Genomic DNA, 57,671 nt, shown 5'->3' with positions numbered 1-57,671 from the left:
GTTTTAGTTGAATCGTTGGCATTAGAGCTGAGTAAAACGGTTGAACGTTTACTCGATTCCTAAGCAATTTCATTGTTAGGCTTTATTAGGCATTAATAAGATTGATTTATTGCTCAATACTCGCTAACCTCTCTCGTTTTTTAGGGTGAGAAGCTTGATGCGCCAGTCACTGGTTATTGGAAATTGGAAAATGAATGGCTCGCTCGGATTAACGAGTGATCTTTTACATGCAATTGAAGGTGCTATTGATGATAAAATAGCGTGCGAAGTTGCTGTTTGTGTGCCGTTTGTTTATTTAGATTTGGCCAATGGTATCGTTAATAAGACATCCATAAGGGTCGGTGCTCAGACTGTTTCTGAATACCAATCAGGGGCTTATACCGGTGAGGTTTCTGCGCAGATGCTGGCAGAACTTGGTTGTCAATGTGTGCTAGTAGGGCATTCAGAAAGGCGAACACTTTTTAACGAGTCTAATGACGCATTAGTTGAAAAGGTGCTGGCGGCTCAGAGAGCTGGTTTAGTACCTGTTTATTGTGTCGGTGAAACAGAGGCTGACTATAAGTCAGGCAATACATTTAAGGTCATTAAGGATCAAATTGGGGCGTTATTAAGTTCTAAAGAAGTAGATCTGGCTCGACTTGTTCTGGCTTATGAGCCAGTTTGGGCTATCGGGACAGGCTTAACCGCGTCTCCCGAAGAAGCACAAAAGGCACATGCTTTTATCAGAGACTTAGTTAAAGAAAGAAGTGTAGATTCTGCTGAAAAGCTTCGAATTTTATACGGTGGCAGTGTTAAAGCGGATAATGCGTCGTCATTATTTGTACAAAAAGATATAGACGGTGGTTTGATTGGCGGTGCATCACTAGATGCGCAAGCCTTTATTTCAATTTGCCAAAAGGCATAAAGGATAAAGTTATGAGTGTGTTTGCAATAGTTCTATCAGTGCATGTGTTAATTGCTGCATTGATGATAGGTTTGATTTTAATTCAGCACGGCAAAGGTGCGGATGCTGGTGCAGCTTTTGGTAGCGGCGCTTCAGGCACTGTCTTCGGTGCGAAAGGCTCATCGTCTTTTTTAAGTCGCTCGACAGCTATTTTAGCAGCGATGTTTTTTTCAACTAGTTTAGCGTTAGCATATTTAGGCGGCAATAGAGCAGAGCCAGACGATATTATCGATGGTTTAAGTAACCTAAAAGCAGCGCAAACTATAGATGCAACACCTGCTGATTTAATAAATAGTTTGGTTAAACCAAGTGATAAGGCGACAGAAGCAGAAGGCATGAAACCTGCTGATGTGCCTATCCCTGAGTAATTGATTGCCGAGGTGGTGGAATTGGTAGACACGCTATCTTGAGGGGGTAGTGTCCTTATGGACGTGCGGGTTCAAGTCCCGCTCTCGGCACCAACAATATATGCTTTAATGCTCATTGATGAATAATCAAACTCCCATTCTTATATTTCTTTTCTTGACGATTATCGCTGCAAACCTTCCTTGGTTAAGTGATAGGCTTTTTTGTATTCGACAATTAGCTAATAAATCAGGCTGGCTTCGTTGGTTTGAAATGTTGGTTTGGTATGTTGTTTCTTTCGCTGCCGGATTCGCTCTAGAATATAAAATAATGGGTACACGTAGTACGCAAGATTGGGAGTTTTACGTGATAACACTTTGCCTATTTATCGTTTTTGCCTTGCCAGGTTTTCTTTACCATTACGACTTGAAAAAAATTCTTAAGCTTCGCTAATTAAGTTTTTTATATTTTTTAGCTATAAATTTAGTGGGTAATGGCTTGTTATTTAAAGCTAAAATGCTTGTTTATCAGCTATAATTGCATCTTTTATATTTAGGAGATTTTTAGAAATGAAAGCACCTGTTCATGTAGCAGTTACTGGCGCCGCCGGTCAAATTTCGTATTCATTATTATTTCGTATTGCATCAGGTGACTTTTTGGGTCCAGAGCAACCGATTTGTCTACACTTGTTAGAAATTACACCAGCTCTAGGTGCGCTTGAAGGTGCAGTTATGGAATTAAAGGATTGCGCGTTTCCTTTGTTACAAAGTGTAGAAATCTCTGATGATGCAGAAGTTGCTTTTAAAGATATCGACTTTGCATTCTTAGTAGGCGCTCGCCCTCGTGGTCCTGGTATGGAACGCAAAGATTTGCTTGAAGCGAATGCTGCTATTTTCTCCGTTCAAGGTAAAGCATTAAATAAAGTGGCTAAACGTGATGTTCGAGTATTGGTTGTTGGTAACCCTGCGAACACAAATGCGTTGATTGCTATGAATAACGCACCAGACCTTAACCCGCGTAACTTTACTGCGATGACTCGTTTAGACCATAATCGTGCGATGAGCCTTTTAGCGGAACAAACAGGCACTCACAATACAGACATTACTAAAATGACTATTTGGGGTAACCACTCTGCAACACAATACCCAGATCTTCATAATGCATTAGTAAGTGGTGAAGACGCCTTATCTAAAATTGATGCGAGTTGGTATTCCGACGAGTATATTCCAGCTGTTCAACAACGTGGTGCTGCTATTATTAAAGCTCGTGGCTTATCAAGCGCAGCATCTGCAGCGAGCTCAGCCCTAGACCATATGCGTACTTGGGTTCAAGGTACGGCTGATGGCGATTGGGTGAGCATGGGTATTCCTAGTGATGGCAGTTATGGCATCGAAGAAGGTTTAATTTACTCATTCCCAGTTACTGTTAAAGATGGTGAGTATTCAATTGTTCAAGGTCTTGAAATTAATGATTTCAGCCGCGAAAGAATGACAGCCACTGAAAACGAGCTAAAAGAAGAGCGTGATGGTGTGAAGCATCTGCTTTAAAGTTTATGTGAGTTAAAAAAAGCCATGCATTTGCATGGCTTTTTTTTTGCGTGTTATAACAGTTCAATAAACAATATATGAGTTAATTTATGGTTGAGATGACGCAATCAATATTGCCAGGGACATCAACAGTATCAGTGATAAATGAACAGGGCAAAGCTGTTGATGTGATGCTCGTTGAAGAACGGCCATTAACGATTTTTGTTGATAAGCAAGAAGTAGTGACTTTGATGACGATGGGGTCGTTTGCCGAGTTATTAGTCATCGGTTATCTTAAAAACCAACTTATATTTGAAAAACTTGACGAGATAAAAACCGTTCAGGTGGACTGGCAAACAGCAGCCGTTGCCGTTGTATCGAATCAAGCGGGCAAAGACTTAGCTGTTCTTAAAAAAAGCAGAATTATTACCACGGGGTGCGGGCAAGGCACGATGTTCGGCAATGTGATGGATGAACTAAAAGGGCAGGTGTTAGCAAAGCACTCGCTTAGGCAATCGACTCTTTATGCATTGCTTAATCATTTAAAACAACACAATACAGTGTATAAAACGGCGGGGGCTGTTCATGGTTGTGCGCTATGCAGGGGGCAAGAAATTTTATTTTTTGTGGAAGATGTTGGGCGGCATAATGCGGTGGACACCATCGCTGGCTATATGTTGTTGAACGAGATTAGAGGTGATGACTGTATTTTCTATACAACGGGGCGTTTAACGTCTGAAATGGTGATTAAAGTCGCGCAAATGACAATACCTATTCTACTGTCGCGCTCCGGTGCCACCAAGATGGGGTTTGATATAGCGAAGCAGTTTGGTGTAACGCTAATTTCGAGGGCCAAAGGTAAGCACTTTCAAATTCTAAATGGAATTGATAACGTGCTGCTAGATGTCGATTAAACGGGGGTTTTTCTTTATTAATGATTCGGCTTGTATCAGGTCCTCTTGACTGTTGATGTTAAAGAATGGGTCGAACACCTCATTGCTGAAATCTTGATGAGAAATACTGTAACGAGCTGTCCACAGATCAATTTTACGCAGACCTTCGTCATTTAAAGCGAGCCGTAAGTCGTCGACTAAACGGGTAGACCATAGGCCAATGACGGGGTGTGTACGGCCATTAGAGCTAACACCTACTAATGTGGAATGTTTTTTTTCAATGGATTGGTATAGCGTTGAGACTAAATCTTTTGGTAAGAATGGCGTATCAACGGGTACCGATGCAATCCATTGTGTTTCCGGCAGCTGCTGCTTAGTCCATTCCATTGCCGATAGTATTCCGGCTAACGGCCCAAGATAGCCTTCCAAGGTGTCTTTTATAATAGGCAAATTGTACGAAGCTAGTTGTCTGCTCTGGCTGTTACTGTTTATCAAGACAGTGTCACATTGTGGGAGGAACCTTTCCAAGACGTGTTCAAATAAAGGCTTATTTGCGAGTGGCATAAAGGACTTATTTTGATTCCCCATTCGTCGTGAGAGCCCACCGGCGAGAATGACGCCAACAATATTATTTTTTTTATCAAGCATGTTTTAAGAGCACGGCGTTATATTAACGGCAGAGTACTTGTATTCGGGTATTTTCCCAAAAGGATCAAGCTCTTGGCTAGTCAGAATGTTAGCGGCGGCCTCAACATATGCAAATGGAATAAAGATTAAGCCTGCTTGTACCTTGTCATCGATACGTACTCTTATGTTAATGAATCCGCGGCGACTTTTTATACAAACCATCGTACCCGCATTAATATTAAGCCGCGTACAATCGGCTTGACTCATTTGTACGAAGGCTTCAGGTTCTAGCGTATTGAGCACGTCACTTCGTCTTGACATAGTGCCTGTGTGCCAATGTTCTAATAACCGGCCTGTGGTGAGAATAAACGAGTATTCCTTATCTAGCGGATCATTAGGTGGCAATATATTAGCGGAAACAAATTTGCCTCGTTTATTGTCTGTTGGAAAACCGTTAGCAAAAACGATATCGTCACCGGCCTTGTCTGGAGCTGAGCAGGGGTAGGTCACTGAGTGCTCGTTTTCGAGTCGATCCCAGCTAATGTTTGATAGTGACGGCATGGCGGTTTGCATTTCTTGGTAAATGTCCTTCGGTTCGTTATAACGCCAGTCTAGCCCAAAACGTTGGGCAATTTGGTTTGTGATCCACCAATCGGCTTTTGCATCACCGGGTGGTTTAACGGCTTGGCGGCCCATTTGAACTTGGCGGTTAGTATTCGTCGCCGTTCCTATTTTTTCTGGCCAAGCGGCAGCAGGCAAGATGACATCAGCAAACATTGCCGTTTCGGTTATAAAAATATCCTGTACAACTAAATGTTTCAGCTTTGCTAAGGCTGCCCGCGCATGATTTAAGTTTGGATCGGACATGGCGGGGTTTTCGCCCATGATATACATGGATTTTATTTTATCATCATGGATAGCGTCCAAAATTTCGACAACCGTGAGTCCTGCCTTCGATTGAAGTTTCGCGTGCCATAACGATTCAAAAAAAGCCAAGGCCTCGGCGTCGTTTGTTTTCTTGTAGTCAGGAAAAAACATTGGAATCAAGGCGGCATCAGAGGCACCTTGGACATTGTTTTGTCCACGTAATGGGTGTAACCCAGTGCCGGGCCTGCCGATGTGTCCACACATAAGAGCCAATGAAATCAGGCAGCGGGCATTGTCGGTACCGTGGGTGTGCTGCGAGATGCCCATTCCCCAAAAAATAATAGCGGACTTAGCAGACGCATACTTTCTAGCGACGGTTTTTATAGTGTTAGCATCAATGCCGCAAATATTTTGCATCAGCTCGGGCGAGAAGTTTTTCAGGTGATGGCTGAGTTCTTTAAACCCCGTGGTGTGGCGCTCAATATACGTTTGATTGTAGAGTTTCTCATCGACGATGACGTGCATGATGGCATTGAGCAAAGCGACATCGGTACCAGGAATAAACTGCAACATATGAGTGGCGTGCTGCTTTAACGCTTGCGCACGGGGATCCATAACAATAAGTTCAGCACCTAGCTGGCTGGCCTGTTTAAAAAAAGTTGCCGCAACAGGGTGATTTTCTGTGGGGTTTGCGCCAATAACAATGATGACATCACTGTCTTTAACCGTTGTAAAAGGTGCGGTCACCGCGCCTGAGCCAATAGTTTCCATCAGTGCAGCAACGGATGAAGCGTGGCACAGGCGTGTGCAGTGATCTACATTGTTGGTGCCGAAGCCCACACGAACCAACTTTTGAAAAATATAAGCCTCTTCATTTGAGCACTTTGCGGAACCAAATCCTGCTAGCGCGTCACCGCCGTATTGTTGTTTGCAGGCTGCAAAACCATTAGCAGCAATATCTAGCGCCTCCTCCCAAGAAGCGGTTCTAAAATGGCTTAGAGGCTCTTCAGGGTCAATGTTAATGCCTTTTTCTAAACCGGTTTTTCTGATCAGGGGTTCGGTTAATCGTTGTTTAGATGAGATGTAGTCAAAGCCAAATCGACCTTTGACGCATAAGCGACCCTGATTCGAAGGACCGTTAGCGCCATCAACAGAGGTAATCTTGTTATTTTGTATATGGATGCTTACTTGGCAGCCGACACCGCAATAAGGACATACAGAGCGAATAGCGGGCTTGGTTTTATTCGCGCCAACGGCGTTTTCCTTCAGCGCGTGGGTCGGGCAAACTTGGACGCATTCGCCGCAGGCGACACAAGTTGAATCACCCATTGAGTCAGCGAAGTCAAAACTGATTTCTGCACTAGAACCACGATTCGACAGGCCAATGACGTCGTTAACCTGTATTTCACGGCAGGCCCTGACGCATAAGTTACACTGAATACAGGCGTCCAGCTGCACGGCTATGGCAGGGTGGGATAGGTCAGAGTTATTGTGTGACTGTGTGCTTTTCGGAAACCGAGAGGGTCTGATTTGCATCGAGCTGGCTAGCTCAGCAAAACTTGATCCAGCCACTACATCTGAATTCATGTCTGTGCACAGCAATTCCATGACCATGTTTCTAGCGCTCGTAGCGCGTTTACTTTGTGTGTTAACAACCATGCCGTTACTGGGGTGACGACAACACGAAGCGGCTAAGGCTCGTTCGCCTTCAATTTCGACCATGCATGCGCGGCAATTACCATCTGCTCTATAGTCGCTAGAATCGTTAAAACATAAATGTGGCAGGATCGTGCCAAGTCTTTTTGCTACTTGCCAAAGACTCTCGTCGGGTGAAGCTGATACTTTTTCCCCATCTAAAGAAAATGAAATTAAACGACTCATTTAAACTTCATCAGCAAAGTACTTGATGCTGGTCAGAATGGGGTTGGGTGCGGCTTGCCCTAAACCACAAATAGAGGCATCTGCCATGGTGCTACAAAGTTCTTCTAGCAAGGGTTTATTCCATTGTTTTTCGGATAGCAATAAGCTGGCCTTTTCGCAACCAACTCTGCATGGCGTGCACTGGCCGCAGCTCTCATCTTGAAAGAAGTGTAATAAATTCTGACTAGTGGTTTTGATGCTGTCTTTATCCGATAAGATAATAATGGCATGCGAGCCAACAAAGCAGCCGTACTCGCTTAAGCTGCCGAAATCTAACGGTAATTGATCCAACGAAGCGGGTAAAATTCCACCCGAAGCACCACCGGGCAAATAGGCCTTGAAATGATGCCCGTCAAGCATGCCTCCGGCTAATTTGATCAGTTCGCGAACTGTACTGCCAGCGGCTGCCTTAATAACGCCGGGCTTTTTAACTCTACCCGATAGGGAAAATGAACGAATGCCTAAAGCGCCGTTTTTGCCTTGCTTGTTAAACCACTCGGCGCCCTTGTGCAAAATGTTTGGTATCCAATATAAGGTTTCTACATTCTGCACCAGAGTTGGCCGGTCAAATAACCCTTGATGGGCGACGTAGGGTGGCCGTTGGCGTGGTAATCCGCGCTTCCCTTCAATGGATTCAATCATGGCGGATTCTTCTCCGCAGATATAAGCGCCTGCACCGCGTCTCAGTTCAATATAACCGTCCTCAATGAGCGAGTGGTCAATAAGTTTTTGAAGTTCAAGTTTCAATAGTTGATAGATGGCGGCGTATTCGTCACGCAAATAGATATACACTTTGCTCGCATCAATGATGTGAGCGGCGATTAACACGCCTTCTAAAAACTGGTGAGGTTCGGTTGAGAGGTAATGCCGGTCTTTAAAGGTACCCGGTTCACCTTCGTCGGCGTTAACGCAGAAATACCTTGGCGACGGTTGTTCTTTTACAATTCTTAGCTTGTTAGCGGTAGGGAATCCGGCACCGCCAAGGCCTTTTAAGCCACTTTGTTCAAGAGTGTCGATGATGTCGTTGCTGTTTAGCTCTTGTTGAACTAGCTTTTGAAAGAGCTGGTAACCCTTGTTTTTTATGTATTGTTCGTAGGATTGATAGCTCGGTAACACTGGGCTGACTTGTTTATTGTTTGCATCATTAAGCAGTGAGGCGGCGGATACATGACCGACGTAATTCTTGCCAATGGCAGCCGCGGGTGCCTCGTTACACAAGCCCATGCAGGGTGCCGGTATGATGCGAATATTACTAGGTGCTAGGCTGTTGAGTTCATCTTGTACCTTACTTGACCCCGTCATGCTGCAACTGAGCGAGTTACATATTCGAATGGTTAGTTCTGGCGGGGGTGTTTGGTCTTCTTTAACGACATCAAAATGGTGGTAAAAGCTGGCCACCTCATAGACAGATGCTTGAGATAGTTGGAGTTCGCTGGCTAACGCCATGAGATGTGAAGAACCTATATATCCCCATTTATCTTGTATCAGATGGAGGTATTCGATTAGCAGGTCTTTGCGTCGGGGCTTGGAGCCTAGCAGTTCTTTAAGCTCGACTTGAGCGGTGGCGTCAAGCTGGCGTCCACGCTGAAAAATGCGCCCTTTGCGTTTTTTTTTATTTCCAGGCCGTATATTGTTTGTTGCGTTGCTGGGCATATAAACGTTAAGTAATAAGAACTCGGTTGATAAGAGCCAAGATAACACAAAAAAGGCCGTGCTATTGCACGGCCTTTTTTGATGTTTTTGCTAGACGTTAATCAACCTTCGGGCCAGCGGCAACGAGTGATTTACCTTCGTCGTTGTCGGTATATTTTTCGAAATTAGCGATAAAAAGATGGGCCAGTTCCTGCGCTCGTTTATCCCACAGTGCTGGGTCTTGATAAGTGTCTCTTGGGTCTAGGATATTGCTGTCTACACCGGGTAGAGATGTTGGAACCTCGAGATTGAACAAGGGGATGTTTTTTGTATCGGCTGTTTCAATAGAACCATCGAGAATTGCATTAATAATGCCGCGAGTGTCCTTAATAGAAATACGTTTACCGGTACCATTCCAGCCAGTGTTGACCAAGTATGCCTCAGCATCAACGGCTTCCATACGTTTGACTAATTCTTGTGCGTACTTTGTTGGGTGTAATGACAAGAAAGCGGCGCCAAAGGCTGCGGAGAACGTTGGTGTTGGTTCGGTAATTCCGCGTTCTGTGCCTGCTAACTTAGCAGTGAAGCCAGACAAGAAATAATATTTCGTTTGTTCGGCTGTTAATTTAGAAACAGGCGGTGTTACACCAAAGGCGTCGGCTGTTAAAAAGATCACTTTTTTAGCGTGACCACCTTTTGAAATTGGTTTAACGATATTTTCAATATGCTCAATGGGATATGAAACACGGGTGTTTTCAGTTTTAGAATTATCAGCAAACTGAATCACGTTATCATCAGATAAAGTGACGTTTTCCAATAGAGCGTCGCGGCGAATAGCGCCATAAATTTCCGGTTCGTCTTCTTTGTTTAGGTTAATAACTTTTGCATAACAGCCACCTTCAAAGTTGAAAATGCCATCATCATCCCAGCCATGTTCATCATCACCGATTAACTGACGGTCTTTATCGGTTGATAACGTTGTTTTGCCGGTACCCGATAAGCCAAAGAAAATAGCCACGTCACCTTCTTTGCCAATGTTGGCGGAACAATGCATAGATGCCATGCCACGAAGGGGGAGGAGGTAGTTCATCATGCTGAACATGCCTTTTTTCATTTCACCGCCGTACCAAGTGCCACCAATGAGCTGCACTTTTTCAGTGAGATTGAAGGCGATAAAGTTTTCTGAGTTAAGGCCGTGTTCTTTCCAGTCGGGGTTATTTGTTTTTGCACCGTTTAAGACGACAAAGTCAGGTTCAAAATCTGCTAACTCTTCTTCAGTCGGGCGGATAAACATATTTTTAACAAAATGAGCTTGCCAAGCGACTTCAACAATAAAGCGGACTGCTAGGCGAGAGTCCTTGTTAGCACCGCAAAAGGTGTCAACAACGAATAAGCGTTGACCTGATAGTTGTTTAGTAACAATCTTCTTAAGGTTGCCCCAGTTTTCCTCGGATAAAGGTTTATTGTCATTTTTACCTTGTGTGGACCACCAGACGGTATCGCGCGATACATCATCCATGACAATGTATTTGTCTTTAGGTGAGCGTCCAGTAAAAATACCTGTGTCGACAGCAACAGCGCCTAGGTTGGTGATTGTTCCTTTTTCATAACCTGTTAGGTCATCACGGGTTTCTTCTTCAAATAAAACGTCGAATGAAGGGTTGTGGATGATTTCGCTGGCGTCCGTTATTCCGTATTGGGATAGGTCTAAGGTGTTAGACATTGCTGGTGCTCCGGTCTTATTTAGTTAATTTATTATTTTCAATCACCGCGTAAGCAGAGTGATTGTGTATAGATTCAAAGTTTTCTGCCTCTAAAGTATAGGCTAGAATTCGAGAATCCTCATTGAGTTCGCTGGCAACATCTCTGACAACGTCTTCAACAAATTTTGGGTTGTCGTAGGCCAACTCAGTCACGTATTTCTCATCGGGTCTTTTCAGTAGGCTGAACAGTTCGCTAGAGGCTTGCTTTTCTACCAGTTGGATAATGTCCTCAGCACAAATATTACCGTCGATCGCCGCGCTAACGGTGATGTGAGAGCGCTGGTTATGCGCGCCATACTCAGAAATTTTCTTTGAGCATGGGCATAAGCTAGTGACAGGGATGACCACACTGATGTTAATGGAGGTGGCTGACTCGGACCACTGCCCCTCGAGTTTTATTTGGTAGTCCAATAAGCTTTGAACACCGGTGACGGGAGCGGCTTTATTGACGAAGTATAAAAAATCAGCCGTGATATAACCTGTGTCGGCTTCGAGCTTATGCGTCATTTTTTCTAATAATGCCGCAAACCCCTTTATCGATAATTGTTGGCAATCTTCATTTAACAGTGCCACGAAGCGTGACATATGTGTGCCTTTTTGGTGATGCGGCAAATTGACCGACATTTTAAAGGTACCGACTGTTGCTTGTTGGTGGCCTTCTTTGTCAACGAAAGTAAATGGGTGGCGAATATCTTTAATGCCCACTTTGTTGATCGGTATGTTTCTAGAATCGGGGTGGTTTTGTACGTCTTCGATGGTCATAATTTTATTAGTGAACTCGATTGAGTCAGGTGATTGATTTTAGGTGTTGGGCTATGGTGCTTTGTATGCTTGTAGCGTCAAGGCCAGCTTCTTGTAATAATTCTTCTCTAGAACCGTGCTCGATGTTGAGGTCTGGTAGGCCAATATTAAAGACCTTAACATTAATCGAAGACTGGTTTATAAACTCATTGATGCCGCTGCCTGCGCCACCGGCGACAACATTTTCTTCAAGGGTGAATAAGGTTGCATGAGTGTCTGCTACTTGTCGAATCATCGCTTCATCAAGCGGTTTTACGAAACGCATATTGATGACGGTCGCGTCTAGCTCTGCGGCTACTTCAAGTGCTGGGGTGACGGTTGAACCAAACGCTAACAACGCAATGCCTTTCCCTTGGCGAACATTAATAGCTCGACCAATTTCAATGCTCTCAAAAGAGTCGCTAATGGGCACGCCTGGGCCTTTACCACGTGGATAGCGGACAGCAACGGGGCCATTATAATCAATGCCAGTTGTAAGCATGAGACGGCATTCGTTTTCATCAGCAGGCGCCATGATGACCATGTTAGGCAGGCAGCGTAAATAACTAAAGTCATAAGAGCCAGCGTGGGTAGGGCCATCGGGCCCAACGAGACCGGCGCGATCAATAGCAAAAAGTACGGGTAAATGCTGTAGAGCAACATCATGAATAAGTTGATCATAGCCACGTTGTAGAAAAGTTGAATAGATGGCGACAACAGGTTTTAAGCCCTCGCAAGCCATCCCCGCCGCCAAGGTGACTGCATGTTGTTCTGCAATGCCAACATCGAAATAGCGCTCAGGGTATTGTTGCTCAAATTCCACCATGCCAGAGCCTTCGCGCATAGCGGGTGTGATGCCAACAACTTTATCATTGACTCTCGCAATATCGCACAGCCATTGCCCGAACACTTCGGTGTAAGTCGCTGAACTAGGTGTTTTCTCAGGTAGGTTCTTTTTACTGGGGTCGAATGTGGATACACCGTGGTAGCTCACAGGGTCAGCCTCGGCAGGTGAGTAGCCTTTGCCTTTTTGCGTGACCACGTGGAGAAATTGTGGGCCTTGCAGATCTTTAAGGTTGGATAATGTTTTAACTAAGGTTGGTAAGTGGTGGCCATCAATGGGGCCGATATAGTTGAAACCTAATTCTTCAAATAAGGTGCCTGGTACGACCATGCCCTTGACGTGTTCCTCAGTTCGTCTAGCCAATTCCCAAACACTGGGCATGTTAGCCATGACTTTTTTACTGCCTTCTTTTACGGTTGTATACAACTTGCCGGATAGGATTTTGGCTAAATAGTTTTTCATTGCGCCAACATTCGGCGAAATAGACATGTCGTTGTCGTTTAGAATCACTAATAAGTTAGCGTCTAAGGCACCAGCGTGGTTTAGCGCCTCAAAAGCCATGCCGCCTGTTATGCCGCCGTCACCAATAATGGCAACGGTGCGCTTTTCTTCATTATTAATAGCGGCAGCAATGGCCATGCCCAAAGCGGCACTGATCGATGTGCTTGAGTGACCAACGCCAAAAGCATCGTATTCGCTTTCCGAGCGTGTAACAAAAGGGGCAACACCATTTTGTTGGCGAATGGTTGAAATTTTATCTTTACGGCCGGTTAAAATTTTATGCGGGTAGGCTTGGTGACCAACATCCCAAATTAATTTATCATTTGGCGTGTTAAAAACATAGTGTAAAGCGACGGTGAGTTCAACTGTTCCAAGGCCCGCAGAAAGGTGTCCGCCAGATTTGCTGACAGAAGATATTAGAAAGTCGCGTAACTCGTGTGCCAACGTGATGAGCTCATCTTCAGGCAGCTCACGTAAGTCGCTAGGAAGGTTAACTTTATCTAGAATGGGATGTTTTGCCGACGCTGTCACGTAATATTCATAATACGTTTGATTAAGGGTGCGTATTATCGTTTGCTAGCTAGGACTATGCAAGTTAATACTATTCTTGAACGATAGTAATTATGAAAGACGGGAAATAGTGAATTTTGCGATGTCTCTAAGGTAATCAGCACGTTCGCTAAAGTGCGATAAATTCTCGATCGATTCGTCGTATAAATCTGTTGTTAATTGCTTGGAGGCACTCAAGCCCAGTACGGAAGGGTAGGTCGACTTCTCAGCTTGTTTGTCCTTACCTTGAGTTTTTCCAAGAGCCTCGGTGGATGAGGTTTCATCGAGAATGTCATCTTGTACCTGAAAGGCCAATCCGATGCATTCAGCATAATGTTTTAAATGCCGAAACTCAGCATCGCTTGGCTGAAACTTTATGCTGGCAACTAAGGTGATGCAGCTACAGATTAGCGCTCCAGTTTTATGCAGGTGCATGTTTTCAATTTCAGCAATGGAAATTGATTTCCCTTCATTTGCCAGGTCAATGGCTTGACCACCTACCATCCCTCTAGAGCCGGATGCTTGCGACAAGAGTAGAATGCAATGAGCTTTTTGTTCTGCTGTACATTCGGCTTTTGCTAATACGTTAAAAGCGAGTGTTAATAACGCATCGCCTGCCAAAATGGCAGTGGCTTCATCAAACGCTTTATGGCAGCTGGGTTTGCCGCGGCGTAAATCATCGTCATCCATCGCGGGCAAGTCATCATGAATGAGGGAGTAAGCGTGAATAAGCTCAATGGAGCTCGCAATGCTATCTAGCAAAGACGGTTGTATTTCGAGTAAGTGCCCCGTGGCATATACCAGCATTGCTCTAATCCGTTTGCCGCCATTGAGTGTTGAATAGCGCATGGCATCGTGTAAGCGCGCTGGCTCAACCGTATTAGCAGGAAGGAGTTGCTCTAACGCAGCCTCAATTTGCTTAACTTTTATTTGTTGGAATTGCCCGAATGAAGTCATGAGTAGCAGGTGTCAAGGTTGTTTAATTAAAATCAACAGGTTTAGCGAGGGCGGATTTACTCAATAAAATTTCAACTTTTTGTTCGGCGTCAGTCAGAGCGCTTTGGCAAGATTGGATCAACTTAATGCCTTGTTCAAATTCCTTTAGTGATTCTTCTAAACTTAAGCCGCCATTTTCCATGCGATCAACAAGTTCTTCTAGTGATTGAAGCGAGGATTCTAAGTTGAGTTTTTTTGCTTTAGCCATGATCTGTTAAATTGATTTTATTAGAGGAAATACGTTACCGTACCGATGGAATATGCTTGTTTTTTTACATCATTATACGGATTTAAGTCATCATCGATGATGTTGACATGTTTTAATCAGTAACGTATCTTGAACTTACTCTTAGACCTAGTCTAAAGGTAGAATTGATATCATTCAACAAAGAGGAATTACTATGTCACTTAAAGGTTCTCAAACAGAACAGAATTTAAAAGACGCGTTTTCAGGTGAGTCACAAGCAAACCGTCGTTATTTATATTTCGCAAGCAAAGCAGACGTCGAAGGATATAACGATGTATCAGCTGTTTTTCGTTCAACTGCTGAAGGTGAAACGGGCCATGCGCACGGTCATCTTGAGTATTTAGAAGAAACAGGTGATCCAGCGACTGGTTTACCGATTGGTGCTACAGAAGACAACCTTAAAGCAGCTATTGCTGGCGAAACTCATGAGTACACAGACATGTACCCAGGTATGGCTAAAACAGCACGTGATGAAGGTCACGATGAGATTGCTGATTGGTTTGAAACATTAGCAAAAGCGGAACGTTCACACGCGAACCGTTTCCAAAAGGCGTTAGATTCTTTAAACGCTTAGTTTGCTGTAATTTAAGAAGGAGGGTACGCGCGTGCCCTCCTTTTTTCTTGGAGAATAGAACATGAGAGAAGGTAGTTTAGAAGCTCCAACACGTCATCCACTGGATTGGAAAAATCCAGATTTCTATAACGAAGCCAATTTATTTCACGAATTAGACCGTGTGTTTGATATCTGCCACGGATGTCGACGTTGCTTTAACTTATGTAATGCATTCCCTCTGTTATTCGATGTCATTGATGAATCGGAAACGATGGAACTCGACAGTGTCGATAAAAAAGTTTATTGGGATGTGGTGGATAATTGCTACCTATGTGACATGTGCTTTATGTCGAAATGCCCCTATGTGCCGCCTCATGAATGGGACTTGGATTTCCCCCACTTAATGCTTCGCGCGAAAGCGGTTAAGTATAAAAAAGATGAAGTGAAAAGACGTGATAAATTGATTACGTCAACCGATAAGCTAGGTAAATTAGCGTCCATTCCTATTCTGGTCAATGTGGTAAATGCTGCAAATAAGAATAGCGCGGTTAGACGTTTATTAGACAGCCAACTGGGGATTCACCCTGATGCAGTTATTCCTGACTATCACAGTGATACCGCGAGAAAACAGTTTAACAAACGCGAGCACGCAGCGATTAGTCCTGTTACTTGTGATCAGACCACGGGTAAAGTAGCTATTTTCACGACTTGTTATGGCAACTACAATCGCCCCGATTTAGTGAATGATTTAGTCGCAGTGCTTGAGCACAATAAAGTAGCCGTTACGATGGCAACTCAAGAGAGTTGCTGTGGCATGCCTAAGCTTGAACTTGGCGACTTAGAGGAAGTTGAACGGCTTAAAAATAACAATATTCCCCAGCTTATCAAATTAATTAATGATGGTTGGGATGTGATTGCGCCGGTGCCTTCTTGTGTGTTGATGTTTAAGCAGGAACTACCGTTGATGTTTCCAGATGATGCGGATGTTGCAAAAGTTCGTGATGCTATTTTTGATCCATTTGAATATTTGATGCTTCGGCATAAAGCGAGTTTATTAGAAACAAACTTTAAAGATGCATTAGGTACTGTTTCGTACCAAGTCGCTTGTCATTTGCGGGTACAAAATATTGGCTTAAAGACAAAAGAGTTGTTGGAGTTGATCCCAAATACATCGGTTAATGCGATTGAACGATGTTCGGGGCACGATGGGACTTATGCGCTAAAGAGCGAGTTCCACGAGATTTCCAAAAAAATTGCCAAGCCAGTCATCAATCGTGTAAAAAAAGCCGAAGCAGACGTCTTCTCCAGTGACTGTCCAATGGCTGCAGATCATATTGCTGAAGCTCTAGACGATACTGCAAACGTAAAGAACCCAATCAGCTTGTTACGACAAGCATACGGGATTTAAGCCCAAGGAACCGATAATGAAGAAATTAGTAAAAGATGAATTATATAGTTTGGAAGAATATTCAAACCTAAGACCTGAGTTTAGAAAAAACGTGCGGGCACATAAAAAAAATAGAATTGTGCAGATAGGTGAAAATATCAGCTTACACTTCGAAGATAACTTGACTATGCATTACCAAGTTCAAGAGATGCTACGTGCAGAAAAGATATTCGAATCGGCTGGCATTATGGAAGAAATTGAAACGTACAATCCGTTAATTCCTGATGGTAGCAACTGGAAGGTAACGATGATGATTCAGTTTGATGATATTGATGATCGTAAAGTGGCACTGGGAAAGATGATTGGTATCGAACGTGCGACTTGGGTTCAGGTTGATGGTTATGAAAAAGTTTTTCCGATTGCAAACGAAGATTTGGAACGCGAAACAGAAGAAAAAACCTCATCGGTGCATTTTTTACGCTTTGAACTAACGGACAAAATGGTGGAAGCGGCTAAAAAAGGTACCGCAATTCATGCGGGTGTTGATCATGCGGCGTACCAACAGAAAATTAAGATAGCGGATAACATCAGAGACTCGTTGACTGCAGATTTAGATTAGTCGTACCAGTCGCTAGCCGTTGTTCCTCTATTACACTTTGCATGCTGCAAGGTTTATGTAGATGATAGCCCTGCGCGTAGTCAACGCCGATTTCTTTTAATTGGTCAAAAATTTCGGCATTTTCTACAAATTCACCAACGGTCTTTTTACCCATGAGGTGGCCAATCTCATTAATGGATTTTACCATTGCAAGGTCTAGTTCATCCGTCAGCATGCCTTTAATAAATTGACCGTCAATCTTTAGAATATCAGCGGGTAGTTTTTTTAAGTATTCGTATGAGGATAAACCGGTGCCAAAGTCATCAAGGGCAATTTTACAGCCGAGCGCGCGTAGTTTATTAAGGAATTCAATGCCTACTTGTGGATTCGAGATAGCGGCCGTTTCAGTAATTTCAAAACACAGTTTATTAGTAGGCATGCCGGAACGCTCAATAACATTGACGATGACGTCATAGGTGTCTTCATGAGCGATAGTTTGCCCAGACAGGTTGATGCTAAGGCAGCCGATCTGATCTTGAATCTCAGCCATATTTTGAATGCTATTTTCTATAACCCAATGATCAATTTTGTGCATTAACTTGTAGCGTTCGGCGGCGGGTAGGAAAACGAACGGGGCCACGAGGACTCCCTTTTGGTCGAGCATTCGAACGAGTACTTCATAAATGCTTAAGTTGGAGTATTTATCGTTACCGGTTTTAACGGGGCAAATTTTTTGTAGATAGCAGACAAACTGGTCAGTTCTCAATGCTTCTTGAATTTGGCTAACAACGTTGCCTTGTTGGAGCCGTTGCATAACAGCTTGGTCGGATGTGGTATGAACGTGAATGCGGTTTCGGCCTGCTTCTTTAGCAAGGTAGCATGAGGTGTCGGCTAATTTCAAAGCGTCTTCATAAGAGTCTACAGTGCAATCCAGACTAATGATGCCGATGCTAACACCTAAGTGATACTCATTGCCTTCCCAAGAAAATACGTATTCATCAATTGACTGACATATTTTTTCTCCAATTTTCTTTGCCATATTAAGCGAACAATTTGGTAGAAGAATAGAAAACTCATCACCGCCAACGCGAGCCAGAAGATCTGCTTGACGAAGTAAACTACTCAGAAGCTTACTCACTTCAATGAGGGCAATGTCTCCTGCGCTATGACCAGAGGTGTCATTGATGATTTTAAACTGGTCTAAATCTAAATACAGTAAGGCGTGTGCGGCATTATCGGTCTCTATCTGCTTGATGACCTGTTTTAACTTTTCATCAAAGCCACGTCGGTTTGTTAATTTTGTCAGTGAATCATGCGTGGCTTCAAAACTTAACTTTTCAGTTAAATTATGTTTTTCAGTAATGTTTTTAAAATACCAAACTCGCCCGTGAATGGTGTTATCACGTATTAATGGAAACGACGTTAGGTCTAAAATAGAATCATCTTTTAAATATATTTTAGTGCTTGTCTTTTCATTTTTTGTTGGCGAGAGATTGAAAACTATATTGTTAGCTTCTTCAGTGTTGGATATAAGGTGAGCACCCATTGTGAAGACCTCCGGTGCTGTTTTTCCTTTAATCTGACTTGCTTCAATTTGGATGTCGAAGGTTTCAAGGAAAACTTGATTAACGCTAATGATTCGCCTGTTTGTGTCTTCAACCAATAGGCCATCGTCTGAGGCGTCCATGATGGCACGGTGAATATCGAGAGCGTTTTCTAAGGCTTGGGTGGAACGTACCGTTTTAGTGATATTTTTAAAATACCAAACCCGGCCTTTAATCTGGTCAAGATGAATCAGCGGAAATGAATCCATGTGTAAAATTGTGCCGTCCAATAAGTGGAGGGTAGCTAGGTTTCTCTCTTTAGACGTTGGGTGAAGTTTTGTGACGATAGGTTTGATTTCTTCTGGGTTATGCAAGACGGGTAAACCAGCGGTTAATAAATCCAGTGTTTTAATGTCGCCATTATTTTGGACCGGGGTTATTTTGAAGTAATCATAAAAATTTTGATTGATTGCAATGATGTTTCTGTGGCTGTCCTCAACAAGTACGCCATCATCAGTCGCTTCAAGAATAGCGTGTTGTATATCTAGGGTGTCATGTAAGTCGTTACGACTTTTTGTTTCACGGGTAATATCTTTCGCGGTAATAAGGTAATGGGGCTCACCGTTGTAAGTTATAAGTGTGCCGGTGTTTTCGGTGTGAATGAGCTGCCCGTCTCCGGTGATTTTTTGACCTTTAGCGAAACCATGACCAGTTGCTTTAATTTCGTCGAAAAATTCTTTGAATAGGTGTTGCTTTTCTTTGCTTAAAAACTGTTCTCCATATTGATGAATCATTTCAGATAATGGGCGTTGGTTCATATCACAATACGCGTTATTGGCATAAACAACTTGACGCTCAAGATTATATATAACTTGTGCTAAAGGGCCGTTATCAAGAATCTCGGTAGACAATTCTGCAGCGTTAACTAAGTTGGGAATGTCAAGTAGGCCTTTGAGCGTGTGACTTATTCTTTTTGCAACGGCGGTTAATAGGTTTTTTTCTTCGTCAGAATGCTCTTGGCTTTCTGCGCAATGATGAATTCCTATGGCCCAAGTCTCAGCCCCCTTGATGGGTATTTGACAGGCCATTTGAGATTTTATTTTGTATAGTTCATAGCCACTTGCTGCAACTTGACACAGGGGTGATGACAAATCAAAGCTAACAGACTCCGTGGAAGTCAGTGTGACTCGAGCAATATCTTCAAATACTACACCGGCAGGTATATATGCTTTTATCTGACTGGCACCTGGATAATCAGGCGTTGTTTCTTCAATGGGAACGAGGAACTTGTCGGCGTTTTGGCGACAAGGGTAAAGTAACCAGCATCTATCTGCACGCAGTGCTTTAAGCGTTTGGCGTAAGACAAGTTTTAACTTATGGTAATCAGATAAAGGTAAATGAAGTATCTGATCAATTTTTTCTAGTAGTTCTTTTTCCATATTGGATACTAAGTAGCAAATTTTTTTTTAGGGCGAAGGAAACTAAGCGTCCTTGGAATAATAGCTGATTCTCAGATAAACGTTTAATTTAAAATGCAGCTTAAAAAAGATTGTGGCAATGAGGCGAAATGATATGATCTGCCGACGTTGAAAACCATTAATTATAGACGGTAAAAACCATTTTATGAGCAGTCAATACAGTGCCTCTGACATTGAGGTGTTAAGCGGGCTTGACCCGGTTAAAAAACGCCCCGGTATGTATACCGATACGGTTCGCCCAAACCACCTTGTGCAAGAAGTTCTGGATAACAGTGTGGATGAAGCGATAGCCGGTTTTGCATCAAAAATTGATGTGGTACTGTCTAAAGATGGTGCCATAGAAATAGTGGATGATGGCCGTGGGATGCCGGTGGATATTCACCCAGAACATGCTGTGCCGGGTATTGAGTTGATTCTTACCAGGCTGCATGCAGGCGGTAAGTTTTCCAATAAAAACTATCAATTTTCAGGCGGTTTACACGGTGTCGGTATTTCAGTTGTTAATGCTCTGTCTAGCCGTGTTGATGTTGAGGTTAAGCGAGACGGAATACGTTGGCATATGGCTTTTGAAAACGGCGATAAAGTCTCCGATTTAGTTGAGCTTGGAACGGTAGGGAAGAAAAATACAGGAACTTCCGTGCGTTTTAAGCCTGAGCCTAGTTATTTTGATACGCCTAAAGTCTCACTTTCAAAACTCAAGCATGTATTGCGCGCTAAAGCGGTACTTTGTCCGGGGCTGCGGATCACCTTGCATGACGAAGGCAGTGCTGAGAAGCTAGAATGGTATTACGAAAATGGTCTGACAGACTACTTGCTCGGTCAGCTAAAGCACCTCACTTTATTACCACCGGAAGGATTTTTATTTTCTGCTAACAGCGAGCGTGAGTCGGTTGAATGGGCGTTAGCGTGGTCAACTGATGCAGGAGAGGGAATAACCGAAAGTTATGTGAACTTGGTGCCAACTGCGCAAGGTGGTACACATGTTAACGGTTTGCGTACGGGTTTAACCGAAGCGGTGCGAGAGTTTTGTGAGTTCCAATCTTTATTACCGCGAGGCGTTAAAATTACGCCGGATGATGTCTGGGAGCGATGCCATTACGTATTGTCTATTAAGCTAGAAGATCCACAGTTTTCAGGGCAAACAAAAGAACGTTTAACTTCGCGTGAGTGCGCGGCATTTGTATCGGGTGTGGCGAAAGACAGTTTTAGTTTATGGTTAAATCAGCACCCAGCGATTGGTGAAGAAATTGCGCAAATTGCCATTCAACGCGCGCAAAATAGACAGCGAGCGGGTAAGAAAGTTATTCGTAAAAAGGTTACCTCGGGGCCTGCTTTGCCCGGGAAATTAGCCGATTGCTCATCACAAGATTCCGATCGTTCTGAGATATTTTTAGTGGAAGGCGATTCTGCGGGTGGCTCCGCTAAGCAAGCGCGGGATCGTGAATTTCAAGCGATTATGCCGTTACGCGGGAAAATATTGAATACTTGGGAAGTTGATCCTGTGGACGTATTGGCGTCGCAGGAAGTACATGATATTTCGGTGGCGATAGGCGTAGAGCCCGGCTCGCCAAATTTGAAAGCCCTGCGCTACAACAAAATTTGTATACTCGCGGATGCGGACTCGGACGGGCTACACATTGCGACCTTATTGTGCGCATTATTTGTTCGTCATTTTGGGCACTTGGTAGAAGCGGGGCATATTTATGTCGCGATGCCGCCGTTGTACCGTATTGATGTTGGCAAACAGGTGTTTTATGCCTTGGATGATGCTGAAAAAGAAGGTGTATTAGACCGTATAGCCGCTGAAAAGTTAAAAGGTAAAATTAATGTACAGCGTTTTAAAGGATTGGGTGAAATGAACCCGTCACAATTACGCGTCACAACGCTAGATCCCGATACACGTCGCCTAGTTAGGCTAGGTATGGAAAACGGCGATGAGACACATGCCAAGATGGATATGCTGTTGGCGAAAAAGCGCGCACCTGATCGCAAAGCGTGGTTAGAAGAAAGTGGTAATTTGGCGGATATATAGAGAAGACGTATGAGCAAAACACAGTTTGAAAATATTGAAACGCTTCCGTTAAAAGAATTTACGGAAAAAGCCTATTTAGACTATTCCATGTACGTGATTCTTGATCGCGCATTACCGCATATTGCGGATGGTTTAAAACCTGTTCAGCGTCGGATTGTGTATGCGATGTCTGAATTGGGCTTATCGAATCAGGCGAAGTTTAAAAAATCAGCGAGAACCGTGGGTGATGTATTGGGTAAGTTTCACCCGCATGGTGATAGTGCTTGTTATGAAGCGATGGTGCATATGGCGCAACCGTTTGCTTATCGCTATCCCTTGGTTGATGGTCAGGGTAACTGGGGCTCAGCGGATGACCCTAAGTCATTTGCGGCAATGCGTTATACCGAATCACGCCTTGCACCCTATGCTGAAAGCTTATTGAGCGAATTAGGACAGGGCACGGTTGAATGGACAGATAATTTCGATGGCACGCTACAAGAACCTGTTTTATTGCCAGCCCGTTTACCTAATTTATTATTAAACGGCGTAACCGGCATTGCGGTCGGTATGTCGACTGATATTCCACCACATAACTTGAATGAAGTAGCAACGGCTTGTATTCGTTTGTTGGACGAGCCAAAGGCAGACACGGCGACTTTATTGGAGCATATTAAAGGCCCCGATTTTCCGACTGAAGCCGAAATAATTACCTCGAGTGAAGATATTCGTGCGATGTATGAAACGGGCCGAGGTAGTTTGCGTGCAAGAGCGTGTTATGAAATGGAACAGGGGCAGATTATTGTTACCGCTTTGCCATATCAAGTGTCGGGTGCGAAAGTGCTTGAACAAATTGCCGCACAAATGCAGGCAAAAAAATTACCCATCGTTGAAGACCTAAGGGATGAGTCGGATCACGAAAATCCAACGCGTTTAGTTATTTCTCCACGTTCTAATCGAGTGGATATTGAACAACTGATGTCACATCTTTTTGCGACCACCGATTTAGAACGTAGCTACCGAGTCAACTTTAATGTGATTGGCTTGTCGGGCAAACCACAGGTTAAAAATTTAAAGGTGATGTTAACCGAATGGCTTAGTTACCGAATTGAAACGGTTAGAAAACGGCTGGATTATCGTTTAGATAAAGTAAATGACCGTTTGCATATACTAGACGGTCTATTAATCGCTTATTTGAACATTGATGAAGTGATTAAAATTATCAGGGAAGAAGATAAGCCAAAAGCAGCGTTAATGGCGCGTTTTGGTATTAGCGATGTGCAAGCGCACGCGATTTTAGAAATAAAATTAAGACAATTAGCTAAATTAGAAGAGTTTAAAATTCGCGCTGAACAAGACGAGTTGGCAAAGGAACGTGATGGGTTGGAGAAAATATTGGGCTCCAAGCAACGTCTACGCACCTTGGTTAAAAAGGAAATTCAAGCAGACGCGGAACTTTATGGTGATGCAAGACGCTCACCGATAGTGATTAGAGAGGCGGCGCAAGCACTCGATGAGCGAGCGCTTATTCCAAATGAAGCGATGACGATTGTTATTTCACAAAAAGGCTGGGTGCGCGCTGCCAAAGGACACGATATTGAGCCAAAAAGTCTGACCTTTAGGTCAGGTGATGAGTACTTATCGTCGGCCAGAGGGCGCAGTAATAGTTTGGTCTATTTCCTAGATTCGACAGGGCGAGTATATAACCAAGCTGTGCATAACTTGCCTTCAGCGCGTGGCCAAGGTGAACCCTTAACCGGCAATTTAAAACCAGCAGCCGGCGCGATGTTTACCGATGTAATAGCGGGGAAAGACGAAAGTGTTATGTTGGCATCTGATGCTGGTTATGGCTTTGTTACTCAATTGAGTGAACTTTATACAAAGAATAAAGCAGGCAAGGCATTACTGTCCTTACCGCAAGGTTCACAAGTGTTATCACCAACATTATTTGAGGGTCAAGAAGGCCTTGTTGCCATTGTTAGTAAACAAGGGCGGCTATTAATCTTTCCAGTGAATGAGGTGCCTGAACTATCCAGAGGTAAGGGTAATAAGCTCATTCAAATACCAAGCAAAGATCTAAAATCGAGTGATGATGCTGTGCTGGGCTTTTGTGTAGTGAATGAACAGCAAGCTATTCGTATTCATGCGGGGAAACGGCACATAAACCTCAAACTTTCTGACTTAGATGTATACCGGGGTAAGCGAGCTCAGCGTGGTGCGAAACTTCCTAGGGGTTATCAAAATCCGGATGGTATTGAATTAGTCATTAAAGAATAACGCTTGCTACAAAAGGCATAAAAAAGCCAAGCTTCTAAGAAGCTTGGCTTTTTAGTTTTTAACGTACAGGCTTATTTGCTAACGATAGGAATGCCGGCAATTTTGGATTGCCACAGTGCAGGGCCAGTTTTGTGTACAGACTCGCCGTGTGAGTCTACGGCAACGGTTACTGGCATGTCTTCTACATAAAACTCCCTGATCGCTTCCATACCCAGGTCTTCAAAAGCAATCACTTTAGAATCTTTAATGGCTTTTGAGACAAGATAAGCGGCGCCACCAACGGCCATCAAATAAGTGGCCTTATGCTTTTTAATGGCTTCAATACCCGCTGGGCCGCGTTCTGCTTTGCCTATCATGCCGAGTAAGCCAGTTTTGTCCAACATCATCTCGGTGAATTTATCCATACGTGTGGCGGTTGTAGGGCCAGCAGGGCCAACAACCTCATCGCCAACTGGGTCAACAGGGCCAACGTAGTAGATGAAGCGGCCTTTGAAATTAACGTTTTCAGGCAAGGTTTCACCGTTAGCAAACATATCGGCAATACGCTTATGTGCGGCATCACGTCCGGTTAGCATATGACCACTGAGTAATAAACGATCCCCAGGTTGCCATGATTGAGCTTCTTCTTCAGTCACGGTGTCGAGGTTAACGTGTTTAGTTTGTGCATCGGGTGCCCAAGCAATATCAGGCCAATCTTCGAGTTTTGGTGGTTCTATAAATGAAGGGCCTGATCCGTCAAGTACAAAATGTGCGTGGCGGGTGGCGGCACAGTTTGGAATCATTGCCACTGGTAGTGATGCGGCGTGTGTTGGCATATGGTTAATTTTTACATCCAAGACAGTGGTCAAACCGCCAAGGCCTTGTGCGCCGATGCCTAGAGCATTAACTTTCTCAAACAGTTCTAAGCGAATTTCTTCTGCGCGATTTTCTGGGCCACGATCTTTGAGTTCCTGAATATCAATGTGTTGCATCAGTGATTCTTTAGCGAGTTTCATCGCCATTTCAGCGGTACCGCCTACACCAATACCTAAAATACCGGGTGGACACCAACCAGCGCCCATTGTGGGGACCGTTTTAAGTACCCAATCCACTAAGCTATCACTAGGGTTTAGCATAACGAACTTAGATTTATTTTCTGAACCACCACCTTTGGCTGCCACGTGAATGCTGACGGTGTTACCCGGTACGATTTTAGTGTGTACAACGGCGGGTGTGTTATCACCGGTGTTTTTTCGTGCGCCGAGAGGATCAGAGACAATAGAGGCCCGTAGAACATTGTCTGGGTGCTTGTAGGCTTGTCTGACCCCTTCGTTACACATCTCTTCTACGCTCATGGTGGCATCCCATTGAACATCCATGCCAACTTCTAAGAATAAGTTGGCAATGCCGGTGTCTTGGCAAATAGGGCGATGATCCATCGCACACATGCGTGAGTTTAAGAGAATTTGCGCCATGGCGTCTTTTGCTGCTGGGGATTCTTCAAGCTCATAGGCCTTGCCAAGCGCTTGAATGTAATCTTTTGGGTGATAGTAAGAAATAAATTGGAAAGCGGCGGCAACGCTTTCGATCAGGTCGTCTTGTTTGATGATGGTCATGAGAAAATCCTATTGTTCAATGGTTGTAATTATCAAAAAAAGAGCCGGTTAAAACCAGCTCTTTTTACACTTTAATACATACGAAGATTTATCTGTTGGGTATGTGTATGGCTCTTTTATCGACGGCGAGAGCCGCTTCATGTAAGGCTTCAGATAAGGTTGGGTGTGCATGGATAGTCAATGCCAAATCTTCAGAGCTGGCAGAGTACTCCATCGCCAGTACGGCTTCAGCCAATAGTTCAGACGCTTGAGGACCAATAATATGCACACCAAGAATCAAATCGGTTTCTTCGCTAGCGATTATCTTAACCATGCCGGCAGTATCGCCCAATGCCTGCGCACGACCGCTAGCGGCAAATGGGAATGTACCAATTTTTATTTTTTCACCCGCTGATTTTAAGTGTTGCTCTGTTTGACCAACCCATGCAATTTCTGGGCTGGTATAGATAACGCTTGGGATAACGTCATAGTTTATTTCTGGTTCTTCACCATAAATAACTTCAGCAACAGCAACACCTTCTTCTGACGCTTTATGTGCGAGCATTGGACCACGAATTAGATCACCAATGGCATACACGCATGGCTGGCTTGTTTGCCAAATTTCATCGACTTCTACAAAACCGCGTTCATCGAGGTCAACCGGTGACTCAGGTGCAAATAAGTTATCCGTGTTTGGACGACGTCCAACAGAGACGATCAATTTGTCGAGTTCGATAGTATGCTCGCCAGATGCGTCTTCATAGCTGACGGTTACTTTTTTGCCTTTTGAAACGGCTTTAGTTACACGGGCACTCATTTTAATATCGAGACCCTGTTTTTTAAATTGGCGTTTCGCTTCTGCGGCAATTTTTGTATCAGCTGCGGGGAGGAAAATTTCTTGTGCTTCAAGGAGTACAACCTCAGAGCCCAAACGCTTCCACACGCTACCTAATTCCAAACCAATAACGCCGGCACCAATAACACCGAGTTTTTTAGGTGTTTTATCAAAATCTAAGGCGCCGGTTGAATCAACGATGTTTTTGTTGTCGACCGGTGCAGAAGGGATGTCAATTGGGCGTGAGCCTGTTGCTAAGATAATGCTTTCGGCAGAAATGACTGAAACTTCGTTATTATTGTTGGTGATTTCGACTTGTTTGCCAGCCAATAATTTACCGCGACCATGGAAGCTAGCGATTTTATTGGCTTTAAACAAACCAGCGATACCACCCGTAAGGCGACTCACAATGTCGTCTTTGTTTTTAACCATCGCCGGCACGTCAATTTTTACACCACTGACTTTAATGCCATGATTTTCTAAGCCATGATTTAATTGCTCGTAATGATGTGATGACTCAAGAAGAGCCTTAGAAGGTATGCAACCTACGTTAAGGCAGGTGCCACCAAGGGATGCTTTGTCATCTTTGCCGGTAAACTCGTCGACACAGGCTGTTTTTAGGCCAAGTTGCGCGCAGCGTATAGCGGCAACGTAACCACCAGGTCCACCACCAATGACAACAACATCAAATTTATTCTCTGAACTCATAAGGTGCTCCAAATACAATCTTTAAACGTTTAACAATAACCGTGAAGGGTCTTCCAAGAAATCTTTAATAGTAACCAAGAAAGACACGGCTTCTTTACCATCAATAATGCGGTGGTCATACGATAATGCAAGGTACATCATAGGGCGAATAACCATTTCGCCATTCTCTACCATAACGCGTTGATTAATGGCATGCATACCTAAAATGGCACTTTGCGGCGGGTTTAAAATAGGTGTGGACATCATAGAACCAAAAATACCACCGTTAGTGATAGTGAAGGTTCCACCTGTTAAGTCGTCCAGGCCCAATTTTCCGTCACGCGCTTTTGCACCAAATTCAGCAATACCGCTTTCAATGGCTGCAAAGTTTTTAAGATCAGCATCCCTTAAGACAGGAACGACTAAGCCACGAGGGGAAGATACTGCAATACCAATGTCGTAGTAACCATGGTAAATAATGTCTTGTTCATCAACCGATGCGTTAACAGCAGGGAAAAGTTTAAGTGATTCAACGACTGCTTTAACAAAAAAGGACATAAAGCCGAGTTTAGTCTCATGAACCTTGGTGAATTTTTCCTTGTATTTAGAGCGGATATCCATGATGGGTTGCATGTTAACTTCGTTGAAAGTCGTTAACATAGCCGTGTTTTGCTGTGCCTGAATCAAACGTTCAGCCACTTTTGCACGGAGGCGTGTCATAGGGACGCGTTGTTCAGCACGGTCACTGGTCGGTAATATAGGCGATTGTGTTGCTGCTGCAGCTTTAGTTGGTGCAGAGTTTGTCATACTTGTAACAGCTGACGACATATTGTTACTAGGTTCAAGTTTAATGTAATTTAGAACGTCAGTTTTTGTAATTCTGCCGCCTTTACCTGTTGCCGCAATTTTTGTAGGGTCTAGTCCATGTTCAGCCACTAACTTTCTAACAGCAGGGCTTAGTGTGGCGGTTGAGCCAGAATTTTTCTCAGCAGGTAGCGTTGTCGCTTCCGCTTCGGTCGCTACTGGGGCAGCCTTAGGGCTTGATATAGCTGCGCCATCACTGGCTTCAATGCGGGCCAATAATTGACCGCTTAAAACGGTAGAACCTTCAGGTTCAATAATTTCTGCCAAAATACCATCGGTCAATGCAGGTACTTCAAGAACAACTTTGTCAGTTTCAAGATCAACTAGGTTCTCATCTTTTAAGATAGTGTCACCTGCTTGTTTATGCCAAGTAACTAAAGTGGCGTCTGCAACAGATTCTGGAAGGCTAGGTACTACGACTTCAATGCTCATGGTTTATTCCTTTTAATAAAGTCTATTTTTTAATAAAGTGCTGTGTGGATAAGTTTTTGCTGTTGCTCAACGTGTAAGCTAAATTGACCAACGGCTGGAGATGCTGACATAGGTCGACCTGCATATGAGAGATCTAATTTTTCGCTCAGTAAGTCAAAGAATCGATGCCTAATTTGATACCACGCACCTTGGTTCATTGGTTCTTCTTGACACCAAACGAGCTGCTTCAATTTCGGGTATTGGTCAAATGAGTCATGCAACTCATCGATAGGGAACGGGTAAAGCTGCTCTGCTCTCAATATGGCAACATTCTCAAGGCCGTCTCTTCTGCGTTGCTCAAGTAGCTCGTAATAGACTTTGCCTGAGCACACGACGATACGTGTTACTTTGTTGGGGTCAATGTCATCTACTTCTTGAATCAGTGGTTGGAATTTCCCTTCTGTTAATTCTTCTAACGTAGAGGTCGCAAGTTTATGGCGTAATAAGCTTTTTGGGCTCATGACTACCAAGGGTTTGCGGAAGTTACTCAAAGCTTGACGACGCAATAAATGGAAAATTTGAGCCGGCGTAGACGGTACACATACTTGCATATTGTGCTCAGCGCACAATTGTAAGTAGCGTTCTAAACGTGCTGATGAATGTTCAGGGCCTTGGCCTTCATAACCGTGTGGTAATAGCATCACAAGACCACATAGGCGGCCCCACTTGGTTTCGCCAGAGCTGATAAATTGATCCATCAGTACTTGTGCGCCGTTGGCAAAATCGCCAAATTGCGCTTCCCAAATCACAAGGTCGTCCGGTTCCGTTGTGGAGTAGCCGTATTCAAAGCCTAAAACAGCTTCTTCAGACAAGAACGAGTCGTATAAGGAAAAGGTTCCTTGTTCCAGCAGTAAGTGCCTCAGGGAGGTGTATGTTTCACCATTTTGTGTGTTATGGAGTACAGCGTGGCGATGGAAGAAGGTCCCCCTGCCTACGTCTTGGCCGGTCATTCTGATGTTGCGACCTGTGCTGAGCAATGTTCCATAGGCCATGTTTTCAGCGTAGCCCCAATCAATAGGTTGAGCGCCAACGGACATTTTCTTTCTGCTTTCTAATACTTTCTCTACCCGGCCTTGTAATGAAAATTCAGGAGGTAGCGTTAGCATTAAATCGGATATTTTATGGAATTCTTTTGCCGGTACGGTGGTGTCACAAGGGTCATCCCATTTGCTAGACAAGAAGGCATCCCACTTAGCTACAAATGGGTTTACTTTATGTTCGAGAATAGGGCGTGAAACGATCTCGCCTTTTTCAAGAGAAGAGCGGTAGTCAGCCTCTAGTGCAACGGGAATGTCGGTCGTTAAAGTGCCTTCGTTGACCACACGGTCAGCATAAATTTTACGCGTTGTTGGTAATGCACGAATTGTTTTGTACATGAGTGGTTGGGTAACGGCTGGTTCGTCGGCCTCGTTGTGACCGCGACGGCGATAGCAAACCATGTCTAAAACAATGTCTTGTCTGAATTCATGGCGGAAATCAACCGCTAGTTGAGCAGCAAATAGTACCGCTTCAGGGTCATCGGCATTAACGTGCAAAATAGGTGTTTCGAGCATTTTTGCAACGTCGGTAGCATACAGCGTAGAGCGAGTATCAGCCGGGTTGCTAGTCGTAAAGCCTACTTGGTTGTTAATGACAATATGAATGGTTCCGCCGGTGCCATAAGCGCGAGTACGCGACATTTGCAGGGTTTCCATAATAACGCCTTGACCAGAAAAAGCTGAATCACCATGAATTTGAATGGCGACCACTTCATCTTCACCGGTCTCACCGCGTCGATCTTGTCGAGCGCGTACAGAACCCTCAACAACGGGGTTGATGATTTCAAGGTGAGAGGGGTTGAAGGCCAATGCTATATGCATGTCGCCACCTGGTGTGCTGATGTCAGATGAAAAGCCCATATGGTACTTAACGTCACCTGAGCCATCTTTAGCAGGTGATGCTGAACGTTTGCCTTCAAACTCTTCAAATAGAATGGACGGCTTTTTACCAAAGATATTAACGAGTACGTTCAAGCGTCCTCGGTGAGCCATACCAATAACGGTTTCTTTTACACCGTGCTCACCTAAACGTTGAAGCATTTCGTCAATCATGGGAATTAAGCTTTCGCCGCCTTCCAATGAAAAGCGTTTTTGCCCAACGTAGGTTCTGTGTAAGTGATTCTCAATACCTTCAGCAGCGGTCAGTAGTTTTAGCAACCACTTTTTTTGATCGGTATCAAGATTTAAGTGTGAACGAGGGCCTTCCATGCGACGCCTAACCCAAGAGCGCATTTCAGTATCGCTGATATGCATGTACTCAACACCAATGCTGCTACAGTACGTTTTCTTAAGAATCGGTAAGATGTCTTTAAGCGCAAGTTGTTCAGGTGTGTTGTGTAAGGTTCCGGTATCAAACTGGGTGTTAAGATCAAGTTCGCTTAACCCGTGAAAGGCGATATCTAATTCAGCAATAAACTTGGTTTTTGGCTGTTCAAGTGGGTTAACGTTTGCTTGTTTATGGCCGTTAATTCGGTAAGCATTCATTAACCTTGAGACAGCAGCTTGCTTTGCTAATTGTTCCGATGAAACGCCTGCTTGTATAACGCGGACACCCGTTGGGGCTTTAGCTAAATCTGAAAAGTGCTTTTTTATGGAAGAGTGAGGAATATCAATGGTGTCGGCATTAGCGCGTATGACGCCGAATTGCTCTCGCCATTGTTCATCAACTGAATCTGGGTCGTTGAGATATTGTTCGTACAAGTCTTCAACAAAATTTGCATTAGCACCATTGAAGGCAGAAGTGCTTTTAAATAACTGCATTAAGTTGTTCATCAAAAATATTCCGTCAGTCTGAATTTATGTAAGTTTAGTCGAGTTTCAATAAAGCATAACAATTGAAATAGCTCATATATTTTAGCGCTTAATATTTAACACTAAAGTGGTGCCCCGAGCAGGATTCGAACCTGCGACTTCACCCTTAGGAGGGGTGCGCTCTATCCAGCTGAGCTACCGAGGCCGTATAAAAAATTGCTAAATGAATTTTAAAAAGAAACCCTGTTTTATTTCAGTGAAATAATATCACCAATGGGCTTTTTAAGGGTAGCGCAAAACACTTATTTTTATGGCTTTATCGTAATAAGTGGCAGTTATTTTCTAGCGCGTTCGCGTTCGCATTCTGTAATGAACTTATGGACGCTTCTTTTTTCAGCGGGAAGAATGTCAAGGAACTCACACCCAACACGTGTAAAGCCTTCTTGATGAGACTTTTTGACAGAGCAAACAGTAAAGTCAGATTGAATAATATTGCCGCCTTTGAGTGTCATGCTGGCGGGTGAAAGGATGTCGCCTTTTTTAATGTAAGTGTTTGAGTATACGGCGACACAAATACCACCAAAGCTAACATCATAAATATAGCCAGAGACGAGGTTTTCTGAGTATTGAATGGCCCCAGTAAATTTGTACTTCTCAATATTAACTAGCGGAACTCTAAAAAAGGATCGCTTTTGAGGGTGGTAAATTTTTTCTGGCGTTGAAATAATGTATCCGCCATCCCGTGATGTGCCAATAAGGCTTGCTGAAAAATTAAAGGGCACGGAGTGGTGCTTAGCATCGATTTGTACCATCGTACCCTTTACCATTTTGTTATGCGCTTCACGGCTATTAAATTGGTCGAGCACGATGTCATTCTCTGAAACATCCAGTATTCGGCTGGTGTGCTCTGATTGATCATCCAATACTATAGAAATTTGGACGTGTGACTCCATCAGAGATTGGAGCATATGCTTTATTCGTGACGGGCGAACTATAAAGTTTGGGTTGTCGTTTAGAGCGTCGTGTTCCCTTTCTTCTGATGCGAGTAGGGACTTTAGGCTCGATAAGAAACTCATTATTTAAGCAATAGAAAGGTTATTAGACGTTTTGCCTTTCATCGTTTGTCCATCCGCCCCATAAGTTGAAGTAGTAGAACCAGTTTGTCCGCGAAGAACATCGAGAGAGCGTTGAGTGTGCCTGCGGTTTAACTCAATAATGGAACCATTTATATCATTGAGTTTTTTGTTAGTATCAGCAAAAGATTGAATATTGAGCCATAGATCAGTTAAACGAGTTTTAGTCTCTCCCGGTTTGATTTGAGAGAGAAAGTCGGATAAACCATATAGCCCTTTATTAATGTTCATGTTTCTTAAAAAGATATGTGTGGTTTTTGTGTGGCTTTCTAGGCTTGAGACGAGCGCCTTCTTTTCTTTAGATAAGGTTAGAAGTTCCTGACTATCATTCGACTTTAGTATGTCTTGTTCTTTTTTAAGAACATCGTTTAATTGACTTGAGGTGTTCTCAAGGACTTGAATCATATCGATGAGTTGGTCTGCTGATTGAGCGGTCATAATTATTTTTTTCGTTGTTGGAAAGCGCTTTCGTTTTTAATAATGCTATCGGCAATTTTTTCATTGTCAATGGTGTATTGTCCGTCTTCAATTGATTGGCTAACGGCTTCAACGCGGGCACTGTCGACAATGGGGATATCACTGAGTGATTGCTCAATTTGTTGTAGTGTAGAGGCTGTGCTTGTTAAGTTAACACTGTCGTTGTCAGGTTTTTTTGTGCTGGCATGTGCGGTGCTCTTGTTGCTTTTACCCGCGCCGCCAGATTTGTTCGCCGCGGCTTGAGCGGGTTTGCTCGTTGTTCGTTTAACATTAATAGACATAATGATTCCTACTGGTATGTATTTCTTATTATCGGCCGTCTGCAGGGATACTTAATAAAGTTATCATATATTTACCCTGACGGTCTGCGTATCAAAAACTATTCCTTGGATGGTTTTTTTAGTCTTAATGTTTTTTACCTTAATTTTATCGCCTTTGCTACCGGCCATTAAGGCGATACCTTTCATGCTAATTTGAAAGCCATTGTTTTTTGCAATGATGCTGATCGTGTCGCCTTTTTTAATAAGGGTCTGTTTTGCCAAATTATTGACACTAATAATGTCACCTCGATTAACCCGCCTTTTAAGGACATGGTTGATGGCTTGCTTTGTATCATTTAAGTAGGCGGTTCGTCGGCCAGTAATGACGATCTTTTTTAATGCTAGATCGCTTTTTTGAATTAAATGCCCCTTATTTAAAGGGTGCTTGGAGACCAAGGCGTATGAAAATATTGTGACGTTCGCGGTCATAAATACTCGCCAAGGAACCGGTGAGCTACATTGAATATTTAACGTGTTTTTGCCAGGCTTTACATGTGCTTGTGTTAGGTTTATGTCGATAGCACTGGTGCATTTTTTAAGTTTAATTCGGTGATCTATATGATGAATCTTAATGCTGTATTCGGTTTCTTTTGAGTTCAGCTTAGACTCTATATATGAATAGGCTTGATCTTTGATGTTTTGATGATTTTCAAAGCGGGTATTCGATGCCATAGCGAGGGATGGCGAGAGTAACAAAAAAACTAAAGCTTTTAAAAACAGTTTCATAAATTTTAGTCTATTATTAAGGCAATTAGAGTGTGTGAAGTATGTATGCATTAAATATGCCGAATTTAACGCTGCTTCAACATAAATAGATAAATAATGTATTAGGGTGACAACGATGGCGGGAATACTAACGGATATTGATAGGCGTACTAACCTTGCGGGTACGAATAGGTTGGAACTGCTGATTTTTACGCTAAACGGCGGTCAAAAATTTGGCATTAACGTGTTTAAAATCCAAGAAGTGATACAAGTGCCATCACTCACCAGAATACCGGGCGGTAACCCTGTTGTACGCGGCGTTGCCCAATTGCGTGGCAGAGATATTCCGGTGATGGATATGTCAATGGCTATTGGTGAAGAACCCTTGCCGAATAATGATAATGCATTCGTCATTATTACGGAGTTTAACCGCTCTGTTCAGGGTTTTTTAGTGGGTGGTGTTGACCGTATTATTAATATGTATTGGAAGGATATTAACCCTCCACCGGAAGGGAGTGATTCGGATAGTTACGTGACAGCACTCACCGAAATTGATGGTGAATACGTGTTGATTGTTGATGTTGAAAAAATTCTAAGCGAAGTCTCTGGCACACCGCAAGGTGTCGCTGATGAAACGATTGATAAGCGGATTGAGAGGAAAGGCCATGTGCTTGTGGTGGATGATTCAGCGGTTGCACAAAGTCAGGTAAAAAGCGTATTGGATGATTTAGGGCTAACGTACACTGTTGCCAATGATGGCAAAGAAGGCTTTGATATATTAAGAAAGTGGGTCGCTGACGGCATTGATGTTCCGTCATTCCTAACCATGGTGATTTCAGACGTTGAAATGCCACGAATGGATGGTTATACCTTAACGACTGAACTGCGAAAAATGCCCGCGTTAGATGGCTTGTACGTTATGTTACATACTTCATTGAGCGGCGTGTTTAACCAGTCGATGATTGAGCGTGTGGGTGCGGATATTTTTATGGCCAAATATAAACCGGATGAACTGGCAGTCGCTATTCAGGCAAGAATGAGGGATTTGCAGGGCTTGTAGGGGACTTAGTAGCCGAGAACGCTTTGATTTAATGGAGTGAGCTTTTAGGTGTCTATAACAGCGCAAGAATTTCAGCATTTTAGAAAGTTTCTGAAAAGAAGTAGCGGTATTGCGCTTGCCGATAATAAGCAATACCTAGTGTCCAATCGTTTGCGGCCCTTATTGAAAGAAATGGGTCTTGATAGGGTCTCCGACTTGTTGGCGATGATCGCTGCCATGCCTACGTGTGATTTGACGGCAAAAGTGATTGATGCGATGACCACGAATGAAACCTTTTGGTTTAGAGATACCTCGCACTTTCAGTATTTAGAAACAAAGCTATTAGCAATGTTGTCTAAGAAAGGCGCACCGCTCAGTGTGTGGTCTGCAGCCTGCTCGTCGGGACAAGAGCCCTATAGCATTAGTCTGTCAGTTGATAAGTATATTAAAGCGTCAGGCAAACAGGTTAAGGTTAGCATCACGGCTACCGACCTTTCCGACAAAACACTTCGTCAAGCAAAGCAGGGTATTTATGCGGATATGGAGCTTTCAAGGGGCTTGCCAAATGAGTTACAACGGGAACACTTTTCAGGTGTTCGTGACGGTTTACAGATCTCACCTAGGCATCGAGCACGAACATCTTTTCGAAAGTTAAATTTACTCGATAATTTTTCAACCCTTGGTCAATTTGATATCGTTTTTTGTCGGAATGTACTGCTTTATTTTGCAGGGCCTACCAAATTAGACATCTTAAATCGTATTGTTAATGTGATGAAGCCGGGGGCTTACCTGTTTTTAAGTAGCTCGGAAATAATACCGTCAGAGATTAACGGCTTAGAAACGATTCGAGATGCTACTTGCAAGTGTTACCGTAAAATCTAAAAGCCCTCTATATGCTCTTTCCCTTGCCGCTTTGCCGCTTTCTTGCCGCTTTGCCGTAGATTAAATCGCCGTTCTAAATAGCTATCTTATTGATAAATAAGCGTTAATAAATCTGGCACGCTTCATGCTCTATTGTTTTTAACAAAACAGGGGCGACACATGGCAACAACAATTGATTCATTATTTGGCGTACACGAACAAGCACTCATATATCGTTCTAAACGTGCTGAAGTGTTGGCATCGAATATGGCCAATGCCGACACACCTGGATACAAGGCAAGAGACTTCGATTTCAAGTCGATCCTAAATAACCTTAATACACCAGCGGGTCACGTAAAACAAACACACAGCCAACATATTGCGTTTGATAAGACACCCGCAGCAGTTTCGTTGTCATACCGCACTCCAACGAGTGCTTCGTTGGATGGCAATACGGTGGATACGCAAGTTGAACAAGCTAAATATGCAGAAAATGCGATGGACTATCAGACATCGCTGCGTTTCTTGAACGGCAAGATTAGCGGCTATCTTTCAGCATTAAGGGGTGAATAAGCATGTCTTTATATAATATTTTTGACGTAGCGGGTAGCGGCATGAGTGCGCAAACAACGCGCCTTAACCTGGTCGCCAGCAATATGGCCAATGCCGAAACCGTTAGTAGTAGCACGAATGAGACGTACCGTGCACGGCAACCCGTGTTTGCTGCTGTTCTACAAGGTGCAATGACTCAACAAAACTCAAACGCAAAAGGCGTGCGTGTACTAGGCGTTGTCGAAAGCCAAGAGCCACTTCGTACAGAATATGCGCCGCAACACCCCATGGCGAATAAAGACGGCTACATCTTCAAACCCAATGTGAATGTGGTCGAAGAAATGGCCAACATGATGTCCGCAAGCCAGAGCTATAAAAACAACGTTGAGATGCTCAATACAGCAAAGCAACTCTTACAACAAACATTAAAAATCGGTCAGTAACGGAGAATAGATATGTCAGAAGTTGACTTTAGTACGCTGCAAAGTTTAGGTCTCGCTAAACAGAACACAGTGTCGGATGCCAAAAAATCAAATAATGATTTGGCGCAAGGGGATTTTCTAAAGCTGATGGTCACGCAGCTCAATAACCAAGACCCTATGAAACCAATGGAAAGCGGTGATTTCTTAGGGCAAATGGCGCAGTTTAGTACGGTGTCTGGCATTGGTGATTTACAAACATCATTTGCAGAATTTGCATCATCTGTTTCAAATGACCAAGCCTTGCAAGCAGCCAACCTTGTCGGTAGACGTGTTTCAGTACCCCTTCAATCAGGTGCCTTAACAGCCGGCGGTAGCATTGATGGTGAATTAACCTTACCGGCTAGTTCGCCCGATGTGAGCATCAAAATCACCGACTCAGTTGGTCAAATTGTTAGAACAATTCCATTGGGTACGCAACCAGCAGGGCCGGTAGCCTTCTCATGGGACGGTACACGTTCCGATGGCACTATTGCACCGCCAGGGGTTTATAACGTTGATGCCCAAGCGCGTATTGATGGACAAAATTTTGAATTGGATACACAAATATCAGCAGATGTTGAAAGCGTCACTTTAGGTGGTTTAGGTAAGCCGCTTCAGCTTAATTTATCCGGCTTAGGTAGTGTGCCGTTTAGCAATGTTTCAAGAATATTTTAAATAATAACAGGAGAATAATATGTCATTTCGTACCTCATTAAGTGGCCTGGACGCATCAGCAACGGATTTATCTGTTATTGGTAATAATATCGCTAACGCATCGACTAACGGCTTTAAAGAATCTCGTACCGAGTTTGCGGACGTGTTTGCAACATCATTTACCGGTGTCTCAGGTAACTCACCCGGTAGTGGTGTTCGTGTCTCGAGTGTTTCGCAACAGTTTGGTCAAGGTAATGTTGAATTTACCTCCAGTAATTTAGACTTGGCGGTTAACGGGGAAGGTTTTTTTGTTCTGGATGATGCGGGAACGAATGCTTATACAAGAGCTGGTTCATTTACAACCGATAAAGATGGCTTTGTTGTAGATAGCTCGGGCCGTCAGTTACAAACGTTTCCAGCCAATGCAAATGGTACATTTAACACGGGTGCATTAGCGTCTTTACAGCTGAGCACTGGGGACTCAGCTCCTAGTGCGTCAACAACGGTTACCCCCGTTTTGAATTTAAACGCACAGCAAGTAACACCGAGTGGTTACGGAGGTGCGTCGCCTATTAACCCGGCTCTATTTGACGTGACAGACGCAGATACATACAACCATTCAACATCGACAAGGGTTTATGATTCTCTCGGGAATGACTTTTCTGCCACTATGTATTACGTAGCCAGCGACCCAAGCGCGAATGAGTGGCAGGTACACACCTATGTCGATGGTACGCGGTTGTCATTAAATGGCACGACCGATAACTTTTTTACGATGACGTTTGATGGGTTAGGTAGCTTTACAGATATCAGCGTTGATAATGGTGGTGCGCCGATTGTAACCACAAACGGTGATATTGCTTTTGACGGTTTAGCACTGGGTAACGGTGCGACAGATTTAACATTAACGTTTGATTATTCAGATACGACGCAATATGGCGGTGATTTCGCCGTTAATTCTTTAAGCCAAGATGGTTTTGCCTCAGGTCGTTTAAGCGGTATTAGCATCGATGAATCAGGCATTGTGTCCGCGACATTTACCAATGGACAATCGACTGAATTAGGTCAGGTTGCCTTAGCGACATTTCCAAACACTAAAGGGTTACGTCAATTGGGTGATACCTCTTGGGCGGAAACATTTGGCGCGGGTGATCGAGTTATCGGCTCAGCCGGCACAGCGGGTTTTGGTTCGCTACAGTCGGGTGCTTTGGAAGCATCTAATGTAGATATCGCAACACAGCTCGTTAGTCTGATTACCGCCCAACGTAATTTCCAAGCGAATGCTCAGGCGATTTCAACCGAAAACGAAATTCAAACAGCCATTATTAATATCCGATAGTCACTAGCTAACTAAGAGAGAAATCAAATGGATACCAGCCTTTACGTAGCAATGAGCGGAGCCAAACAAGCGATGTTGGCGCAAGCGGTAAATTCACATAATTTATCGAATGCGAATACCACTGGCTTTAAAGCAGATTTGTCACAGTTTAGAAGCATGCCGGTGTATGGCGCGGGATTGCCGTCGAATGTGTATGCGATGGCAGAGCGTCCAGGTATAGATTTTAACCATGGAACCATGCAGTCAACAGGCCGTGAGTTGGATGTGTCTATTGCCGGTGACGGCTGGTTGGCCGTTCAGGCAGAAGATGGTGCGGAGGCGTATACACGCGCTGGTGATTTAAGAATAACGCCAACAGGGTTGTTAACCACCGGTACTGGCTTACTTGTTATGGGTGGCGGCGGGCCTGTTTCTCTACCGGAATCTTCAAAGATAGAAATTGGCAGTGACGGTACTATCAGCATTATCCCCTTGGGCGATAGCGCGGCCACTTTATCAGCTATCGACAGAATCAAACTGGTGAACCCAGAGTTGGCTGACGTTGAAAAAGGTAAGGACGGCTTGTTCAGATTAAAAAGTGGTGCAGATGCAGAGCCCAGTGCAGAGGTTCGATTGGTGTCGGGTTCGGTCGAAAGCAGTAACGTGAGTGTGGTCAGCGCCATGGTTAGCATGATTGAGTTGGCGCGTAATTTTGAACTGCAAGTCAAAATGATGAAAACAGTCAGTGAAAACGAAGCAACAAGCGCACAGTTAATGCGCATCAGTTAGGAGAAAGAATATGTCAACACAATCAATGTGGATCAGCAAAACCGGACTTGAAGCGCAACAAACGCGGATGTCTGTTATTTCCAATAACTTGGCCAACGTAAACACAACGGGGTACAAAAAATCCCGAGCAGTGTTTGAAGACTTGCTCTATCAAAATGTGCGGCAAGTGGGTGCGCAGTCATCACAAGACACCATATTGCCAACAGGTCTACAAATTGGCACCGGTGTTCGCACAGTGGCAACAGAAAAAACGCATACCCAAGGTACAATCCAACAAACAGGCAACTCCTTAGATATAGCAGTAAACGGTCGTGGCTTTTTCCAAATCCTTCGCCCAGACGGCAGTATCACCTATACACGTGACGGCAGTTTTAAATTAGATGGAGATGGCCAAATGGTCACATCCGGTGGCTATCCATTAGAGCCATCCATCAGTATTCCAACGGACGCATTAAGTGTAACCGTAGGCGTAGACGGCACAGTGTCAGTGCTGCAAGCAGGTAATACAACACCAACACAGGTTGGTAATATTACCTTGGCTGATTTTATTAACCCAACGGGCTTAGACCCTATCGGTGAAAATCAATTTAGAGAATCATTATCCAGCGGTAGCCCAACGGTAACAACGCCGGGTGAAACGGGGGTTGGTCTGTTGGCTGGCGGTTCATTGGAAACATCGAACGTCAATGTAGTAGAAGAATTGGTCAGCATGATTGAAACGCAACGTGCCTATGAGATGAATTCAAAAGCCATCTCAAATTCAGATCAAATGTTGCAACGTTTAATGCAGGATTTATAACCAGTAGGAATGATGAGCATGAAAGTCATTAGCCTTTTAATCTTAGTTGCCGTATTACCCGGTTGCGCGATGATGGATAACATGGGTAAGCCTCGGCACGATCCTGAATACGTACCGGCTAAACCAACAGCGTATCAAGTGCCTAAGAATAATAATGGCTCAATCTATCAAGCGGGATACGAAGTACGCTTATTTGAAGATATAAGAGCAAGAAGAATTGGCGATATCTTGACCATCAATTTAGTTGAAAAAACGAATGCGAAGAAACAAGCGGATACGGACATCAAAAAAGACAACAGTACCGCTATTTCTACGCCCACAATTTTGGGCATGGTTGACCCCTCTAAATTTGGTTTGAATTTCAACAGCGGTTTAACCTCAGGAAGTGATTTTGCCGGTGAATCTGAGAGCACTCAAAACAACAGTTTAAGTGGCAGCATTACGGTGAGCGTTGTCGACGTATTGCCTAACGGCTACCTAAGAATTCGCGGTGAAAAACGAGTGCGCCTGAATCAAGGCAACGAATACATTCGTGTCGCGGGCATTATTCGTCCAACGGATATTAATCCAGATAACAGTGTCGATTCTACAAAAATAGCTGACGCGACCATTATGTATACCGGCGAAGGTGCACTAGCAGACGCCAATAAAATTGGCTGGCTAGCACGGTTCTTTATCAGCGCGGTATTCCCGTTTTAAGGAGATGATGATGAAAAAATTAACCCTCGTTCTGTTGTTAGCCATTGGTATCTCAACGGCCTACGCAGAACGGATTAAAGATTTGGCCTCTATTACGGGCGTACGCTCTAACCAATTGGTCGGTTATGGCGTCGTGGTTGGGTTAAATGGAACGGGTGACAAAGTAAAGTCGGGTGATTTTACCTCACAAAGCTTGCGCAGCATGTTGAGCCAAATGGGCGTCAAAATCCCATCCAACGTTCAAATAAAGTCTAAAAACGTAGCCGCGGTTATTATTCACGCGTCATTGCCGCCGTTTGCGACACCCGGACAAATGATTGATGTAACGGTTAATGCCATTGGCGAAGCCAGTAGTTTACGTGGCGGCAGCCTTTTAATGTCACCACTAAAAGGTGCGGATGGGAAAATTTACGGCATAGCGCAAGGCAATCTTATCGTCGGCGGTCTAAGCGCATCGGGTAATGATGGCTCGAAGGTGAGTGTGAATATACCAACCGTGGGTAATATTCCCAATGGCGCAACGGTAGAGCGTTCCGTATATAGCCCCTTTAATGAAGGCAGTTCGATCACCTTAAATTTGCACACCTTTGATTTCACCACAGCAAATCGTTTAGCAACATCCATCAATAAAACGATTGGGCCACAAACCTCACACTCAATCAATGGTGGCAGTATCAAGGTGAATATGCCGCGCGATCCCGCACAGCGTGTGGCGTTTATGTCATTGCTCGAAAATCTGGAAGTGCAGCCAGCGCAATCAGCCGCGCGCATTATTATTAACTCAAGAACCGGCACGGTCGTTATTAATAGTCAGGTGAAAGTAAGGCCAGCAGCGGTTTCTCACGGTAACTTAACGGTAACGATTAATGAGAAATTAAATGTTAGTCAACCGGGTGCTTTTTCAGAAGGTGAAACGACGGTAACGCCAGAGTCCGACATCACCATCACCGAAGAAAATAAACGCATGTTCGTGTTTGACCCCGGTGTGTCACTCGATGAAATTGTAAGAGCGGTTAACCAAGTAGGCGCAGGCCCGAGTGACTTGGTAGCCATTTTAGAAGCACTTAAAAGCGCAGGGGCGCTAACCGCGGAGCTTATTGTTATCTAATGAATATCGGCGGCTCACAAGCAGACATTTATGCAGACTTTAACGGTTTAGCGCAATTAAAAGCGAAAGCCGGTGGCGCTAGTGATGAAAAACAAGCGGCATTGGAAGAGGTTGCACGTCAATTTGAAACCATCTTCTTGAAAATGATGCTAAAAAGCATGCGTGATACCGTGCCCGATTCGGAGCTAATAAGTAACGAAAAAACAAAGTTTTACGAATCCATGTACGACGACCAAATTTCATTGGACCTATCTAAACGGGGTAAGCTTGGTTTAGCCGATATGATCGTTCAACAACTCGGTGGCAACGCAAAAACTAATTCAGAACCAAACGGGCAAAGCCTCGTCAATTATCGTGAGTTTGCTGTGCAACGCATACAAGGTGCCTTACAAGAAAGCGATGTACAAAAAGTAGACGGCAGTAAACAGCCGGTCAGTAACATAAACTCACCAGAAGAGTTTATTAATACACTTTGGCCACAAGCACAACAAGCAGCTCAAAAACTGGGTGTCGATGCACGGGTATTACTGGCGCAATCGGCGTTAGAAACAGGCTGGGGCAAGCACGTAATGCAAAATAAAGCAGGGCAAAGTAGCCACAACCTATTTGGCATAAAAGCATCGCACGGTTGGGAAGGTAAAACAGTATCGGTACAAACGGTGGAGTACGAAAACGGCGTCGCCTCCAAGCGCCAAGCAACATTCCGTGCCTACGATAGCTTTGAGGAAAGTTTTAACGACTACGTTCAATTCTTAAAACAAAACCCACGTTATCAGCAAGCATTGGAAAAAGTTGACTCCAACGAAGGTTTTATTAAGGGTTTGCAAAAAGCCGGTTATGCAACAGACCCAGCGTATGCAAAGAAAATCATCTCAATTTTAGGCCGCGAACAGTTGAGTGAATTAACACCTGCCAAACCAGCAGCAACTTCAGGTATATCGGCTTAAGCCGATAACTATCAAATGGGATATTCAATGATGAACATTCAAGTAAGCAAGGGTGGCGATAATGGCTGATTTATTGCTCAGTGGGTTGTCCGGCTTAACGGCGTTTAGGAATGTGCTCGATACAACCGGTCATAATATCGCTAATGCAACAACAGAAGGCTATAGTCGTCAGCGGGTCGAATTAGACGCAAATAACCCACAATTGACAGGCGCGGGTTACGTTGGTTCGGGGGTTGGTACAACAAACGTTAGCAGAATTTACGATACATTTTTAAGTACGCAATTTAGAAGCAGTAGTACTGCGGCGTCAGAATTAGATGCCTATCTGGGATTTGCTAGCCAAGTAGACGGCGTGCTAGCAAACGAAAATGTTGGACTCAGCTCGGCGTTACAAGATTTTTTCAATGCGGTTCAAACAGTGGCCGATGACCCATCATCGATACCGGCAAGGCAAGTGCTGTTAACAGAAGGTCAGGCTTTAGAAAGCCGTTTTGGAACATTAGACCAATTATTCAGCGACATCAGTAGGCAACTCACCGGTTCGTTAGAAGACCAACTCAACGACGTTAATACACTGGGTGAAAACATCGCGTCGATCAATAATAAAATCGTTGTGGCGCTCGGTTCCTCCGGCGGCCGTATACCCAATGATTTGCTAGATCAGCGTGATAAATTAATTGACGACTTATCAACGCTGCTAAACGTTAGTACAAACGAGCAAGAAAATGGAGCGGTTAACGTTTTTATCGGTAGCGGACAGCCCTTGGTGCTAGGTATTACTAGCAATACACTGGCGATGGCACCCTCTGTAGATCCAAGTTCAGTTGATATCGTGTTTAATCAAAGTGGGGCTAGCACAGTTGTCACGCAATTGATGACCGGGGGTAAAATAGGCGGAACCCTACGTTTTAAAGAAGAAATGTTGGACCCAGCGATCCACTCATTGGGCGAAATCGCCATCGGTTTAGCCTATTCAGTTAATCAGCAGCATGCTAATGGTGTTGATTTGGATGGTGACCAGGGTTCGAATTTTTTCAGTGATCCGGTTGTTACGAATTTTAAAAATGATGCTAACGCGGGTTCCCTAAGTGTTAGCGTGACGGACCCATCATTGATCACCAGTAGTGCATATACGGTGACTACCGACGGAACGGCGCCGCCTGGTACGGGTTATACAATCACTCGGCTGTCGGATAATTCTTCAACTTCAGGTACTATTTCTGGCAGCACACCCATTTTATATGATGGCTTAACATTCGACTTATCCGCAGTAAACGCAAATAACGACTACACAGTTGCTAGCCCTACACGTAATGCAGCTGGCAACTTCTCATTAGCGATCACTGACCCAAGAGACGTTGCGGTTGCGCTACCGATTGTCTCGCAAACATCCGCAGTTAACGCCGGCACAGGTGGTTTGGGCAACATTGCCGTTGATGGCTTGCAAGCGGCAACCTTACCGGCCAGTTTAGCTGCGGCGCCTTTACCCGCGAGCATCATCTTGACTTATGATACGAGTTTGTTTGCCCAAGGTGGCTACGCGATAACCGATACCGGTGGTAATTCATTAGGGTCTATCGACTATGACCCAGCCACAAATAATGGCATGGAATATAGCGTTAACGTAACAGGCTTTGGTGATGTTAAATTTACCCTCACCGGCCAGCCTGATAATGCCGATACGTTTTCATTGGTTGATAATACAGGTGGCACGGGTGACAATCGAAATGCAAACTTCTTAGCAGACCTGCAAACAGCGCGGACCTTGTCGGGAGGAACAGCCTCCTTTCAGGACCTGTATGGTCAAGTCATCGCAGATGTGGGGCGTCGTACACAATCAGCGGAAATAAACAGCGCGGCGCAAAATGGCTTATTAGCACAAACCATCGCGTCAAAAGACGCGATCAGTGGCGTAAACTTGGATGAAGAAGCGGCTAATTTGATTCGTTTTCAACAAGCCTACCAAGCGGCAAGCCAAGTGGTTTTAACGTCACGAACCATCTTCGACACACTATTGGGAGCGTTTAGATAATGATGGACAGAATCTCAACCAGCCTAGCGCAACAACTGGGTATAAACTCAATCTTGCTTCAGCAGGCGCAAGTTAACCAAACGCAACAACAAATATCGCTCGGCAAACGAATTCTCACGCCGTCTGATGACCCGTCAGGCTCCGTGAGGTTGCTCGACTTAAACCAATCGCTTAGCCGAATCGATCAGTTTCAAGACAACTTAGATTATGCAAGAAACCGTCTGTCATTATCCGATACCGCGCTGAACAGTGTCACCAATAATTTACAGCGTGTACGTGAATTGGCTGTTCAAGGGTTTAACGGCACCAATTCGGCAGTAGACAAACAATCGATAGCACTAGAAATGTTTCAGCGTTTGGACGAGATTGTTGCGCTGGCTAATAGCAAAGACGGCAGTGGTGATTATTTATATGCAGGCTTTAAAGCGCAAACAGAGCCATTTTCAGGTTCGGCGCAAACCGGCAGTTTTAGCTTTAATGGTGATCAAGGTGAGCGGTATTTAAAAGTAGGTGAAAACAGGACCGTTACCGATGGCAACTCAGGGGCCGAAGTGTTTTTTGACTTGAAAGACAAAAACGGCAATGCAGAAAGCATATTTGCTACTTTATATGGTTTGGCAACGGATTTATCGAGTAATCGACCAGCTGCCGAGGAAACGGCTTTAACCGTGGGCACAGTAGCTCATGGTGAAACTGCAACAATTAATGGAATTAACTATCACTTTGATGATGGCTTAGGTGGGCTACCAGCAGCGGATGCTACTAATGTTATTGTAGCCATTAGTGGCTCTCCATCAGCTACCGCCACAAACTTTGGTGCGGCGATAACAACGAATGACGATACAGTGAATGTCGATGTTAATGCCGATGTGATAATAGTAACGGCCAAAACGCAAGGAGAAGGCGAGCTTAATGTTTCAGCCATGCCGACGAGCATCAGTGCAACAACCGTTTCAATTCCTTTGTATGACCACCTAGATCAACTCGACACCGCACTCGGCCGCATCTTAGACGTACGAGCACAAATAGGCGCACGCCTTAATGTTCTAGATAGCCAGGATAATGTCAACCAAGACTTTAAATTAAGTATTCAGTCAACCAAGTCACAAATTGAAGACATAGACATGGCAGAAGCCATCAGCCGGTTTAACTTGCAAATCGTATCTTTGCAAGCCGCACAACAAGCGTTTGTAAAAGTACAAGGCCTATCCTTATTCAATCACCTATAGATGTAGGTTGGGCTGAAGAATGAAGCCCAACACGACCCTCTAGAATATTGGACGGTGCTTGTATTTTTGACAGAGATTGTTGGGCTTCTTACATCAGCACCAACCTACAAAATAATAAGAAACAACGTACAACCCGTAGGTTGGGCTGAAGAATGAAGCCCAACACGACCCTATAGAACATTTGATCGTGCTTGCGTGTTTGATCGGGTTTGTTGGGCTTCTTACATCAGCACCAACCTACAAAATAATAAGAAATAACGACAACCCGTAGGTTGGGCTGAAGCATGAAGCCCAACACGACCCTATAGAATATTGGATCGTGCTTGCGTATTTGATCGGGATTGTAGGGGCTTCTTACATCAGCGCCAACCTACAAAATAATAAGAAAAAACGCACAACCGCGTAGGTTGGGCTAAGGCACGCAGCCCAACACGACCATCTAGAATATTGGATCGTGCTTGCGTATTTGATCGGGATTGTAGGGGCTTCTTACATCAGCGCCAACCTACAAAATAATAAGAAACAACGCACAACCCGTAGGTTGGGCTAAGGCACGGAGCCCAACAAAATGCACAATTTAAAGCAATGGCATGTTTAAATTAATACGTTGGGCTTGATACTTCAGCACCAACCTACATTACACAACAAAACACCGTTAAAAGGATTTAACGCATGCAATACCGTCGAGCAAACATCAAAGGCGCTAGCTATTTCTTCACCGTAAACTTAGCGAATAGAAAAAGCACTTTATTGGTCGATAAAATCGACGCATTGCGCCAAAGCATTCAAACCGTAAAACAACGGCACTCCTTCAAAATAGACGCCATGGTGGTCATGCCCGATCATTTACACGCCCTTATCACCTTACCGGTTGGTGATAACGATTACGCAACACGTTGGAAGTTAATAAAAGCCGGTTTTTCGCGGAAAATACCAAAAGGCGAACACGTTAACCCAAGCCGCGCATCAAAACGTGAAAGAGGTATATGGCAACGCCGTTATTGGGAACATTTAATTCGTGATGACAACGATTATCAAGCGCACATCAATTACATACATTACAACCCCGTAAAACATGGTTACGTGCAACAAGCGGTTAAATGGCCGTATTCAAGCATCCACCGTTATATAAAAAAGGGTGATATAAGCAAAAATTGGGGTGCTGGTGATAAAGAAAAAGACAAAGGCGGTTGGGGCGAAAGGTGAAATATATTCGACCACCAACGTAGGTTGGGCTGATGCAAGAAGCCCAATAGATTTAAGCACCGACACAAAAAAAGGGAATATACCTCGGCCACATTGTTGGGCTTAAAAAGCGCAACCCAACCCAATCGAACCTACATGAAGCCCAACACGATCATATGGGGATATTTGGTCGTGTTTGTATTTTTGATAGGGTTATGTTGGGCTTCGTAAACTCAGCGCCAACCTAGAAAAGCCCCAACGTAGGTTGGTGCTGACGAAGGAAGCCCAACAGATTTAAGCACGACACAAAAAAAAGGAATATACCTCGGCCATATCGTTGGGCTTAAAAAGCGTAGCCCAACCTACAATGAGCTGAACCAAACACGCGAATGGCTTGAAATATTGAATATGGTTATGTTTGGCTTCGTAAACTCAGCACCAACCTACACCCGTAAGCAACACCAACGTAGGTTGGTGCTGACGAAGGAAGCCCAACAGATTTAAGCACCGACACAAAAAAAACAGGGAATATACCCAAGCGACATTGTTGGGCTTAAACAGCGCAGCCCAACCCAACCTACAATGAGCCAAACAAACACGCGAGTGGTTTTAAATGTTGAATATGGTTATGTTGGGCTTCGTAAACTCAGCGCCAACCTACACCCGTAAGCAACACCAACGTAGGTTGGTGCTGACGAAGGAAGCCCAACAGATTAAAGCACCGCACAAAAAAAACAGGGAATATACCTCGGCCACATTGTTGGGCTTAAAAAGCGCAGCCCAACCTACAATGAGCTCAACAATCATGTGAAGGGTTTTAAATATTGCATGTGGTTATGTTGGGCTTCGTAAACTCAGCACCAACCTACATGAAACCTAACCTACGATTCTTGCAAATTGTGATGCGCGTCAGGTTTTGTGTTGTTATTAAAAACTTCAAAATAAACTCTAAAGAAAAATTTTATTGCGCCGATACCTTAGTCGGAGGCGGTGAATATCTAGGAAGAATGAAAGATATATCCGTCAATTTTAGATAAAAGTAAGCGTCTAGCTTACGAAGGAGTAATAAAATGGCTCAAGTCATTAACAGTAATATTGCGTCTTTAACGGCTCAAAGAAACCTGAATACATCTCAGAATGCTTTGAATACATCGTTACAAAGACTTTCATCCGGTTTACGTATTAACAGCGCGAAAGACGATGCTGCCGGCCTTGCTATTTCAGAACGTTTTACAGCGCAAATTCGTGGTTTAAACCAAGCCCAACGTAACGCGAATGATGGTATTTCACTTGCACAAACCGCAGAGGGTGATTTAGCTGCGATTACTAACAACTTACAACGTATTCGTGAGTTAGCAGTTCAATCAGCTAACGCAACAAACTCATCATCTGATCGAGCTGCTCTACAGTTAGAAACAGCTCAGTTAGTTGCTGAGATTGATCGTGTGGCTTCAACTAGTGCGTTTAATGGTGTTCAATTATTAGATGGTACTTTTACCGCACAGCAATTCCAAGTGGGCGCGAATGCGGGTGAAACTGTAACAGTTTCATCAATTTCTAGTGCTAGAACATCCGCATTGGGTGCAAGCTTTAGTGCGTCAGTTACAGGCGGTGTTGTAACGGCTAATGCGATTGGAGCAGGTGACGTTATTATCAATGGTGTTACATTAGGTGCTGTTGCAAGTGATGCGTCAACTGTAGCCACTGCGATTAATGCATTGTCTGGTACAGATGTAACTGCAACAGCTAATGCCTTGACTGTTAGTGGCGGTACAACAGCTGTGCCTGCAGCTGGTGTTGGTACTATCACTATTAACGGCACTACCACAGCAAGCATTGACCTTAATCTAGGTGGCGCGACTCAAGCGGGAAATCGTACACTTATTGTAAGTTCAATTAATGCTATTTCTGCTGCGACTGGCGTAACGGCTGTTGATGATGGAACAGGTATTGACTTGACAAATACGGATGGTTCAAATATTGTCCATTCAGTTACTCAAACGAGCGGTACCTTTACTGTGGGGGCACTTGGTATTGCTGCAGCCGCAACGACTCGAAGTACTATTACTTTGGATACAACGGGAACAACAGGGATTACCATAGGTGGCACTGCGCCTACTGACGCTGGTTTTACAGCGGCTACTACTGCGAGTGCACTGAGTGGAACATCAATCGCTAATACAACAGTTGCTACCGTTGATGGTGCAAATGCAGCTATCGCATCTGTTGATGCAGCGTTAACAACCATTAACTCTAGTCGAGCTTCACTAGGTGCGGTACAGAACCGTTTTGAATCTATCGTGTCAAGTATTCAAACAACATCAGAAAACTTGAGCGCATCACGTAGTCGTATTCGTGATGCCGATTTTGCTGAAGAAACTGCTGCTTTAACAAGAGCGCAAATCCTTCAACAAGCCGGTGTTTCAATTTTGTCGCAAGCGAATTCATTGCCACAAAACGTGTTGGCCTTACTACAGTAAGCTATTAGGTCGTTGGGTCGGTCTTATCCATCTTAATGATAAGGTAAGGCCGATTCCATCCTAACTAGGAGACATGAATATGGAAACGGTAAATTTACAGTCAGTACTTAAGGCGGTTTCGTCTAAAGCACCTTCTGTTGCCGTGTCGCCTGCGGATGTTGCTGTTAGTAAAGTAAAGTTAGAGTCTGAGGTTGCCGGCAAGGTGTTGCCGCTGGCAAATGAACTTAACGAATCGCAGGACGTGCAAAAGAAGCTTGAAGAAACGGTGAGTGACTTGAATAGTTTTGTTCAAAGCATTCAGCGCGGCATTCAATTCTCGGTGCATGAAGAAACGGGCCGTTCTGTTATTACGATTACAGATAGAGAAACAGGTCAAGAGATCCGCAAGTTCCCATCAGATCAGGTGTTAGCAATAGCGGAACACATTTCGGAGACATTAGCGGTAGCGGATGAGAGAGGTGTTGGTTTGTTAGTAAACGGAAAGGCATAGGAGGTCTGATTTTTGCATAGTATTGTTTAATACATGTAACAGGAATCAATTATGTCAATTTCATCACCAGGTATTGGGTCAGGGTTAGATATTAACTCTTTAGTTACGCAGCTAGTGGCTGCGGAAGGCTCGGCAACGGCGAACAGACTTAATGTTAGAGAGGCAGAGTATCAAGGCGATATTTCTGCTTATGGAGGGCTAAAATCCTCGCTGTCTATTTTCCAATCGGCAGTACAAGGTTTACAGGATTTAACAGACTTTCAAGTCCGTTCAGGAACATCGAGTGATTCTGATATTTTTACGGCGACGGCAGATGAAACGGCCGATGTATCGCAATATGGTGTTGAAGTCATTCAGCTTGCACAGGCGAATAAGCTGATAACAACAGATGGTTTTGCATCCGCGGAAGCAGTTGGAGGCGGTACTTTGACGTTAACTCAAGCTGCCGATTCTTTTGATATCGTTGTGAGTGGAACTGATACGTTAACTGATGTACGTGATGCGATAAATGCAGCAACGGATAATTCAGGCTTAACAGCTTCAATTATTAACGTGGATGATGGGTTAGGTGGCACAGAACAGAAGCTGGTATTTACGGCAAATGATACGGGCTTAGATAATGCGATAACGATTACTGCTATGGGTGATGCGGGTTTATCTAGGTTGGTTAATGCACAATTGAATGAGCCAGCAGCAGCGTTAGATGGGCAGATTAAAGTTGATGCGCAGCTAATCAGTAGCTCCAACAATACATTTGCTAGCGTTATAGATGGTATTACGATAACGGCTGTGGGTGTAGGTGCAGGAGAAAAATTGACCGTTGCCGAAGATAAAGCAGCGGTTGAGTTAAAAATAAATCAATTTGTTGCAAACTATAATGGCTTGGTGAGTACGTTTAATGCATTAGGTTCATATAATGCAACAACTGATACGGGTGGGCTTTTGTTAGGTGATTCAGTTTTAAGGGGTATTCAAAACTCTATTAGACAAGAAATATCATCTTCGGTGTCTGGTCTATCGAGCACTTTTAGCACGTTAGCAGAGCTTGGTATTACGACTGATGATACGGGCAAGCTAGAAATAAATTCAACAACGCTTGATGAAGCGTTAGATTCAAGTTTTGATCAAGTGGGTGAGCTTTTTGCAGCAACAAACGGTATTGCAAATACACTAGATAGCATTATTGATGGCTATATTGGTTCAGATGGCATTATTGAGTCACGTACCGAAGGTTTGCAAGATCGTATTGATGATATTGGTGAGCAACGTTTGGCCTTAAATAGGCGATTATCATCGATAGAAAGCCGCTTGTTATCTCAATTTTCCGCAATGGATGCGATAGTCAGTTCATTGCAAAACCAAAGTAGTTTTTTAACACAGCAGTTGGCTAGCTTGCCAGGTGCTTATAATCCAAATAGTAAATAATTCATTTTACGGAGAATAATATGAATGGTGTAACAGCATTAAAGCAGTATCAACAAATGGGTGCTCATGGTGGTGTAATGGATGCTTCACCACACCGATTGATTCAAATGTTGTTGGATGGGGCTTTATCAAGAATTTTGTCAGCGAAAGCGGCATTAAAGCAGAATGATATTGCTAAGAAAGGTGAACAGATTGGTAGTGCTATTTCAATTGTTGGCGGGCTTAAATCCAGCTTAGATTTTGAACAAGGTGGTGAAATTTCTAAGAATCTTGATGCTTTATATGAATATATTAGTCATATTTTATTACAAGCTAATATGACGAATGACGATTCGCTCTTGGATGAGGCAGGAAAATTATTGAGTCAAGTTAAAATGGGCTGGGATGCGATTGACCCCAATGCGGCGCAATAATAAGCCCTTATGAGTGCCGATTTACAACAGTTGATTAGCATTATTGCCGACACTAAAAAGCTCATTGAATTAGCCGAGAACGGTGACTGGGACGCAGTTGTTGAATTAGAAAAAACAAGAGATGACGCGATTAAAACCTTGTTTGACTCAAAGCCCAATATTGAACCTTCCAAACTCGCGGAAGGTATTCAATTTATTTTAGAGAAGAATAAAATTCTAACAAAATATTCACATAGTCAACGCGACAGCATCCGCATGGAAATGTCCAAGGCAGGACATGCGCACAAAGCAATTAACGCCTATTTAACAACCAGTTAAGTCAGTGCTCTAATCCTGTTGGGCTTCGCGGGCTCAGCGCCAACCTACAAATCTCGTATTCAAAGTAGAACATGACCCGTAGGTTGGGCTGATGCAAGAAGCCCAACGGAACACAATCGAACAGATGTATTGGTTAAATGTTTTGAGGTGAATTGTTGGGCTTCGTAAACTCAGCGCCAACCTACAAATCCCATATTCAAAGTAGAACATTACCCGTAGGTTGGGCTGATGCAAGAAGCCCAACAAAACCCAATGGGCCATATGCATTGGTTAAATATTTTGAGGTAGATTGTTGGGCTTCGTAAACTCAGCGCCAACCTACAAGTCCTCATATCCGCAGTAGAGCATTATCCGTAGGTTGGGCTGATGCAAGAAGCCCAACAGAACCCAATCGAACATATGTAACGGTTAAATGTTTTGAGGTAGATTGTTGGGCTTCGTAAACTCAGCGCCAACCTACAAATCCCATATTCAAAGTAGAGCATTATCTGTAGGTTGGGCTGATGCAAGAAGCCCAACAGAACCCAATCGAACACATGTAACGGTTAAATGTTTTGAGGTAAATTTGTTGGGCTTCGTAAACTCAGCGCCAACCTACAAATCCCGTATTCAAAGTAGAACATTACCCGTAGGTTGGGCTGATGCAAGAAGCCCAACATGCCTAAATATTTTACAAAACCATATGTGTCTTTTGGGTACATGGCAAAGGCAAACGATTTTTGGGTTGGTGCTTTGTAACAGTACTAAGTGGTTGTTATAATAGGCGTTTGTCGGCTGTAGTTGCCGGTGCATTAGAGCGATCTCTTTAGGGAAGTTTGTGAAAGAATTTACACTTTATTTATACCAAAAAATCTGGGGTGCTACCGTGTTTAGAGTGCCTCATATGCTTGTGTTCGCCTTTTTGTTGTGTCTCATCAGCTCTTCTGGGGTGTTAGCTCATGGTGTGGATGCGAGCACTGAACGTTTTTTGTTGGCGAACGAGGGCGTTGCCATTGGGCCTTTTCTTTATATCGGTGCGAAACATATGCTGACGGGCTATGACCATTTGTTGTTTCTGATAGGCGTTATTTTCTTTTTATTTAGAAAACGCGAAGTGCTGTTATACGTGAGCCTGTTTACGGCGGGGCATAGCATTACTTTATTGTTGGGTGTGTTGAATAATATTGCGCTGAATCCTTATTTAATTGACGCGATTATTGGTTTATCCATTGTTTATAAAGGCTTTGATAACTTGGGTGGCTTCAATCGTTTGCTTGGTTTTCAACCGAATACTAAAGTTGCCGTTGCGATATTTGGCTTATTTCATGGTTTTGGTTTGGCGACTAAGATTCAAGATTTTGCGTTACCTCAAACAGGTTTGTGGAAAAACTTGTTGGCCTTTAACGTTGGGGTAGAGCTGGGGCAGTTTGTGGCCTTGGTTTTCATTTTGATTGGCTTGAGTTTTTGGCGTAGGCACCGTAGTTTTTATTTGTTTTCGACTATGACAAACACACTATTAATGACCGGAGGTTTGATACTGTTTGGCTATCAAATGGTCGGCTATTCCGTAACGAGTTAAATTATTATGAATAAAATAGAGCACCCTATTCAATCTCTTGCTTCGCTGGTTAAAGCATCAATTATTGCGAGCATTTTAGCGGTGATTATTTTGTTAACGGTTGTACTGCCGGCGGAATATGGCATCGACCCGACTGGTTTCGGCAAGGCCATGGGTTTAACTGTGATGGCGGAGAATGCTGAGCAAGCAGTTAAGCCAACGCTAGGCTCGTGTGATGAGCGAACATTGTTACGGGAAGATACTGTTAAATTGACTATCCCTGCTAATAGCGGCTTAGAGTATAAGTTTTATTTGGAAAAAGATGCGGTGTTGGAATACTCATGGCAGACAGATGGTGCGATGCTTTATTTTGATTTCCACGGTGAGCCGCAGGGAGACACAACGGGCTATTTTAAAAGCTATAAAGAGGCAACGGCAGATAAGGGTAATGGCTCAAAAAGTGTGCCGTTTAATGGTTCTCACGGCTGGTACTGGAAAAATGAAAGCGGCAAGCCAATCGAAGTTTCTTTAAAGACTAAAGGTAACTATCAGGTAATAGGCTTGAGGTGACAGTCTAGTCAGGTGATAAAAGAAACGCCCAAGTTAATGAGCGTTTCTTTTTACAGACTTGTTGCGAAGGGTTTAATTAACCCATGCAGTCGTGACTTTTTATAACTCAATATCCATGCCGTAACCGCTTGCTTCCACTGCGTGGCCAAAAATATCGCCAGTATAGTGCTCTTGAGCTTCTGGTTTGACGCAATCGCCCCAACCGAGTTCCATTAACCAACCTGACGGTGTTGGCGAGTAGAAAGTGTAAAGCTGATCATTAGCGTGCTTGCCCAGCTGCATGGCTACATCAATTTTTTGATTACGAATGGTATCGTGTGAGATGCCTAAATCATCGAATTCTGTGTACTGGATATGCAGGTGATTTAGGCGTTCAACCATGCCATGAAAACCAAAAGCAATTGAATGTTGGCGGTCGTTACAGCTCATGAAAACGGGTTCAGCACAATTGCCATCGGGCAGCGCAATTCTATATTCAATTGATCCTTTTAGGCCCAGTAATTTATAGAAATCATAAGTGGCCTGATCATCATCAGAACGTACTAGAACGTGTCCTAGCCCTTGATTACCGGCAACAAATTTGCCATGCATTGGACGCCCAGGGTGAAAAGGCTTCATCACGTCTACTTGTGGGCTGTAGTAAATTTCGTTCGGCGTTCCAGAAGGATCGTCAAGTTTAATGAGAGCCAACACGTGGCGTTCACGTGCTTCTTCTTCTGTTCCTACGCGGAAGGCAACACCTGCATCGGTCAATTGCTGTTGCATGGCTTTAAATTCTTCCTGCCCTTTTACGCGCCAGCCCATATAGGCAAGGTCATCTTGGTCAGATTTGAAAATAGTGAAGCGGTGGTGTTGTTTGTCCATCCTTAGGTAAAAACGATCATCTTTATCGCTTTCAGCAATTTCTAACCCTATACACTCGGTTGCGTAGCTTCTCCACGCTTCCATGTCTGTTACATTGAGACCAACGTAACCCAGCTCTATTACTTCAACCATATATTTCTCCAGTTTGTATTTAAGAAGGCCCCGCATTAGCAGGGCCTTTTTTTAATGCTTAATGAGTTGCGCTATAAGTAAACGTTTAAGCTTTTATTCATGAAGATGTTTTGATCAAGAATAATTTTTCTTTTAGCGAGTTTTAAAACACCGTTCACACGCCTTATGAGGTCTGTTCGGTGTCCTATCATCGTGTGCTCTTCATCTTCATTCATGTTTCTATGAACTGTGATTAACGAGTACACGGTGAACTCATCAGGATTACTGGTTGGCTCTACTTCAATATTGGTAACAACATGAGCAGCGCGAGTCGCTGGATCTTCTGACCAACAGGTGCCGGTCTCGGTGCGGATGACGCGCTTTTTCAAATCTTCCATTGTGTCGCAATAATACGATTGGTCGTAAATGGTGGGTTCTTTCTCATTTTTACGGTAGCGCTGGTAACGGTATGGCATCCAATAATGAACGTCATCGGTTAGCATAGTGAGCCACTCACGGAACTTCTCCATATCTTGAATGCGTGCTTCGCGATATAGAAATTGTTGAACTTCGATAAGCGTTTCAATAGAAACCGCGGCTAGGCTCATATCTTCTTGTGCTGTCGACATCTTATTCTTCCTCAATAGTGGTTTTGCCGGTGAAGCGAGGTGTGTAGCGAGTTGGTACGTCGTCCCACTTATCAGCATTCATTAAATCGGCCCAACGGGTGTAAAAATGTCGTTGGTTGGCATCATTAAATTGACCGGCATAAATAATGCCCGGTAACTCTTCGTGTTCAATTTCACGACTAATGCCACAGCCATAATGCAATTTTTCTTGGCGAGTTAGATAGCCTTTGTTCACTTGCGTGTTGCCTTCCCAGTTCTCGCCGTCATCCATTTCCAACACACCGGCAGGGTTAAAGGTATGCATACAGCCAAGGTTAATTTCTTGCTTGACTTCATCAGGCATATTTTTATTAACGATGGTGAAAATTCTTAGTTCAAGCTTTTTAGGTCCCCTAGGTAACCAAACACGGAAGGTTTGAATGCCGGGTAGGAACGAAATGTTTGGGAAAATAGACACCGAAGCGAGCGAACCAAATATTTTTGAACGCAATTCGCCATGCGTTTTTTCCATTTTTGGTTTAATCACATCTTGGACGTATTTCATCCAGATAGGGCGTCCTGTTATCAACACATCGGCGTAACCATCGGTACCAAACTCCCAACCGTGCCCATTAACGCTGGCATGGAAGGATTCTTCATTAACCGCTGGGCCAAAGCCTTCGCCATTGTTCATCGCTTTAAGGCCAGAGTCATGATTCCAAAGTGCGTGGTAGGCGTCACCAACGAAGTTTTCAACACCAAACTTCCAGTTAGCGTTAACGTACGACTTAATGCCACCGCTGATGAATTCGGTTTCACCGTCGTTGTCGAACATCATGTCTAAGTACCAACGGAAATCGCCAAGCCATTCTTCAAGTGAGGGTGCTTCTTGGTCAAAAGTAGCAAATATTAGGCCTTTATATGTGGCAACGCGTGCTTGTTTGGGGCTCCACTTTTCTTTATCGATATCACCGTCATCGTAAACGTGTTCATTTGCTAAGGCACCTAGTTTGCCGTCTATACCAAAGCTCCAGCCATGGTAGTTGCAA

General features: G+C 43.8%; 52 protein-coding genes and 2 tRNA genes (2 of these 54 running past the window's edge). 33 read left to right on the top strand and 21 right to left on the bottom strand.

Annotated elements, in window-relative coordinates; translation table 11 throughout:
• The 7 genes from glmM to AB1Y31_07110 all read left to right on the top strand — a co-directional run.
• Positions 1-63, top strand: the final stretch of a protein-coding gene (gene glmM / locus AB1Y31_07140; GenBank protein ID MEW4982940.1) for a phosphoglucosamine mutase. It extends 1,278 nt beyond the left edge of the window; 63 of the gene's 1,341 nt are visible here — the last part of the coding sequence; its start codon lies beyond the left edge, outside the window; the stop codon is at positions 61-63.
• 94 nt (positions 64-157) lie between these two features.
• The gene (tpiA, locus tag AB1Y31_07135; protein ID MEW4982939.1) at positions 158-904 is read left to right on the top strand and encodes a triose-phosphate isomerase; all 747 of its coding nucleotides are present in this window, start codon (positions 158-160) and stop codon (positions 902-904) included.
• Positions 905-915: 11 nt separating this feature from the next.
• Positions 916-1,311 (top strand): preprotein translocase subunit SecG, encoded by a 396-nt coding sequence (secG, locus tag AB1Y31_07130; protein ID MEW4982938.1) that lies wholly within the window; start codon positions 916-918, stop codon positions 1,309-1,311.
• A 6-nt stretch (positions 1,312-1,317) separates the two neighbouring features.
• Positions 1,318-1,404: transfer RNA gene (locus AB1Y31_07125), tRNA-Leu, on the top strand.
• Between the two features lie 25 nt (positions 1,405-1,429).
• Positions 1,430-1,741 carry a DUF2818 family protein gene (locus tag AB1Y31_07120; GenBank protein ID MEW4982937.1) on the top strand — a complete coding sequence of 104 codons (312 nt, stop codon included), beginning with the start codon at positions 1,430-1,432 and terminating at the stop codon, positions 1,739-1,741.
• 116 nt (positions 1,742-1,857) lie between these two features.
• Positions 1,858-2,835 (top strand): malate dehydrogenase, encoded by a 978-nt coding sequence (locus AB1Y31_07115; protein ID MEW4982936.1) that lies wholly within the window; start codon positions 1,858-1,860, stop codon positions 2,833-2,835.
• Positions 2,836-2,924: 89 nt separating this feature from the next.
• A complete protein-coding gene (locus AB1Y31_07110) occupies positions 2,925-3,728 on the top strand; it encodes a formate dehydrogenase accessory sulfurtransferase FdhD (protein ID MEW4982935.1) in 804 nt (267 codons plus the stop codon).
• Here AB1Y31_07110 and mobA read toward each other — a convergent pair.
• From mobA to AB1Y31_07070, 8 genes are all read right to left on the bottom strand, one after another.
• Positions 3,714-4,355: a molybdenum cofactor guanylyltransferase MobA gene (mobA, locus tag AB1Y31_07105; GenBank protein ID MEW4982934.1), complete on the bottom strand. Its 642-nt coding sequence runs from the start codon at positions 4,353-4,355 to the stop codon at positions 3,714-3,716. The genes AB1Y31_07110 and mobA overlap by 15 nt on opposite strands.
• 3 nt (positions 4,356-4,358) lie before the next feature.
• On the bottom strand, positions 4,359-7,082 hold the full coding sequence (gene fdhF / locus AB1Y31_07100) for a formate dehydrogenase subunit alpha (protein ID MEW4982933.1): 2,724 nt from the start codon (positions 7,080-7,082) through the stop codon (positions 4,359-4,361).
• Positions 7,083-8,822 carry an NAD(P)H-dependent oxidoreductase subunit E gene (locus tag AB1Y31_07095; protein ID MEW4982932.1) on the bottom strand — a complete coding sequence of 580 codons (1,740 nt, stop codon included), beginning with the start codon at positions 8,820-8,822 and terminating at the stop codon, positions 7,083-7,085.
• A gap of 49 nt (positions 8,823-8,871) precedes the next feature.
• Complete coding sequence (pckA, locus tag AB1Y31_07090) at positions 8,872-10,476, bottom strand: phosphoenolpyruvate carboxykinase (ATP) (protein MEW4982931.1); 1,605 nt, start codon at positions 10,474-10,476, stop codon at positions 8,872-8,874.
• Positions 10,477-10,492: 16 nt separating this feature from the next.
• On the bottom strand, positions 10,493-11,278 hold the full coding sequence (gene folE2, locus AB1Y31_07085; protein MEW4982930.1) for a GTP cyclohydrolase FolE2: 786 nt from the start codon (positions 11,276-11,278) through the stop codon (positions 10,493-10,495).
• 25 nt (positions 11,279-11,303) lie between these two features.
• The gene (gene dxs / locus AB1Y31_07080; GenBank protein ID MEW4982929.1) at positions 11,304-13,172 is read right to left on the bottom strand and encodes a 1-deoxy-D-xylulose-5-phosphate synthase; all 1,869 of its coding nucleotides are present in this window, start codon (positions 13,170-13,172) and stop codon (positions 11,304-11,306) included.
• A 90-nt stretch (positions 13,173-13,262) separates the two neighbouring features.
• The gene (locus tag AB1Y31_07075) at positions 13,263-14,147 is read right to left on the bottom strand and encodes a farnesyl diphosphate synthase (protein MEW4982928.1); all 885 of its coding nucleotides are present in this window, start codon (positions 14,145-14,147) and stop codon (positions 13,263-13,265) included.
• 22 nt (positions 14,148-14,169) lie between these two features.
• Positions 14,170-14,394, bottom strand: a complete 225-nt coding sequence (locus AB1Y31_07070) for an exodeoxyribonuclease VII small subunit (GenBank protein MEW4982927.1) — start codon at positions 14,392-14,394, stop codon at positions 14,170-14,172.
• Between the two features lie 193 nt (positions 14,395-14,587).
• Between AB1Y31_07070 and AB1Y31_07065 the strand changes: the two genes are divergently transcribed.
• From AB1Y31_07065 to AB1Y31_07055, 3 genes are all read left to right on the top strand, one after another.
• The gene (locus AB1Y31_07065; GenBank protein ID MEW4982926.1) at positions 14,588-15,007 is read left to right on the top strand and encodes a rubrerythrin family protein; all 420 of its coding nucleotides are present in this window, start codon (positions 14,588-14,590) and stop codon (positions 15,005-15,007) included.
• A gap of 61 nt (positions 15,008-15,068) precedes the next feature.
• The gene (locus AB1Y31_07060) at positions 15,069-16,394 is read left to right on the top strand and encodes a heterodisulfide reductase-related iron-sulfur binding cluster (GenBank protein ID MEW4982925.1); all 1,326 of its coding nucleotides are present in this window, start codon (positions 15,069-15,071) and stop codon (positions 16,392-16,394) included.
• Between the two features lie 16 nt (positions 16,395-16,410).
• Positions 16,411-16,992 (top strand): DUF3501 family protein, encoded by a 582-nt coding sequence (locus AB1Y31_07055; GenBank protein ID MEW4982924.1) that lies wholly within the window; start codon positions 16,411-16,413, stop codon positions 16,990-16,992.
• Here the strand turns inward: AB1Y31_07055 and AB1Y31_07050 are convergent.
• A complete protein-coding gene (locus AB1Y31_07050) occupies positions 16,961-19,954 on the bottom strand; it encodes an EAL domain-containing protein (protein ID MEW4982923.1) in 2,994 nt (997 codons plus the stop codon). The two genes, AB1Y31_07055 and AB1Y31_07050, sit on opposite strands and share 32 nt — an antisense overlap.
• 184 nt (positions 19,955-20,138) lie before the next feature.
• On the opposite strand from AB1Y31_07050, the gene parE reads away from it, so the two are divergent.
• Together parE and parC are read left to right on the top strand one after the other, a co-directional pair.
• Positions 20,139-22,025, top strand: a complete 1,887-nt coding sequence (gene parE, locus AB1Y31_07045; GenBank protein ID MEW4982922.1) for a DNA topoisomerase IV subunit B — start codon at positions 20,139-20,141, stop codon at positions 22,023-22,025.
• 9 nt (positions 22,026-22,034) lie between these two features.
• Positions 22,035-24,278 (top strand): DNA topoisomerase IV subunit A, encoded by a 2,244-nt coding sequence (gene parC, locus AB1Y31_07040; protein ID MEW4982921.1) that lies wholly within the window; start codon positions 22,035-22,037, stop codon positions 24,276-24,278.
• 71 nt (positions 24,279-24,349) lie between these two features.
• On the opposite strand, the gene AB1Y31_07035 is transcribed toward parC, so the two are convergent.
• The 9 genes from AB1Y31_07035 to flgA form a co-directional block, all read right to left on the bottom strand.
• Positions 24,350-25,873, bottom strand: a complete 1,524-nt coding sequence (locus AB1Y31_07035; GenBank protein MEW4982920.1) for a fumarate hydratase — start codon at positions 25,871-25,873, stop codon at positions 24,350-24,352.
• 88 nt (positions 25,874-25,961) lie between these two features.
• The gene (lpdA, locus tag AB1Y31_07030; GenBank protein ID MEW4982919.1) at positions 25,962-27,395 is read right to left on the bottom strand and encodes a dihydrolipoyl dehydrogenase; all 1,434 of its coding nucleotides are present in this window, start codon (positions 27,393-27,395) and stop codon (positions 25,962-25,964) included.
• A 21-nt stretch (positions 27,396-27,416) separates the two neighbouring features.
• Complete coding sequence (odhB, locus tag AB1Y31_07025) at positions 27,417-28,670, bottom strand: 2-oxoglutarate dehydrogenase complex dihydrolipoyllysine-residue succinyltransferase (GenBank protein MEW4982918.1); 1,254 nt, start codon at positions 28,668-28,670, stop codon at positions 27,417-27,419.
• A gap of 29 nt (positions 28,671-28,699) precedes the next feature.
• Complete coding sequence (locus AB1Y31_07020) at positions 28,700-31,522, bottom strand: 2-oxoglutarate dehydrogenase E1 component (protein ID MEW4982917.1); 2,823 nt, start codon at positions 31,520-31,522, stop codon at positions 28,700-28,702.
• Between the two features lie 104 nt (positions 31,523-31,626).
• Positions 31,627-31,703 (bottom strand) — tRNA-Arg (locus AB1Y31_07015).
• Positions 31,704-31,833: 130 nt separating this feature from the next.
• Positions 31,834-32,574, bottom strand: a complete 741-nt coding sequence (locus AB1Y31_07010; protein MEW4982916.1) for a PilZ domain-containing protein — start codon at positions 32,572-32,574, stop codon at positions 31,834-31,836.
• Between the two features lie 3 nt (positions 32,575-32,577).
• Positions 32,578-33,069 carry a flagellar protein FlgN gene (locus AB1Y31_07005; protein ID MEW4982915.1) on the bottom strand — a complete coding sequence of 164 codons (492 nt, stop codon included), beginning with the start codon at positions 33,067-33,069 and terminating at the stop codon, positions 32,578-32,580.
• Positions 33,070-33,071: 2 nt separating this feature from the next.
• Positions 33,072-33,389 (bottom strand): flagellar biosynthesis anti-sigma factor FlgM, encoded by a 318-nt coding sequence (gene flgM / locus AB1Y31_07000; GenBank protein ID MEW4982914.1) that lies wholly within the window; start codon positions 33,387-33,389, stop codon positions 33,072-33,074.
• Between the two features lie 63 nt (positions 33,390-33,452).
• Positions 33,453-34,154: a flagellar basal body P-ring formation chaperone FlgA gene (flgA, locus tag AB1Y31_06995; protein ID MEW4982913.1), complete on the bottom strand. Its 702-nt coding sequence runs from the start codon at positions 34,152-34,154 to the stop codon at positions 33,453-33,455.
• A 115-nt stretch (positions 34,155-34,269) separates the two neighbouring features.
• Here flgA and AB1Y31_06990 point away from each other — a divergent pair, with 115 nt between their 5' ends.
• The 21 genes from AB1Y31_06990 to AB1Y31_06890 all read left to right on the top strand — a co-directional run bounded on the left by AB1Y31_06990 (position 34,270) and on the right by AB1Y31_06890 (position 55,039).
• Positions 34,270-35,193, top strand: a complete 924-nt coding sequence (locus AB1Y31_06990; protein ID MEW4982912.1) for a chemotaxis protein — start codon at positions 34,270-34,272, stop codon at positions 35,191-35,193.
• Positions 35,194-35,241: 48 nt separating this feature from the next.
• Complete coding sequence (locus AB1Y31_06985) at positions 35,242-36,054, top strand: CheR family methyltransferase (protein ID MEW4982911.1); 813 nt, start codon at positions 35,242-35,244, stop codon at positions 36,052-36,054.
• A 159-nt stretch (positions 36,055-36,213) separates the two neighbouring features.
• Positions 36,214-36,606, top strand: coding sequence for a flagellar basal body rod protein FlgB (gene flgB, locus AB1Y31_06980; GenBank protein MEW4982910.1), 393 nt, complete (start codon positions 36,214-36,216; stop codon positions 36,604-36,606).
• A 2-nt stretch (positions 36,607-36,608) separates the two neighbouring features.
• Positions 36,609-37,028: a flagellar basal body rod protein FlgC gene (flgC, locus tag AB1Y31_06975; GenBank protein ID MEW4982909.1), complete on the top strand. Its 420-nt coding sequence runs from the start codon at positions 36,609-36,611 to the stop codon at positions 37,026-37,028.
• Between the two features lie 12 nt (positions 37,029-37,040).
• Positions 37,041-37,721 (top strand): flagellar hook assembly protein FlgD, encoded by a 681-nt coding sequence (locus AB1Y31_06970; GenBank protein ID MEW4982908.1) that lies wholly within the window; start codon positions 37,041-37,043, stop codon positions 37,719-37,721.
• Positions 37,722-37,740: 19 nt separating this feature from the next.
• Positions 37,741-39,039 (top strand): flagellar hook protein FlgE, encoded by a 1,299-nt coding sequence (gene flgE / locus AB1Y31_06965; protein ID MEW4982907.1) that lies wholly within the window; start codon positions 37,741-37,743, stop codon positions 39,037-39,039.
• Positions 39,040-39,066: 27 nt separating this feature from the next.
• A complete protein-coding gene (gene flgF, locus AB1Y31_06960) occupies positions 39,067-39,807 on the top strand; it encodes a flagellar basal-body rod protein FlgF (protein MEW4982906.1) in 741 nt (246 codons plus the stop codon).
• A gap of 10 nt (positions 39,808-39,817) precedes the next feature.
• Positions 39,818-40,606, top strand: coding sequence for a flagellar basal-body rod protein FlgG (gene flgG, locus AB1Y31_06955; protein MEW4982905.1), 789 nt, complete (start codon positions 39,818-39,820; stop codon positions 40,604-40,606).
• 18 nt (positions 40,607-40,624) lie between these two features.
• Positions 40,625-41,305, top strand: coding sequence for a flagellar basal body L-ring protein FlgH (gene flgH / locus AB1Y31_06950; GenBank protein MEW4982904.1), 681 nt, complete (start codon positions 40,625-40,627; stop codon positions 41,303-41,305).
• Between the two features lie 4 nt (positions 41,306-41,309).
• Complete coding sequence (locus AB1Y31_06945; protein MEW4982903.1) at positions 41,310-42,413, top strand: flagellar basal body P-ring protein FlgI; 1,104 nt, start codon at positions 41,310-41,312, stop codon at positions 42,411-42,413.
• A complete protein-coding gene (gene flgJ, locus AB1Y31_06940) occupies positions 42,413-43,360 on the top strand; it encodes a flagellar assembly peptidoglycan hydrolase FlgJ (GenBank protein ID MEW4982902.1) in 948 nt (315 codons plus the stop codon). Before AB1Y31_06945 ends, flgJ begins: the two co-directional genes overlap by 1 nt.
• Before the next feature lie 61 nt (positions 43,361-43,421).
• Positions 43,422-45,392, top strand: a complete 1,971-nt coding sequence (gene flgK, locus AB1Y31_06935) for a flagellar hook-associated protein FlgK (protein MEW4982901.1) — start codon at positions 43,422-43,424, stop codon at positions 45,390-45,392.
• Positions 45,392-46,621: a flagellar hook-associated protein FlgL gene (gene flgL / locus AB1Y31_06930; GenBank protein ID MEW4982900.1), complete on the top strand. Its 1,230-nt coding sequence runs from the start codon at positions 45,392-45,394 to the stop codon at positions 46,619-46,621. Before flgK ends, flgL begins: the two co-directional genes overlap by 1 nt.
• Before the next feature lie 672 nt (positions 46,622-47,293).
• The gene (locus AB1Y31_06925) at positions 47,294-47,827 is read left to right on the top strand and encodes a transposase (GenBank protein MEW4982899.1); all 534 of its coding nucleotides are present in this window, start codon (positions 47,294-47,296) and stop codon (positions 47,825-47,827) included.
• Positions 47,828-48,876: 1,049 nt separating this feature from the next.
• Complete coding sequence (locus AB1Y31_06920) at positions 48,877-50,286, top strand: flagellin (GenBank protein ID MEW4982898.1); 1,410 nt, start codon at positions 48,877-48,879, stop codon at positions 50,284-50,286.
• Between the two features lie 79 nt (positions 50,287-50,365).
• Entirely contained in the window at positions 50,366-50,776 is a 411-nt protein-coding gene (locus AB1Y31_06915) for a flagellar protein FlaG (protein MEW4982897.1), read from the top strand.
• A gap of 51 nt (positions 50,777-50,827) precedes the next feature.
• Complete coding sequence (gene fliD, locus AB1Y31_06910; protein MEW4982896.1) at positions 50,828-52,201, top strand: flagellar filament capping protein FliD; 1,374 nt, start codon at positions 50,828-50,830, stop codon at positions 52,199-52,201.
• A gap of 20 nt (positions 52,202-52,221) precedes the next feature.
• The gene (fliS, locus tag AB1Y31_06905) at positions 52,222-52,614 is read left to right on the top strand and encodes a flagellar export chaperone FliS (protein MEW4982895.1); all 393 of its coding nucleotides are present in this window, start codon (positions 52,222-52,224) and stop codon (positions 52,612-52,614) included.
• 9 nt (positions 52,615-52,623) lie between these two features.
• Positions 52,624-52,932 carry a flagellar protein FliT gene (locus tag AB1Y31_06900; protein MEW4982894.1) on the top strand — a complete coding sequence of 103 codons (309 nt, stop codon included), beginning with the start codon at positions 52,624-52,626 and terminating at the stop codon, positions 52,930-52,932.
• A gap of 817 nt (positions 52,933-53,749) precedes the next feature.
• Complete coding sequence (locus AB1Y31_06895; protein MEW4982893.1) at positions 53,750-54,490, top strand: HupE/UreJ family protein; 741 nt, start codon at positions 53,750-53,752, stop codon at positions 54,488-54,490.
• Between the two features lie 6 nt (positions 54,491-54,496).
• A complete protein-coding gene (locus AB1Y31_06890; GenBank protein ID MEW4982892.1) occupies positions 54,497-55,039 on the top strand; it encodes a hypothetical protein in 543 nt (180 codons plus the stop codon).
• Positions 55,040-55,138: 99 nt separating this feature from the next.
• On the opposite strand, the gene AB1Y31_06885 is transcribed toward AB1Y31_06890, so the two are convergent.
• The 3 genes from AB1Y31_06885 to AB1Y31_06875 form a co-directional block, all read right to left on the bottom strand.
• Positions 55,139-56,035: a VOC family protein gene (locus AB1Y31_06885; protein MEW4982891.1), complete on the bottom strand. Its 897-nt coding sequence runs from the start codon at positions 56,033-56,035 to the stop codon at positions 55,139-55,141.
• Positions 56,036-56,106: 71 nt separating this feature from the next.
• Positions 56,107-56,643: a 3-phenylpropionate/cinnamic acid dioxygenase subunit beta gene (locus tag AB1Y31_06880; protein ID MEW4982890.1), complete on the bottom strand. Its 537-nt coding sequence runs from the start codon at positions 56,641-56,643 to the stop codon at positions 56,107-56,109.
• A 1-nt stretch (position 56,644) separates the two neighbouring features.
• Positions 56,645-57,671, bottom strand: partial view of an aromatic ring-hydroxylating dioxygenase subunit alpha gene (locus AB1Y31_06875; protein MEW4982889.1) — the 3' portion only. The gene runs 305 nt beyond the window's last position; the window shows 1,027 of its 1,332 coding nt (coding positions 306-1,332); the start codon falls outside the window, past its right edge; its stop codon occupies positions 56,645-56,647.

Origin of the sequence: Cycloclasticus sp. (assembly GCA_040743155.1) — a bacterium.
Lineage (GTDB): Bacteria > Pseudomonadota > Gammaproteobacteria > Methylococcales > Cycloclasticaceae > Cycloclasticus.
This window is presented reverse-complemented; position numbering and strand designations above follow the sequence as displayed.

Coding starts and splice junctions, on each gene's coding strand:
- tpiA (MEW4982939.1), top strand. CDS start 158: ATGCGCCAGTCACTGGTTATTGGAAATTGGAAAATGAATGGCTCGCTC.
- secG (MEW4982938.1), top strand. CDS start 916: ATGAGTGTGTTTGCAATAGTTCTATCAGTGCATGTGTTAATTGCTGCA.
- AB1Y31_07120 (MEW4982937.1), top strand. CDS start 1,430: ATGAATAATCAAACTCCCATTCTTATATTTCTTTTCTTGACGATTATC.
- AB1Y31_07115 (MEW4982936.1), top strand. CDS start 1,858: ATGAAAGCACCTGTTCATGTAGCAGTTACTGGCGCCGCCGGTCAAATT.
- AB1Y31_07110 (MEW4982935.1), top strand. CDS start 2,925: ATGGTTGAGATGACGCAATCAATATTGCCAGGGACATCAACAGTATCA.
- mobA (MEW4982934.1), bottom strand. CDS start 4,355: ATGCTTGATAAAAAAAATAATATTGTTGGCGTCATTCTCGCCGGTGGG.
- fdhF (MEW4982933.1), bottom strand. CDS start 7,082: ATGAGTCGTTTAATTTCATTTTCTTTAGATGGGGAAAAAGTATCAGCT.
- pckA (MEW4982931.1), bottom strand. CDS start 10,476: ATGTCTAACACCTTAGACCTATCCCAATACGGAATAACGGACGCCAGC.
- folE2 (MEW4982930.1), bottom strand. CDS start 11,278: ATGACCATCGAAGACGTACAAAACCACCCCGATTCTAGAAACATACCG.
- AB1Y31_07075 (MEW4982928.1), bottom strand. CDS start 14,147: ATGACTTCATTCGGGCAATTCCAACAAATAAAAGTTAAGCAAATTGAG.
- AB1Y31_07070 (MEW4982927.1), bottom strand. CDS start 14,394: ATGGCTAAAGCAAAAAAACTCAACTTAGAATCCTCGCTTCAATCACTA.
- AB1Y31_07065 (MEW4982926.1), top strand. CDS start 14,588: ATGTCACTTAAAGGTTCTCAAACAGAACAGAATTTAAAAGACGCGTTT.
- AB1Y31_07060 (MEW4982925.1), top strand. CDS start 15,069: ATGAGAGAAGGTAGTTTAGAAGCTCCAACACGTCATCCACTGGATTGG.
- AB1Y31_07055 (MEW4982924.1), top strand. CDS start 16,411: ATGAAGAAATTAGTAAAAGATGAATTATATAGTTTGGAAGAATATTCA.
- AB1Y31_07050 (MEW4982923.1), bottom strand. CDS start 19,954: ATGGAAAAAGAACTACTAGAAAAAATTGATCAGATACTTCATTTACCT.
- parE (MEW4982922.1), top strand. CDS start 20,139: ATGAGCAGTCAATACAGTGCCTCTGACATTGAGGTGTTAAGCGGGCTT.
- parC (MEW4982921.1), top strand. CDS start 22,035: ATGAGCAAAACACAGTTTGAAAATATTGAAACGCTTCCGTTAAAAGAA.
- AB1Y31_07035 (MEW4982920.1), bottom strand. CDS start 25,873: ATGACCATCATCAAACAAGACGACCTGATCGAAAGCGTTGCCGCCGCT.
- lpdA (MEW4982919.1), bottom strand. CDS start 27,395: ATGAGTTCAGAGAATAAATTTGATGTTGTTGTCATTGGTGGTGGACCT.
- odhB (MEW4982918.1), bottom strand. CDS start 28,670: ATGAGCATTGAAGTCGTAGTACCTAGCCTTCCAGAATCTGTTGCAGAC.
- AB1Y31_07010 (MEW4982916.1), bottom strand. CDS start 32,574: ATGAGTTTCTTATCGAGCCTAAAGTCCCTACTCGCATCAGAAGAAAGG.
- AB1Y31_07005 (MEW4982915.1), bottom strand. CDS start 33,069: ATGACCGCTCAATCAGCAGACCAACTCATCGATATGATTCAAGTCCTT.
- flgM (MEW4982914.1), bottom strand. CDS start 33,389: ATGTCTATTAATGTTAAACGAACAACGAGCAAACCCGCTCAAGCCGCG.
- flgA (MEW4982913.1), bottom strand. CDS start 34,154: ATGAAACTGTTTTTAAAAGCTTTAGTTTTTTTGTTACTCTCGCCATCC.
- AB1Y31_06990 (MEW4982912.1), top strand. CDS start 34,270: ATGGCGGGAATACTAACGGATATTGATAGGCGTACTAACCTTGCGGGT.
- flgB (MEW4982910.1), top strand. CDS start 36,214: ATGGCAACAACAATTGATTCATTATTTGGCGTACACGAACAAGCACTC.
- flgC (MEW4982909.1), top strand. CDS start 36,609: ATGTCTTTATATAATATTTTTGACGTAGCGGGTAGCGGCATGAGTGCG.
- AB1Y31_06970 (MEW4982908.1), top strand. CDS start 37,041: ATGTCAGAAGTTGACTTTAGTACGCTGCAAAGTTTAGGTCTCGCTAAA.
- flgE (MEW4982907.1), top strand. CDS start 37,741: ATGTCATTTCGTACCTCATTAAGTGGCCTGGACGCATCAGCAACGGAT.
- flgF (MEW4982906.1), top strand. CDS start 39,067: ATGGATACCAGCCTTTACGTAGCAATGAGCGGAGCCAAACAAGCGATG.
- flgG (MEW4982905.1), top strand. CDS start 39,818: ATGTCAACACAATCAATGTGGATCAGCAAAACCGGACTTGAAGCGCAA.
- flgH (MEW4982904.1), top strand. CDS start 40,625: ATGAAAGTCATTAGCCTTTTAATCTTAGTTGCCGTATTACCCGGTTGC.
- AB1Y31_06945 (MEW4982903.1), top strand. CDS start 41,310: ATGATGATGAAAAAATTAACCCTCGTTCTGTTGTTAGCCATTGGTATC.
- flgJ (MEW4982902.1), top strand. CDS start 42,413: ATGAATATCGGCGGCTCACAAGCAGACATTTATGCAGACTTTAACGGT.
- flgK (MEW4982901.1), top strand. CDS start 43,422: ATGGCTGATTTATTGCTCAGTGGGTTGTCCGGCTTAACGGCGTTTAGG.
- flgL (MEW4982900.1), top strand. CDS start 45,392: ATGATGGACAGAATCTCAACCAGCCTAGCGCAACAACTGGGTATAAAC.
- AB1Y31_06925 (MEW4982899.1), top strand. CDS start 47,294: ATGCAATACCGTCGAGCAAACATCAAAGGCGCTAGCTATTTCTTCACC.
- AB1Y31_06920 (MEW4982898.1), top strand. CDS start 48,877: ATGGCTCAAGTCATTAACAGTAATATTGCGTCTTTAACGGCTCAAAGA.
- AB1Y31_06915 (MEW4982897.1), top strand. CDS start 50,366: ATGGAAACGGTAAATTTACAGTCAGTACTTAAGGCGGTTTCGTCTAAA.
- fliD (MEW4982896.1), top strand. CDS start 50,828: ATGTCAATTTCATCACCAGGTATTGGGTCAGGGTTAGATATTAACTCT.
- fliS (MEW4982895.1), top strand. CDS start 52,222: ATGAATGGTGTAACAGCATTAAAGCAGTATCAACAAATGGGTGCTCAT.
- AB1Y31_06900 (MEW4982894.1), top strand. CDS start 52,624: ATGAGTGCCGATTTACAACAGTTGATTAGCATTATTGCCGACACTAAA.
- AB1Y31_06890 (MEW4982892.1), top strand. CDS start 54,497: ATGAATAAAATAGAGCACCCTATTCAATCTCTTGCTTCGCTGGTTAAA.
- AB1Y31_06885 (MEW4982891.1), bottom strand. CDS start 56,035: ATGGTTGAAGTAATAGAGCTGGGTTACGTTGGTCTCAATGTAACAGAC.
- AB1Y31_06880 (MEW4982890.1), bottom strand. CDS start 56,643: ATGTCGACAGCACAAGAAGATATGAGCCTAGCCGCGGTTTCTATTGAA.